Raw genomic sequence first — 54,927 nt, forward strand, 5'->3', positions numbered from 1 at the left:
CGCGCACTGCTGAGCCAGGTCCCCAAGTCGGCCCAGCCCTGGGTGGCCACCCTGCTGCGGACCGTCTTCGAACAACCCGACACCGACGCCGTCCAGGCCCAGATGCGACACGTCCTGGAGGCCCTGGAGGCCAAGTTCCCCAAAGCCGCAGCCCACTTGGATTCCGCCCAGGGCGACGTCCTGGCGTTCACCGCGTTCCCGCGCGAGATCTGGCGGCAGATCTGGTCGAACAACCCGCAGGAACGGCTCAACAAGGAGATCCGCCGCCGCACCGACGTGGTCGGCATCTTCCCCGACCGCACCGCCCTGATCCGCCTGGTCGGCGCAGTGCTGGCCGAGCAGAACGACGAATGGACCGAAGCCCGCCGCTACATGGGACTCGACCTGCTCGCCAAGGCCCGCCTCCACCCGATCGAGTCAGAAACCGACGAGACCGTCCTCCCGACCGAACTCACCGCATAGCCTCAAAACGAGATCACCGAGTGGCCGTCGATACACCACTCCAGCGGACGTGACCGACGTATGGCAGGCAGACCACGCGGGAGCGATCAACGTCCTGGAACGAGACGGAGACCCTGGCATCTCCCTGCACACCCCGCACATGCGGGTAAGGCAGATCCTCCAGGAACGGGCCGATCGCCACCGGACCAGACTGCCGGTCCAGGACTCCAGCCCCCCAGGGCGGAGAGCGAATTATTCGATTCGGGCAACGATGCCAACGAATAGGAAGCAGTGTGCAGCAAGACCAACTGCCCAACCATGAGCCGACTGCTCAAGGGAGGCCACCGGCACGACCGTGCCGTAACTGATGCCCGCGAACCAGTGCGAGCCTCTCGGTCTGTCCGGCATGCTCATTCCTGCGCAACCAGAGAGGTGTTCCTGGAATGCCCATCGCCGGGAGGCGTCATGCTGGAGATCAACACAAGCAAGGTGAGCCGCTGGGACCAACACGGGCGGGAGCACGTCGTACAGGTACTACGCAGGGGCGCGCAGCGCACGGTCAGATGTGACACGTGCGGTTGGCGCAAGGCCGCGCAGTTCCTGCCGTGGCTGAAGGCGGAGGAGCATCTGGCGGAGGCCCACCAGGCGACGGTGGATCCAACGGAGGCGTAGCCGCGGTCGCGGGGCCGCCGTGGGATGGTGCGCGGCCCGGTTGGGCGACTCCAAATGGCCGAACATCCGGGGTCCTTGAATACTCCTTGGCAAGAGTCCTCGCAGGATTCCGAAAGGAAGGTACGCAGGATGAACGAAGCCATGGAGCAGGCGGAACACCCGGCCGCCCGGACCACCGAGGCCCCGATCGACGCGACCGGCGCGATCGACGCGACCGCCTGGCAGACCCCCGAATACAGGGCCGTCGACACCGCGCTGGAGGTCACCGCCTACTCCCTGACGGCCCGCTAGCCCGCTGGCCGACTAGCCCGCGGCGCGCAGACCGCGCAGCAGCAGCTCCAGCATCGCGGCGAAGTCCTCCTCGGCACCCGGCTCCTCCCACTCACGCGCATAGCACGGGTCGTGGAAGCGGCCGGTGGCCTGGAAGACGGCGCGGGCGGTGGCCGCCGGGTCGGCCGTGGTGAAGGTGCCCGCGCCGGCACCCGCCTCGATGATCTGCGCCAGCTGACCGGTCAGGTCGGCGATGTGCGCACCGACCGCTTCGGTGTTCTCCTCGGCGAGGACGCTGTAGGTGGCGAAGAGCTCGGGATCGTCGCCCGCCTTCCTGCGCTTGGCGGCGAACAGGGCCGCCAGCCAGTCCCGCAGCCGGGACTCGGGGTCGCCGTCCTCGGCGGCTATGACGGAGAGGGCGTCCGACGTACGGTCCAGCCACCTCTTGGTCACCGCCTCCCGCAGCGCCGCCTTCGTGCGGAAGTGCCGGTAGACGGTGCCATGGCTGACGCCGAGCGCGCGGGCCACGTCGACCACGGTGGCCTTGGCGGGGCCGTGGCGGCGCAGCACCTCCTCGGTCGCTTCGAGGATGCGCTCGGCGGTCAGGGTCTCGGGGGGCGGTGCCATGACTCAGACGGTACCTGGCGGCTCGGACACTACTTGCTGCCCAGGTGACTCATCTGCGCGGCCGGGTAGCGGTCGCCCGCCGCCGCGTCCGCCGGCACGGCCTCCTCGATCGCGGCGAGGTCGGCCGCGTCCAGCGTCACGTCCAGCGCGCCCAGCGACTCGCCGAGCCGCTCCCGGGTGCGGGCGCCGACGAGCGGAACGATGTCCTCGCCCCTCGACAGCACCCAGGCGATCGCGATCTGCGCGACGCTCACGCCCTTCTGCTCGGCGATCTTCCGCAGCGCCTCCACCAGGTTCAGGTTGTGCTGGAGGTTCTCGCCCTGGAAGCGGGGCGACATCGCGCGGAAGTCGTTCGTGCCGAGCTGCCGGTCGCGGGTGAAGTGGCCGGAGATCAGACCGCGGGAGAGCACGCCGTACGCGGTGATGGAGATGCCCAGCTCACGGGTGGTCGGCAGGATCGACTCCTCGATGCCGCGGGAGATCAGGGAGTACTCGATCTGCAGATCGGCGATGGGCGCTACGGCGGCGGCCCGGCGGATGGTCTCGGCGCCGACCTCACTGAGGCCGACGTGCCGGACGTACCCCTTCTCGATCAGTTCGGAGATCGCGCCGACCGTCTCCTCGATGGGTACGGCCGGGTCGAGCCGGGCGATCCGGTAGACGTCGATGTGGTCGACGCCGAGCCGCTGCAACGAGTACGCGGCGAAGTTCTTCACGGCGGCGGGCCGGCCGTCATACCCGGCCCAGCCGCCGTCGGGGTCCCGCAGCGCACCGAACTTCACACTCACCAGCGCCTGTTCGCGCAGGTCGGCGGGCGCGGCGCGCAGGGCCTCGCCGATCAGCATCTCGTTGTGGCCCATGCCGTAGAAGTCGCCGGTGTCCAGCAGGGTCACGCCGGCCTCCAGGGCGGCGTGGAGGGTGGCGATCGACTCGGCCCGGTCGGTGTCGCCGTACAGCGCGGACATGCCCATGCAGCCGAGGCCGAGGGCGGAGACCTGGGGGCCGGTGGTTCCGAGGGAGCGGGTTTGCATCGTCATGCCTCCACCATGCCCTAACAGCTGACAGATTTCAATATCTGTCATTCCATACCTGCCAAGCTCCTCCCTGGATGGTCCAGACCTATTGACGAAAGGTCTGGACCACGAGCACTGTCATGCCTACGACACCTACCGACTACGGCACCTACGACACACCGACGACACCTCACCGCACCCCCCACCGGGAGGCCCGCATGCTCCGCCGCGCCCTGCGCCTGCTCGCCACCGCACTGACGACCGCCTGCCTCGCCCAACTCCCCGTCGCCACGACCGCCTCCGCCGCCGACACCTGCGCGGTCAGGTCGAAGCCCGCCGGCAAGGTCCTCCAGGGCTACTGGGAGAACTGGGACGGCGCCGCCAACGGAGTCCACCCGCCCTTCGGCTGGACCCCGATCACCGACTCCCGCATCCCCGCGCACGGCTACAACGTGATCAACGCGGCGTTCCCGGTCATCCGCTCCGACGGAACGGCCCTCTGGGAGGACGGCATGGACACCGGCGTGAAGGTGGCGACACCGGCGGAGATGTGCGCGGCGAAGGCGGCCGGCCAGACGATCCTGCTGTCGATCGGCGGCGCGACGGCGGGCATCGACCTCAGCTCGACCGCGGTGGCGGACCGCTTCGTGGCGACGATCGTCCCGATCCTGAAGCGGTACAACTTCGACGGCATCGACATAGACATCGAGACCGGCCTGGTCGGCAGCGGCAACATCTCCCAACTCTCCACGTCCCAGGCCAACTTGATCCGCATTATCGACGGCGTACTGGCGCAGATGCCGTCCGACTTCGGCCTGACGATGGCCCCGGAGACGGCGTACGTCACCGGCGGCAGCGTCGTCTACGGCTCGATCTGGGGCGCGTATCTCCCCGTCATCAAGAAGTACGCCGACAACGGCCGCCTGTGGTGGCTGAACATGCAGTACTACAACGGCAGCATGTACGGCTGCTCCGGCGACTCCTACTCCGCCGGCACCGTCGAGGGCTTCGTCGCCCAGACCGACTGCCTCGACAAGGGCCTCGTCATCCAAGGTACGACGATCAAGGTGCCGTACGACAAGCAGGTCCCGGGCCTGCCCGCCCAGCCGGGCGCGGGCGGCGGCCACATGTCACCGTCCCTCGTCACCCAGGCCTGGCAGCACTACGGCACCGCGCTCAAGGGCCTGATGACCTGGTCGATCAACTGGGACGGCTCGAAGAACTGGACGTTCGGCGACAACGTGAAGGCGCTGCAGGGGCGTTGAGCGGTGGGGTGAGCGGAGGCCGGCGGCCGTCAGTCAGGGGCCGGCGGCCGCTCGCCGGAATGGCCGCGACACCGACCGCGCGCCCGTGCAACCCTGCCCCCGTGATCGACACGACACCCCACGACAACGACGCCTCCGGCCCCTACACCCGGGAGGCCCTGGCCCGGCTCGTGCTCAGCCAGGCCGCGGCCGACCTCGCCAGGGACGCGGGCACGTTGGTGGTCACCCGCAACGACGCCGACACCGGCCTCGGCGGCCGGGCGAGCGAGGCCCGGCAGCTGGTGGAGCACGCCGAAGAGCTGCTGGCGCGGGCGGTCGTGTTCGAGCGGGAGCGGGGCGCTTCGTGGGAGGACATCGCCCGGTACCTCGACCTGGACCCGCGGGCGGTCGAGCAACGGTACGCACCCGAACTCGCGCACTGGAGCGAGGCGTTGGCGGAGCCCTGCCGGTTCGACGAGGCCCGCCGCAGGTATGTCCGGCGACTGCCGTTCGCCGCGCAGGACCCGGACTGCACGCGTCGCGAGCTCGATCTCTGGGCGCACTTCCACGTCACCATCAGGGACCTGTACGCGGTCGGCGCCGGGCTGCGGATGACCGATCCGACGCGGCAGGAGACGTACCCGGAGACCGAGCCGGACGAGATGGGAGGCGCTGTCTGGAAGGAGTCCGATCTCCGCCCCTTCCTCGGACTCCTCTCCGGCTACATCAACTACCCCTTCGACGACACCGACTGGGAGACGGTGGAGATCGGCCTCGAATCGACGGACGACGAGGACCCGGAGGCCTGGTACTCCTACCCCCTGAGCGGCCCCGCCCACTCCCTGGAGGTCCGCGCCGCGCGGGACATCGAAGACGGCGACATGGTCTCGGTGGTCATCAAGGGCGCCACCGCGGCCGACCTGCGCCTGCGCATCGACACCCTCTTCGCCGCCTTCGCCAACTGATCACGTCCCCGCCAGCTTCGCCCCCAGCGCCACGAACGCCCCCGCGAAGGTCCGCCGCAGCCATGTCATCACCCGGGGCCGAGAGGTGACGTGATGGCGGACGGAGGCAGCGAGCGCGCCGTACGCAGCGAAGACCACGAACGTCATCGCCATGAACACCCCACTCAACGCCAGCATGCGCGGCAGGGCGTTCGCCTCGCCCGGGTCCACGAACTGCGGGAGAAAGGCGAAGAAGAACATCGTCAGCTTCGGATTGAGGCTGTTGATCAGCACGCCCTGCACGATCACCCGCCCCGAGGAGCGCGGCGCGGCGCCCTCGTCCACCGCGATGGCGTCCTTGTCCCTGAGCATGGCCCACGCCATGTACAGCAGATAGGCGACACCGGCGTACTTGAGGATCTGGAAGGCGGTCGCGCTCGCGTGCAGCAGCGCGGCCAGGCCGGTGATGGTGGCCAGCATGTGCGGCACGATCCCCAGTGTGCAGGCGAAGGCGGCGACGACGCTCGCCCGGCGGCCGCGGGAGAGGCCTGCCGCGAGGGTGTAGACGACGCCGGTTCCGGGGGTGGCGACCACGACGAGGGTGGTGAGGAGGAAGGCGAGACTCATGCCCGCCACCCTTGTGCCGCCGGACGCCGGGATACAGGGCCAATCGGTGGCCGGGCTGTGGGACCAATCGGTTCCCATCGCCCCGTTGGACACCTTTGCCACCCCCTCCGACAATGGGATTGTCGGCGAGCAGTCACCCGGCGGCGCCTGCCGTCGGCCGACCGGTGCTCATGCGCCGCCTGCGGGAGGCTGCCATGATCGTTCGTATCGCCACCTTCAACGCGCAGAACCTCTTCCGCCGCCCCAAGGCGTTCAACCTTACGGACGAGACGAAGCGGAACGAGGTCCTCGCCGATTTCAGCACGCTGGTCGCGCTGCTGAACCTGACGACCTACGACGCGGCGGACAAGGCGCGGATGTCCGCGCTGATAAAGAAGCACGGCGCCCACGTGTGGAACCCGGACAACCCCCCGCCGATCTACATCAACCAGACCCGCCCGGGAAAGAACTCCAGCCTGTTCGAGGAGGCCGGCTCCTGGAAGGTCGGCGCCTCGGGCCGTGGCGCGTGGGCCGGCTGGGCCGAGCTCGTGCGCGAGGACATCGACACGGAGGCGGTGCGGAACACCGGCCGGGTGGTCGACGAGGTCGACGCCGACATCCTGCTCGTGGTGGAGGTGGAGGACCGGCTGACGTTGGACCGCTTCAACCAGCAGATCCTGGCCGGCAAGCTCGGCAAGCGGCCGTACCCCTACAACATGCTGATCGACGGCAATGACAGCCGCGGCATCGACATCGGGATCCTCAGCCGCCACCCCATCACGTCCGTCCGGTCCCACCTCTTCGACCCCGACCCGGAGCGCCCCGGCGAGCACCTGTTCAGCCGCGACTGCCCCGAGTTCGAGATCGAGCTCAACGGCTCACCCCTGGTCGTCCTCGGCAACCACCTCAAGAGCCAGAGCAACGACGACCCGCCACTGCGCCTGGCCCAGGCCAAGCGCCTCGCGGAGATCTACGAGGCCGCCCGGGAGCGGACCCCGCACGTCGTGGTGGCCGGAGACCTCAACGACGACCTCGACAGCGAACCGATCGAGGCACTCCTGGACACCGGCCTGCGCGACGTGATGAGCCACTCCTCCTACCGAGGAGGGCCAGGCACGCACGGAGGGTGCCACCGGCCGCAGGACAAGCTCGACTACCTGCTGCTCCCGCCGCCGCTGTGGCACCGGGTGCAGCACGTCGCCCTGGAGCAGCGCGGGATCTTCTGGAATCCGCCCCCGGAGATCAAGCGCTTCGACGAGGTGAAGTCCAAGGTCGACGCGGCTTCCGACCACGCGGCGCTCTACGTCGACCTGGACCTCTGAGCCCCGGTTCAGCCCTGCCGCACCGGCATCGCCAGATCCACCACCTGCCGCCCCCGCGGGAAGGCACCGACCGAAGTCGCCCTGCCCGTCAGCAGGTTGACCCGGAAGGCCCGCGAACCGCCAACCGCATAGCCGGTGTTCGTCCCCGCGTTCGCCGAGCTGTAGATGTCGAAGCCCGAGTCGCGCGGGACGTCCACGCCCGTCCTGCCGGTCGGGGCGAGGTTGCCCGCGTTGGCCGGGGACTGGATGGCGACCTGGTCCTGGGCCGTGTCGAGGTCGAACAGGGTCGTGGCCGTCGTCGCGTCGAGGTCGTTGTTCGTGTACGCCGCCCCCGTCACGCCCGTCGCCGTCGCACCCGTCGTCGCGGGCGGCACCGGCGGGTTGGTGAGGGTGCCGTCGACGGCCGTCGTGCCCGCGGCGGGGGCGCCCGCCGGGTCGTCGATGTTGTGGCGGAGGTTCTGACCGGTGTCGCTGATGACGCGAAGCCGGTTGGCGGCCGGGTTGAAGTCGACGCCGAAGCTCGTGCCCCGCAGAGCGACGCTCAGCTGCGAGACCTTGGTGGCCTTGGCGCCGATCTCGCGGATCGTGTAGACGCCGCCCTGGTCGCCGACGCCGTACAGCCTGTTGTTCTGCACCCGGAAGTCGATCCCGACGAGCCTGCTGTCGCCCTTGAGGCCGCTCACCTTGCCGAGCGGCAGGACGACACCGGGCCGCTCGACGCGGAAGCGGACGAGGCGCTGGTCGGCGGTTAGTCCGACGGCGACGAGCCGGTTGCCGGACGCCTGCGGCAGCCCGGCCGCTGTGCCGCCGGACTGGGTGGAGATCGAAGGAGCGGCCTCGCCGTTGTCGTTCGCGGCGACGAAGCCGACGGCCCCGACGGCCAGGGCGAGCGTGGTCACGCCGATGACTGCTTGCTTGCGCATGGTGCCCCCGTAAGAGACGCGTGGCCCCCTGCGGGCCGCGCATGCCTCCCCTTCGGAGCCGTATGCGCCCTGGATGGGCGAAACCCCGGTTTCGTTACGTCTGTTACGACCGTAACGAAACCGGGGTTTTCACGGGGCTTTCAGCGGATCCAGCAGATCCAGAAGATGCCTCAGGCGCCGATCAGCCGACTGGCCAGGTAGCCCTCGATCTGGTCCAGCGACACGCGCTCCTGCTTCATCGAGTCCCGCTCGCGCACGGTGACCGCGTTGTCGTCCAGGGTGTCGAAGTCGACCGTCACGCAGTACGGCGTACCGATCTCGTCCTGGCGGCGGTACCGGCGGCCGATCGCGCCCGCGTCGTCGAACTCGATGTTCCAGTTCTGGCGGAGCGCCTGGGCGAGGCCCTTGGCCTTCGGGGAGAGCTCGGGGTTGCGGGAGAGCGGGAGCACCGCGACCTTCACCGGGGCCAGACGGTGGTCCAGGCGCAGCACCGTGCGCTTCTCCATCTTGCCCTTGGCGTTGGGCGCCTCGTCCTCGACGTAGGCGTCGAGCAGGAACGCCAGCATCGCGCGGCCGACACCGGCGGCCGGCTCGATGACGTACGGCGTCCAGCGCTCGCCGGCCTCCTGGTCGAAGTAGGAGAGGTCCTGGCCGGAGGCCTTGGAGTGGGCACCGAGGTCGTAGTCGGTGCGGTTGGCGACGCCCTCCAGCTCGCCCCACTCGTTGCCGCCGAACTGGAAGCGGTACTCGATGTCAGCGGTGCGCTTGGAGTAGTGGGAGAGCTTCTCCTTCGGGTGGTCGTACCACCGCATGTTCTCCTCGCGCAGGCCCAGGCCGGTGTACCAGTTCCAGCGCTGCTCCATCCAGTACTCCTGCCACTTCTCGTCCTCGCCCGGCTTGACGAAGAACTCCATCTCCATCTGCTCGAACTCGCGGGTGCGGAAGATGAAGTTGCCGGGCGTGATCTCGTTGCGGAAGGACTTGCCCATCTGCGCGATGCCGAACGGCGGCTTGCGGCGCGAAGTGGTCTGCACCTGGGCGAAGTTGGTGAAGATGCCCTGCGCGGTCTCCGGGCGGAGGTACGCGATCGAGCCGGAGTCCTGGGTCGGGCCGAGGTGGGTGGAGAGCAGACCCGAGAACTGCTTGGGCTCGGTGAACTGGCCCTTGTTGCCGCAGTTCGGGCAGTTCACGTCCGCCAGGCCGTTCTCCGGGAGGTGGCCCTTCTTCGCCTCGTAGGCCTCCTCAAGGTGGTCCGCGCGGAACCGCTTGTGGCAGGAGGTGCACTCGGTGAGCGGGTCCGTGAACGTGGCGACGTGGCCGGAGGCGACCCAGACCTCGGGCGCAAGGATCACGGACGAGTCGATACCGACGACGTCCTCGCGCGACGTCACCATGTAGCGCCACCACTGGCGCTTCAGGTTCTCCTTGAGCTCGACACCCAGCGGTCCGTAGTCCCAGGCGGCGCGCTGGCCGCCGTAGATCTCACTGCAGGGGAATACGAAGCCACGGCGCTTGCTCAGGCTGACGATGGTGTCGATCTTGTCGGCGGCCACGGTGCTCTCTTCATTACGACGACGGGCGACGAAGCGAGGCGCTTCACAGCGAATGCTTCAGGGTACCGGCGGGGGCTGGCCCTCAACCAAATCGGTTCCCCTCCGAGGTAGCGCTCCGTGGACGGCCGCTCACGCTTGTTGACAATGGTTTCCATATTTGCTGAAAATGAGTGTCATGAACGTACGACGACACCACATATCCAGGGTTGCCATCGCGGCCGCGACCGCCCTCGGTCTCGGCACGCTGTCCGCCTGCTCCTCGGACAGCACGGCGGCGGGCAACACGGAGAAGTTCGACGTGGTCGCGTCGTTCTACCCGCTGGCCTTCCTCGCCGAGCAGATAGGCGGCGACCATGTGAAGGTCACCAGTCTGACCGAGCCCGGCCAGGAGCCGCACGACCTGGAGGTCAGCGCGCAGCAGCGGGCGCAGCTCGAGGAGTCCGACGCGGCGCTGTACCTCAAGGGTCTCCAGCCGGCCGTCGACGAGGCCGTCACGCAGTCCGGCGCGAAGACGAAGATCGACGCCGCCACGCTGACCAAGCTGGAGGACCACGGCAGCGTAGAGGACAGCCACGGCCACGAGGGCGAGGAGGCGAGCTCCGAGGAGGAGGAGCACGCCCTCGACCCGCACGTCTGGCTCGACCCGGTGAAGTACGCGGAGGTCGCCAAGGGGGTCGGCGCGGCCTTCGAGAAGGCGGACCCGGACCACGCGGCCGACTACAAGAAGAACACCGAAGCGCTGGTCAAGAAGCTCGACGGCCTCAACACGCAGTTCGCGGACGGTCTGAAGAACACCAAGACCAAGGTCTTCTTCACCAACCACGCCGCCTTCACCTACCTCGCCGAGCGCTACGGCCTGACCATGGAGGCCATCTCCGGTCTCGACCCGGAGAGCGAGCCCAGCCCGGCCCGGATCAAGGAACTCCAGCAGGAGGCCAAGGCCGACGGCGTGACCACCGTGTTCTACGAGACACTGGTGTCCGACAAGACCGCGAAGACCCTCGCCGACGACGCCGGCCTGAAGACGGACGTGCTCGATCCGCTGGAGGGCATCACCGACAAGTCCAAGGGCGACGACTACTTCCAGGTCATGGAGGCCAACCTCAAGTCGCTGCAGACCGCCCTGGGAGCCAAGTGACCAACCTACGGAGGACGGCATGACCGAGCCCGTCATTTCGCTGCGCGACGTCCGCGCCGAGCTGGGCTCGCGCCCCGTCCTGCGGGGCATCGACCTCACCGTGCACCGCGGTGAGGTCGTCGCGCTGCTCGGCGCAAACGGCTCCGGCAAGTCGACCGCCGTACGCAGCGTGATCGGCCAGGTGCCGGTCAGCGCCGGCGAGATCGAGCTGTTCGGCACCCCGCGGGCGCGGTTCCGTGACTGGGCGCGGGTGGGATACGTCCCGCAGCGCACGACGGCAGCGGGCGGGGTTCCGGCCACGGTGACGGAGATCGTCTCGTCCGGCCGCCTCTCCCGCACCCGCTTCGGCGTCTTCCGCAAGGCCGACCACGCGGCCGTACGGCGTGCCCTGGAGCTCGTCGGCATGGCCGACCGCGCCAAGGACTCCGTGAACGCCCTCTCCGGCGGCCAGCACCAGCGCGTCCTCATCGCCCGCGCCCTGGCCTCCGACCCCGAACTGCTGATCATGGACGAGCCGATGGCGGGCGTGGACCTGGCCAGCCAGGAAGTGCTCGCGCACACGCTCAGGGAGCAGGTCGCCGCCGGCGCGACGGTCCTGCTGGTCCTCCATGAACTGGGCCCCCTGGAGCCCCTGATCGACCGGGCGGTCGTCCTGCGCGACGGCTGCGTCCTGCACGACGGCCCGCCTCCGAAGGCCGTCGGCCAGCACGCGCTGCCCGGCCACGACCACGTACACCCGCACGCGGCTCACGACGCCGAACCTCTCCGGACGGGACTGCTGAGCTGATGGACTTCCTCAACTACGACTTCATGCAGCGGGCGCTGCTCGCCGCCGTCCTGGTCGGCATCACGGCACCCGCCGTGGGCATCTATCTGGTCCAGCGCCGCCAGGCCCTGATGGGCGACGGAATCGGCCATGTCGCGATGACGGGCGTCGGCCTGGGCTTCCTGCTCTCCTGGTCGCCGGTGTGGATGGCGACGCTGGTCTCCGTGCTCGGCGCGGTGCTCATGGAGCTGATCCGCTGGTACGGCCGCACCCGCGGTGACATCGCGCTCGCGATGCTCTTCTACGGCGGTATGGCCGGCGGCGTGATGTTCATCAACCTCGCGCCGACGGGCTCCAACGCGAACCTGACGTCGTACCTGTTCGGTTCCTTGTCGACGGTGAGCGAGTCGGACGTGACGGCGATCGTTCTGCTCGCCGCCTTCGTGGTGTTGGTCACCCTCGGTCTTCGCCGCCAGCTGTTCGCGGTGAGCCAGGACGAGGAGTTCGCGAGGGTCACCGGGCTTCCGGTGCGCGCGCTGAACCTGCTGACGGCGATCACGGCGGCGGTGACCGTGACGGTCGCGATGCGGGTGGTCGGGCTGTTGCTGGTCAGCGCCTTGATGGTGGTGCCGGTCGCGGCGGCCCAGCAGATGAGCCGCAGCTTCGCGGCGACGTTCGCGATCGCCGTCGGTATCGGCGTCTCGGTGACCATCGGCGGCACCGTGACCTCGTACTACCAGGACGTCCCGCCCGGCGCGACCATCGTGCTGCTGACCATCGGCGCGTTCATCGCGCTGACGGCGCTGGCGGCCCCGCTGGCCCGCCGCAGGGCCCGAGCCCTGGCCGCGGCAGAGCACGCCGGTGACCCGGCGGAGTGCGCGATTCCGGCCAGCAGGGAATCCGACGGCAAGGTCGGCGTCTGACCGCTGTGGGTCCGGGCTGGCACAATGGCCCGGCAAGTGCAGACGTGAGGAGGCAACGGTGACGACCGCTGGACCGCCCGTGAAGGGCCGCGCGACCCGGCAGCGGGCTGCCGTGGCGGCGGCCCTTGACGAGGTCGACGAGTTCCGCAGCGCGCAGGACCTGCACGACATGCTCAAGCACAAGGGCGACTCGGTCGGTCTGACCACGGTCTACCGCACCCTGCAGTCCCTCGCCGACGCCGGCGAGGTCGACGTGCTGCGCACCTCCGACGGCGAGTCGGTCTACCGCCGCTGCTCGACCGGCGAACACCACCACCACCTCGTCTGCCGCGTCTGCGGCAAGGCCGTCGAGGTCGAGGGCCCCGCGGTGGAGAAGTGGGCGGACGCGATCGCGGCGGAGCACGGGTTCGTGAACGTGGCGCACACGGTGGAGATCTTCGGTACGTGTGCGGAGTGCGCCGCGGGTTGAGCCGAGTTCGGTGCGGGTGGTCTGGGGTGACCGTCCCTGGGGGCTGCCGCCCCCAGACCCCCGCTTCGGCCCCGAAAGGGCCTCGTCCTCAAACGCCGGACAGGCTGGTCAGTCCTGCTTACCCTCCATGGCCAGCAGCTCCTCGTTAGGGATCGCCCCGCCGAACCGCCGGTCACGGGACGCGAACTCCACGCACGCACGCCACAGGTCACGCCGGTCGAAGTCCGGCCACAGCACGTCCTGGAAGACCATCTCGGCGTAAGCGCTCTGCCAGAGAAGGTAGTTGGACGTGCGCTGCTCGCCGCTCGGGCGCAGGAACAGGTCCACGTCCGGCATGTCCGGGTAGTACAGGTACTTGGCGAAGGTCTTCTCGTTGACCTTGGACGGGTCCAGCCGCCCCGCCTTCACGTCCTCCGCGAGGGCCAGCGCCGCGTCCGCGATCTCGGCCCGCCCGCCGTAGTTCATGCAGAAGTACAGCGTCAGCTTGTCGTTGTCCTTGGTCTGCTCCTGGGCGATCTGGAGCTCCTTGGCCACGGACTTCCACAGCTTCGGCATCCGCCCGACCCACCGCACCCGGATCCCCAGCTCGTCGAGCTGGTCGCGGGTCTTGCGGATGAAGTCGCGGTTGAAGTTCATGAGGAAGCGCACCTCGTCCGGCGACCGCTTCCAGTTCTCGGTGGAGAAGGCGTACAGCGAGATCGCCCCCACGCCCATCTCGACGGCGCCCTGCAGCACGTCCAGCACCCGCTCGGCGCCGACCTTGTGCCCCTCGGTGCGCGGCAGGCCCCGCTCCTTCGCCCAGCGGCCGTTCCCGTCCATGACGATCGCCACATGCTTCGGGATCAGCTCGCCGGGGAGCTTCGGCGCGCGGGCACCGGACGGGTGCGGCTCCGGCGCCCTGTACTCGCGTCGCCGACGCCCCAGGAACCCGCTTACCACCATGTGCTTCTCGTCTCCTCTTCCGGCTTTCTTCTCTTCCGGCTTACTTCTCTACGTAACGAAGCGAACGCAGCCCGCGTTCCAGATGCCAGTGCAGATACGCGGACACCAACCCGCTGCCCTCCCGGACATACCGCGACTCGCAGGCGTCCGCGGTCTCCCAGTCTCCCGTAAGCAGCGCACCCAGCAGTTCCAGCGCCTGCGGCGACGGTACGACGCTACCGGGCACCCGACAGTCGACACAGACCGAGCCCCCGGAGGCGACCGAGAAGAAGCGGTTCGGTCCGGGCATGCCGCACTTCGCACAGTCGCTGAAGGTGGGGGCGTAGCCGTTGACGGCGAGGGAGCGGAGCAGGAAGGCGTCGAGGACAAGGTGCGGCTCGTGCTCACCGCGCGCGAGCGTCCGGAGCGCCCCGACCAGCAGCAGGTACTGCTGCACCGCCGGCTCGCCCTCGTGATCCGTGAACCGCTCGGCGGTCTCCAGCATGGCCGTCCCGGCGGTGTAGCGCGCGTAGTCGGTCACGATCCCACCGCCGTACGGCGCGATGGTCTCGCTCTGCGTGCACAGCGGCAGCCCGCGCCCGATCAGCTCGCTCCCCCGCGCGAAGAACTGCACGTCGACATGGGAGAAGGGCTCCAGCCGGGCACCGAACTTGGACTTCGTACGCCGCACACCCCGGGCCACGGCCCGCACGCGCCCGTGACCGCGCGTGAGCAGGGTGATGATCCGGTCCGCCTCACCCAGCTTCTGGGTGCGCAGCACGATGCCGTCGTCGCGGAACAGACTCATGGGCTCATTCTCGCGTACGGCGGGAGTCAGCGGGTTCGGTCGGGGTGGCTTATGGCGTCCCAGGGGGCCATGTTCCATGGGCTGGCGCGGTTCGCCGGGTCCAGGAGGGAGCGCAGGTGCACGTCAGCGGCCTCCTGCGGGGCCGGGAAGCCGTTGTCCTCCGTGCCTCGCAGTCCCTCCCGCCACACCCTCCGCCCGAGCAGATAGTGATCGGCGTACTCGCTCCACGAGCCGTACGTCCCGACCACCGTCGGCACGATGTTCTTCAGCGCCGTCCAGGCGTCGGACTCGTCGATCAGCCCGCCGGCGAAGCCACGGCGGGCGATGTCGACGTACAGGGCGGCGTCCCAAGCCAGCGGCGCGACGCCGGTGACGCGGTACGCCCGCGCCCGGTACCCGCTGCGGGACAGGCCGTCGAGGCGGCCGACCAACTGCTCACGCGAGGTGATCTCCCACTGCTCGGCCAACCAGCGCCGGGCGGCGTCCCCGTCGATCCGCGTGAACGGATACAGCGTGGTGCGCGAGGCGCCCCGGTCCCGGCTCACCGGCGCGCTCAGCGACACCATCCACAGCTGGTGCACGGTGAGGGGCACGGGGTAGCGGCGGGACGCCTTGGCCCCTCTCCTCCTCCATCTCCACAGACCCATGCCGCCGCACCCTATGCGCCCGCCCTTACGTCAAGGAACCTCACCCCTGCTGCGTGCGTTGGCGTACGCGGTCGCCGCGCGGAGCCGCTCGGCGGGCGTGGCGTTGCGTACGACGCCCGGGTCGGCGTCCCATTCCTTCCCGCCCCCGTACGGCCTCAGTTGGACATAGGGCCCCTCATGCCCCATCACTACGCCGATCCGACCCGAACGGGTGTCGACGACGTACGATCCGATCGGCGGCTTCATCGCAGAACCGCCGCCAGCCGCTGCGCGGTCTCGACGGAACACCGCCCCAATTCCACGAGCGGGCAAGGGGCTTCACGCGCAAGACTCGCCGGGTCAATCCGGAGTGTCGGGAGCGTAATTCCTGCCTTCTCCAGCACCGCCCGCAATTCCTTCACTGCTTCCTCCGCTTCTTCGACGCAGCGCGCCGAGTGTCGTGCCGTCACTGAACTCCCCTCCTATTCGGGTTTCACTCTTTGCACTTCCATGGTGACCTGCGACGCCTACACTCGGCAGGAGTCTGTGCTCTACAAGTACGGGGCAGCGCAAAGGGGTTGGCCATGGCCAATGGTTCGCGTCAGGCGGCCTGGGAGTTCTTCGGGTCCGAGCTGAAGCGGCAGAGGGAGAACGCCGGACTCACGCAAGTGGAGTTGGGTTCCCGGGTTTTCGTCTCAGGTGGATACATCGGGCAGTTCGAACAGGCAATTCGAAAGCCGCAATTGGATGTCGCCCAGCGGATTGACGAGGTGCTGCAAACCGACGGTTTTTTCGAGCGGACGTGGCGACAGCTCATCAACGACAAGCGGTACGCGGACTACTTCGCGCCCGTCGTGGAGCTGGAGCGGACGGCGACGAAGATCTGTGAGTTCGCGCCCACGGTGGTGCCGGGCCTGTTGCAGACGGCAGCGTACGCACAGGCGGTCACCCTCGCGGCCAACCCGTTCGTCACCGACGGGTACGTGGCGGAGAAGGTCATGGCCCGCCTGGAACGGGCGGAGATCCTCAAGGACGCTACAAGGCCGGAGTATTGGGCGATCCTGCACGAGAACGTGCTGCGCACCCCGGTGGGCGGTCCGGAGGCAATGGCCGAGCAGCTGGAGCACATCGCGCAGCTGATGCGCGAGCGCACGGTATGGGTGACGGTGATCCCGTACGCGGCCGGGGCGCACGCGTCGATGGGCGGGATGCTGCAGCTCATGGAGTTCGAGGACGCCCCGCCGGTCGCCTATACAGAGACGGCGTTTTCGGGAACATTGCTGGACGATCCGGCTGTGGTGAAGCGGGCGCATCGCGCATACGATCTGCTCAGGGGCACCGCACTGTCGCCGTCGGCGTCCCTGGCCCTGATCGAATCGGCGGCTGAGGACTTCAGACGATGCGCGAGTACGACCTGAGCAACGCCAGCTGGCGCAAGAGCAGTTACAGCAACGGCGAGGGCGGCAGCTGCGTCGAGGTCGCGTACGACTTCCCCGGCGCCGCCCGCTGGCGCAAGAGCACCTACAGCAACGGCGACGGAGGCAACTGCGTCGAAGTCGCCGACGGAGTCCCCGGCATCGTCCCCGTCCGGGACACCAAGCTCGCCGCCGCCAGCCCCGTACTCCTCATCCCCGCCGCCGCCTGGACCGGCTTCCTCGACGCTCTCAGGTGACCGCGGGCGTCAGCAGGATCTTGCCCCGGGTGCCGCCCGCCTCCAGCAAAGCGTGGGCGCGCGACGCGTCCTCGAAGGGGAGGACCTGGGCGATGCGCAGCGTCAGCTTGCCCGCCTCGACGTGGCGGGCCAGGGCGTCGAGCATCGTGCCGTCGGTCTGGACGCCGTAGATCTCCACCTCGACGGACCGCTCGGACTCCGGTACCGCGAACGGCGTGAGGGAGACGAAGTGTCCGCCGTCGCGTACCGCCGAGATCGTCGCCGGGCGGCCCGCCGCGTCGATGACGGCGTCGAACGACCCGGCCGGGGGCGGGGCGGTGTCCGAGTAGACCTCGGCCGCGCCCAGTTCCGTCACGGTGTGCGCGTCGGAGGTGCGGGCGAGACCGGCCGGCCGCCATCCGCGCAGGGCGGCGAGCTCGACGAGGTGACCGCCGACCGCGCCCGCGGCGCCGCTCACCAGGAGACGGCCCTGGAAGTCGGGTCCCAGCCGGTCGAGCGCCTGCTCGGCGGTGAGGGCGGCCAGCGGCAGGGCCGCGGCGTCCTCCAGCGGGACGTTCCCGGGGGCGGCGGCCGCGAGGGTCTCGTCCAAGGCGACGTACTCGGCGCTCACCCCGGCTCCGGTGGCCAGTTGGGAGCGGGCGGCGATCACCCGGTCACCGGCCCGGAAGCGGGTGGTGCCGGGGCCCGTCTCGACGACCGTTCCGGAGACGTCCCAGCCGACGACGGCCGGCAGTACCGGGGAGGGGATGTCGCCGCGGCGGACGGCCAGGTCGACCGGGTTCACGGCGGCGGCCGCCACCCGGACCAGGATCTCGCCGGGGCCCGGCCGCGGCTCGTCCAGGTCGGCCGTGGTGAGGACCTCGGGCGGTCCGTAGCGGTCGATGATCACTGCCTTCATGCGAACTCCTTGCGGGCGAACTGCCGAACTCTTTGCGCGCGAACTGATCGCGGACGAACTCTGCGCGGACGAACTCTGTGCGGGCGAACTACTTGCGGGGCCGTCCCAGGCGGCGCATCGCCGGCTTCTCCACCGCCTCGTACAGCAGCCATGCCGCGACGAGCGTCAGCAGCGCCTGCGCGAGCAGTACGCCGATGCCTGCGGCGGTCCCGAAGTACCGGTCCGGGCCGAGGATGTCGCGGAAGACGTTCAGCAGGATGAGATGAACCATGTAGAAGGCGAAGGACACTTCGCCGAGCCAGACCATCGCCCGGCTGCGCAGCACCGAGCGCCGGCCCGAGGTGTCCGTGAGGGCGACCGCCGGGATCAGCAGGGCCATCGGGACGACGAAGACCGCGTCGAGGGCGTAGAGCCAAGGGACGTAGAGGGACAGGGCGTACGCCGCCACACAGGCGAGCGCGGCGGGCAGCGGCTTGACGGTGAACCGGCGGCCGGTGAGGACGATGCGCGCCATCAGCATGCCGAGCACGAAGTCCAGGGCGCGCACCGGCGGCAGCATGTACACGCTCCAGTACTGCCAGACGGATGCCGGGGACCCCTCGGGCATCGGCGGGTTCGCGGGCAGCAGCAGATACGCCAGTGCGGGTACGGCGATCGCCGCGGCGGCGACGCCGGTTGCCCAGCGCCACAGGTGCGCCGACGGGATCCGCTTGATCCAGCGCAGGAACAGCGGGAAGCACAGGTAGAAGAAGAGCTCGCAGGCGAGGGACCAGCTGGGCGGGTTCACGCCGAGGAAGACCGTGAACTCCGGGACCCAGGCGTGCACCAGGGCGAGGTTCGGCACCGCCTGCCACCACTGGGTCGCGGATCCGGAGAGCAGGGCGAGGGCCAGGACCCAGGTGACGAGGTGGTTCGGGTAGATCTTGAAGAACCGGCGGCGCCAGAAGTGCCGGGGCCGGTCGCCTTCCCTGGCCGACCAGGTCAGCACGAAGCCGCTGAGGATGAAGAAGAAGCTCACCCCGGCCCAGCCGGCGTTGCTGAACAGCCACCGGTAGCCGTCGGCGACGCCTTGGGAGGCGAAGGGGTTGAGGGCGGGAAGGGCGAGCGAGGAGTGGTAGCAGAAGACCAGCAGGGCGGCGATGAAACGCAGCCCGGTCAGGGAGGGGAGTCGGCCGTGCACGGCCTGCTGGGGCCGGGGGGCACGCTCCGTGGTTATCGCGTCGGATTCGGCGGATATGGACATGATGTCTCTCCGGAGGAAGACGGGAAGTGGGCAGGCCGGTGCGGCCGGAGGAGCGAAGTGCGCTCGCTCCGGCTGCACGGGCGGCCGCCGGCCGGGGTCAGTCCCGGTCGAGGAACTCGGTGATCAGCTGGACCAGTTCGGCGGTCTTCTCGAAGACGACCATGTGGCCGCTCTCCAACTCGGCGTACTCGCTGCCCTTGACGGCCTGGTGGATCTCGCGCGAGTGCTCCACGGGGATCAGCAGGTCCCGGCTGGAGCCGACGACGAGCGTGCGGGCGCCGATGGCGGGGAGCAGTTCGGTGATGTCGACGCGGTGGTCGAGCTCGATCTGGCGCAGGGTGCCGACCTCCGGGGTGATCCCGGCGACGGTGGCCTTGACGCCGTCGCTGCCGAAGCCCGCGAGGAAGGGCGGCGAGAAGATCAGCAGCGCGCTGTAGGCGGCGAAGGCGTCCGAGTCGATGTCCGGCAGCCGGCGCCACAGGTCGACGGCGAGCTGCTGGCGCGGATCGTCGTTGCGGGCCCAGCCGTTGATGACGATCAGCCGGCGGACCAGCTCCGGGTACTTGGCCGTCGCGGCGGCCGCGACGACCGCGCCGAGCGAGAAGCCGACGATGTCGAACGGCTCGTCGGTCACCGCCCGCGCCGCGCCGATGACCTGGTCGACCAGCTCGTCCAGGCTCAGCTCGTCGGCGTGCAGGGGCGTGTTGCCGCTGCCCGAGAAGTCGGGGGTGATGACGGTGTGGCGCTCGGTGAAGTGCTCCCGGACGTGGCCCCAGTTGGTCTCGCCGTTCGCGGCCGTGCCGTGCACGAACAGCAGACCGGGGCCGTTGCCCTGGGAGGTGTAGTGGACGGGGGTGCCGTTGACGTCGATCGTGGGCACTGGGATCTCCTAACTTGCGGGTGGTGGGGGGAACTTGAGGGTGGCCATGGGGAAGATGGGGCCGTGGGGGGGGCTCAGTGCAGGGCCGGGGCGGGGCGCGGCTCCTCGTCCCGGGGTGCCGTCCGGGCGGGCGGCCTGGCCCAGCGGCGCATCACGGGGCGTTCGACGCACACCAGGAGGAGCCAGCCGACCAGGAGCGTGGCGAAGAAGAAGCCGAGGAGGACGAGGAGGCCGGGCACCGGGCTGAAGAGCCGCTCGTCCATCAGCTTCGTACGGACGGAGTACATGACCACGTACTGGGAGAGGTAGAAGCCGAAGGAGACCTCGCCGAGCCACTGCATCGTGCGACCGCGCAGCACCGTCGGGGCACCCTCCACGTCGGCGCGGGCCACCGCGCAGATCAGCAGGGCGATGGGGACGACGGTCATCAGGTTGAGGCCGTACAGGAACGGCACCACCATCGCGGCGGCGTAGCCGACCACGCAGAGCAGGGAGGCCGGGATGATCCCGATGCGAGGTGCGGCTCCGGCCGCCACGAGCCGGGCCAGGATCATGCCGAGGACGAACTCGAACATCCGCACCGGCGGGAAGTTGTAGCCGAACCAGAACTCCCACAGGGAGATGCCGAAGCCCTCCGGGGTCGGCGGGTTCTGCGGTATCAGGAAGTCGGTGACGAGCTGCACGGCCAGCATCCCGGCGACCATCGCCGCCGCCCACAGCCACAGCGCGCGCTCCTTGATCCGCAGCACCGGCCGCAGCAGGAACGGGAACAGCAGGTAGAAGAGCAGCTCGCTGCAGAGGGACCAGCTGGGCGGGTTCACGCTGATGAAGGTCGCGTGCTGCGGGAACCACGAGTGGATCAGGAACAGGTTCGGCAGCCACGCGGACACCGGCGTCATCGCCCCGGCGAACAGGACCATGGCGAGCGCCCACATGACGACGTGGTTGGGGAAGATCTTCAGCAGGCGCCGGCGCCAGAAGCCCGTGAGCGTGTCACCGGGCCGGGCCGACCAGGTCAGCACGAAGCCGCTGAGGACGAAGAAGAACGACACCCCCATCCAGCCGGCCTTGCTGAACAGCCAGCGGAAGCCCTCCTCCCAGCTCTCGTCGGCGAACGGGTTCATGGGCGGGTCGCTGAAGGTCGCGTGGAAGAAGAAGACCAGCGCGGCGGCGATGAAGCGCAGCCCGGTCAGCGAGGGAAGCTTGGTCCGGTGGCTCCCGGAGGCGCCGTCGGCGGCGACAGCGGGGGACGACGAGGTCATGGATGCCTGTTCCCTTCAGGAGGCGGCGGTCAGCTGCTGCGGAGTCGGGGAGGAGTCGGCCGGGTCCGCGGTCTTCCTGCGGGGGCGGGCCCAGCGGCGCATGGCGGGGCGTTCGACGCACACCAGGAGCAGCCAGCCGAGGGCGAGCGCTCCGGCGAACTCGGCCACCACGACGGCGATACCGGTCGGGGTCGCGACGGTCCGGTTGTCCATCAGCGTCGTCCGCACGAACGAGAGCACGATCTGCTGGGCGAGGTAGAAGCCGAAGGAGACCTCGCCGAGCCACTGCATCGTGCGACCGCGCAGCACCGTCGGGGCGCCCTCCACGTCGGCGTGCGCCACCGCGCAGATCAGCAGGGCGATGGGGACGACGGTCATCAGGTTGAGGCCGTACAGGAACGGCACCGCCATCGCGGCGGCGTAACCGGCGACGCAGAGCACGGCGGCCGGGACGATGCCGACCCGCGGGAAGGCGCCGGCGAGCACGAGCCGGGCCAGGATCATGCCGAGGACGAACTCGAACATCCGCACCGGCGGGAAGTTGTAGCCGAACCAGAACTGCCACACCGTCACGTCGGTGCCGGGCGCCGGGGGGCTGCTGGGCGCGAGGAAGTCGGTGACCAGCTGCACGGCCAGCATCCCGGCGACCATCGCCGCCGCCCACAGCCACAGGCCGCGCTCCTTGATCCGCAGCACCGGCCGCAGCAGGAACGGGAACAGCAGATAGAAGAGCAGCTCGCTGCAGAGCGACCAGGCAGGGGCGTTGAGACTCAGGTGGACGGCGGGGTCGGGGAACCACGAGTGGATCAGGAAGAGGTTCGGCAGCCACACGTCGACCGGGATGGCCGTGCCGGCGAACAGGATCATGGCCAGGGCCCAGGTGGCGACGTGGTTGGGGAAGACCTTCACCACGCGTCGCCGCCAGAATCCGGTGACCGTATCACCGGGCCGGGCCGACCAGGTCAGCACGAAGCCGCTGAGGACGAAGAAGAACGACACCCCCATCCAGCCGGCCTTGCTGAACAGCCAGCGGAAGCCGTCGGCTGTGTCCGGGTCGGCGAACGGGTTCATCGATATGAAGATCAGCGAGGCGTGGAAGAAGAAGACCAGGGCGGCGGCGATGAAGCGCAGCCCGGTCAGCGATGGAAGCTTGGGCCTGGGTGAGGGCGCGAGGCTGCTCGACATGAGGGTGGCTTTCTCGTGAGAAAGGTCCGGGGTCGGGAGGTCCGGGCTGGGAGCTCCGGGCTGGGAGCTCCGGGTCGTGAGGTCCGGGCCGGGAGGTCCGGTTCAGGAGTTCGGCGCGGCGGCGGTCCCGTGGTCGGCGGGCCGCCGGTCCGAAGTGCCGCTCCGGTCAGGGCCGTTGAGGGCTTTGCGCCGGCGCCGGCCGCTGTGGACCGTCTGGGCGATGAGCAGGGCGCCGAGCGCGGTGAACGCCGCGGCGCCGACCGTCACCGCGCGGACTCCGAGGCCCTGGTCGATGATCTGGCCGCCGGCCCAGGAGCCGAGGGCGGCGCCGAGCCCGAAGGCGGACATGTTGGCCGTCAGCGACAACGTCGGCGCATCGGCGGCCGCGGAGAGCACCTTGGCCTGGAGTCCGGGGATGAGGGCGAAGGTCGCCATGGAGAAGAGGATCAGGAAGACCGCCGCGCCGACCGGTGAGGGGGCGGCGAGCCAGTACAGCAGGCATACGGCGGCGAGGGCGCAGGACAGACCGAGCACCGCCGCGTCGACGGACCGGTCGGCGCACCTGCCGCCGATGGCGTTGCCGGCGATGGAGCCAAGGCCGTAGCCGACGAGCACCGCGGGGACCCACGCCTGCGGGAAGTCCCCGACGTCGGTGAGCAGCGGCACCATGTAGGTGATCAGCGTGAACATGCCGGCCGAGCACAGGACGGTGGCCAGGACGGTCCCCACCACCTGCCATTTACGGAACACGCGCAGCTCGTGTGCCGCGGACGATCCGCTGGTGCCGCCGCCGTCCGGGATGACCAGCAGGATCAGGACGGTGGCGAGCAGCGCGAGGACGGCGACGCTGCCGAACGTGGCCCGCCAGTCGAGCTGTTGGGCCACCAGGGTGCCGAGCGGGACGCCGAGCACGGTCGCGAGGTTGATGCCCAGCTGGGTGCCGGCGATCGCCGACCCCTCCTTGCCCTCGTCGGCCATGTCGCCCGCGATGACGACGCACACGGCGAGGAAGGTGCCGTGGATGATGGCGGTGAGCATGCGGCCCACGACCAGCAGCCCGAAGGTGGGGGCGAGGCTGGAGACGACGTTGCCGGCGACCGAGACCAGCAGCAGTCCCACGAGCAGGTGCTTGCGCCGGACCCGGGTGGTGGCGGCCGTGACGAGCGGTCCGCCGACCACCACGGTCAGGGCGTAGACGGTCACCAGGAGCCCCGCGGTGGGGATGGTCACCGACAGGTCCCGGGACAGGTCGCCCAGCATGCCGCTCGGCGCGAGTTCGGCCGTGCCGACACAGAAGATGGCCAGGATCAGGACAGCCATACGGGACCGCATGCAGTGCCTCTCGTGAGCGACGGACCCCCTTCACCAGACAGGAAGCCCTTTTCAAGGACTGAGGATTATTTTAGTGGCTTGCTGTCCACTATACAAGCAGCTTGGCGTTGAAGGTGTACAGCCGCACAGTCACGAGCTCGGTATCGGCCGCCGCATCAGCACGGTGACCAGCACCGCCGTGGCGAGCACGGCCGAGACCAGGGGGAGCATGCCGACCGGGTGACCGAGAAGCATCGCGCCGAGGGCCGACCCGCCCGCGATGCCGATCTGGAAGCCGGTGACGTAGACGGAGGACGCCCGGTCGGCGTCGGCGCCCGCCAGCCGCATCACCCCCGTCTGGAAGACCGGCCCCGCCGCGGCGAACGCCCCGCCCCACACCGCGACGGCGACGGCGGCGACGGCACCGCGCACCACCGTCGGGACCGGCGCGAAGGCGAGGGCCAGGAGACCGACCCCCGCCGCGAAGGCCACCATGGTCACCACCGCGGAGCGCTGCGGGGCGCTGTCGAGGTGACGGCCGATGAGGTACGTCCCGACCGCCCCCGCGCCGCCGAAGACGGCCAGCAGCACGACCACCGCCGCGGGCGCTCCGGTGACCTCGGTGACGATGACGGCGAAGTACGTGTAGCTGAGGAAGTGCGCGACGACCAGCACCACGGCGACGGCGCACAGCTTCAGGACCGCGGGCCAGTCGACCCCCGACCGATCGGCACTCGACCCATCGCCCGCCGACCGACCGGCCGCCGGCCGGTCCGCCGTCCCGGGCAGGGCCCCCGCCCGGTCGTCGTGCGGTGGTGCGGTAGTCGTCGGACGGGGTCGCAGGGCCCACACCAGCACGACGGTCACCGCCACCGTGGCCGCCGCCAGCAGCAGGGCGGTGGCCCGCCACCCGATGAACTCACCGACGAACGCGGTGCCCGGGCTGCCCACGATCGCCGCGAGCGAGGCGCCCCCGAACACCACGGCCGTCGCGGTCCCCACCCGCTCCCGGGGCACCAGGGTGGCGGCCGCCGGAGCGACCAGCGACCAGAGCACCCCGTGGGTCAGCGCCGCGGCGACCCTGCTGACCACCATCATGGCGAACCCCGTGGCGGCCGCCGCGAGCAACTCGGCCACCACCAGGACCACCAGGGAGACCACCAGGGCCGTACCCCGGGACACGCGTGCGGCGAGGGCGACGGTCGGGATGGTGACGACGGCGGCGACGACGGCGTATCCGCTGATGAGCAACCCGACCCGGCCGACGCCGACATCGAGGTCGGCGGCGATGTCGTGGATGAGTCCGACCGGGAACAGCTCGAAGGTGACGTAGACGAAGGTGGCCCCGGCGAGCACGGCCAGGCGGGCCGCGGTCGGCGCGTCGATCCTGGCCGGCGCGGCCGTCGAAACCGCCGCGCTCACCGGCGTGCCCCGGCCACGGCGTCCCGGGAGGCCGCACGCGCCGGAGTACCCGTCACGTCCCGCAGGGCCGGATCGACCTGGACGAGGACCTTGGGCCGGGCGCGCCCGCCGTCCGCGAGGCGGGCGAAGGCGGCGTCCAGGTCGTCGAGCGGGAAGGCGCGGTCGACGAGGGCGTCCAGATCCACCGCGCCCGACTCCACCAGGTCGACGAGCCGGTCCCAGTAGCCAATGCCGGACAGCACACCATGCAGCGTGACGTCCCGGATGACCAGGCCCGCCGCGTCGAACGCGTCGACCGCGTGGTGGGGCGTGCCGAGCTGGGCCACCCGCCCGCCGGGCGCGACCAGACGGACGGCGGAACGGACCGCCGCCACACTGCCGGACGCCTCGATCACGGCGTCGTACGCCTCCTCGTCCGCAGCGGCCGGCGCGGACTCGACGCGCAGGCCGAGGCGGTGCGCCAGTTCGCGGGCGGTGGGCAGGGGGTCGAAGACGACGGTGGGGGCACCCAGGTGCCGGGCGACCTGGGCCGCCGCGAGCCCCAGCGTGCCCGCGCCGAGGACCGCGACCCGGTCCCGGGCGGTCACCGCGAGCCGGTCCACCGCGTGGACCGCGGCGGCGGTCGGCTCCAGCAGCACGCCGGCGGCGTCGGACAAGGTGTCGGGGATCCGGGTCAGGGTGCTCACGGGTGCGGTGATCAGCTGCGCTCCGGCGCCGGGCAGCGGGCCGAGGACGCCTATCTCGCTGCGGTCCGGGCAGTACCTGATACGGCCCGCGCGGCAGTGCGAACAGCGGCCGCAGGTACGGAAGTTGTGTCCCGCGACGCGTTGCCCGGCCAGGGCCGGGTCGACGCCGGGGCCCAGGCCGGTCACCGTTCCGATCCACTCGTGGCCCGGGACGAAGGGGTAGCTCTTCAGGCCGTCGCGGAGGTAGTTGCTGCTGCCGTCGTAGAAGCCGAGGTCCGTGCCGCACAGGCCGAGCAGGCCGACCCGGACCAGGACCTCGTCCGGTCCCGGCTCGGGCGGGGCGACCTCGGCGACCGTCACCGTGCGGGGGCCCGTGAGCAGAATGGCTTTCATCGTTCGTCCTTGGCGTGGCTGAGCCCGATCGCGGAACGGCACAGGGCGATGTCCGTCCGCAGGCGGGTCGGTGAGTGGGCGTAGTCGTTCTCGACGAGCACCGAGCGGGCGCCCGAGTGCCGCAGCAGGCCGGGCAGCGCGTCGAAGGCCGTGCCCGGTACCGGGGTGCCGCCGTCGGTGGCGTGCGCGGGGTCCTTGACGTGCAGGTCCGGCAGGAGCAGCCCGGCGGCCCCGACGAGGTCGGCGAAGCGCCGGGGGTCCTCACCGGCGTCCAGGAGGTTGCCGGTGTCCAGGACCAGGCGCAGGGCCGGGTGGTTCACGCGGCGGGCGAGGGCGAGGGAGTCGGCGGGGCCGAGCGGCGACTCGTAGGCGAGGGTCAGGTCCGCCGCCGCGACCCGCTCGCACAGGACGCGCAGCGCGTCGGCGGTGCCGGCCCGCTGCCCCTCGGTGCTCGGCAGGCTCCGCCGGAAGCCGGGGACGTGCAGGACACGTGTCCCCAGCCGCAGCGCGCACTCCAGGGCCCGCTCCAGCAGGGTGACGGCCACCGGGTTCGCCGTGCCGTGCTCCTCGGCCAGTCCGATGTCGTTGACGTGGTTCACGGCGAGGACGGGCACCGGGATGTCCCTGACGACGGCCTCGGCCTCGCGCAGTTCGGAGGGGTCGCTCAGCGGCGGCCCGCGATGGGCCCCACCGAAGTCCAGGTGCAGCTGATCGGCCCCTTCCGCGAGAGCGACCCGGGCCGCCGCACGCCGGTCGGTACTGATCCGCCACTGAGGGGCGGCCACGGCTACGGCGGTGAGGAGCCGTACCCGGTCGGGCAGCGGGGCGGTCATCGCCCACCCCCGATCCGGATCGCGGTCTTCAGCACCCGTCGCCCGCCGGCCACTCTCCCGGAGGCGGACAGCACGGAGTTGACCAGGTCGGCGGCGCCCGGCAGATCCACTTCGTGGGTGAGTACGGCGCTCCCCGGCGGCTCCTGCGCACCGGTCAGGAGGAGGTCGACCGCCTGCCGCAGGTGAGCGCCCGACACCCCACGGTGCCCGTACAACAGCAGGGGTCCGGTCGGGCGATCGAAGTGGTGCACGCGGGGCGGTCGGGGCTCTCCCCCGCAGTTGTCGGCACGCAGAGCAGCTACGTCGAGCTCGCCGGCGGACAGCGGGACCGGGCCCGCCGACAGGCCCGCGTGCACGTCGACCAGGAGCGTGCCCCGCACCCGGCGGTCCACCGCGGTCAGCGCCTCCCGGGTGCCCGTGCGTGGCGTGGCGATCACGACGCCGACCGGTGCGGGCAGTTCGGCGAGCAGGTCGGGCAGGCCGGGGTCGCCCGGGTCGACCGCGTCGGTGCCGTGTCCCACCAACAGGGTGCGCAGTCCGGGGAGTTCACGCCGCCAGGCGTCCAGGGCGAGCCGTCCCACGATGCCGTCGCCCCACACGACCAGGGCGGCCGGTCGCGTCGTACCGAGGGCGATCTCAAGGCCGTACAGCACCGAGGCGAGCGGCTCGGCGAGGGCGGCCACCCCGGGGCGGTCCGCGCCCTCCGGCACCGGCAGGACCAGGCCGTCGCGTACGGCCGTGGCGGGGATGCGGGTGCGTTCCGCCCACAGGCCCGGCAGGTTGTGCCCGAGCAGGAACGAGGGGTCGCCTGGGTGAGTGGGGTTGACGGTCACCAGGGAACCGCTGGGCAGTCCGGTGCCGCCGGGCTCGACGACCCGGGCCACGCCCTCGTGCCCCAGGACGCGGCTCGGGTCGTCGCGCAGCCCGCGCAGGATCTGCCAGTCGGTGCCGCAGACGCCGACGGTGACCGGCGCCAGCAGGGCGTCCCCGGGGTCGAGCCGAGGCGTGGGCACCTCGGCGACCTCGACGCGGGTGCGGCCCCGGGCGTCCGCCGGGAGGCGCACCAGCGCACGGTGGACCGCGCCGCTCACGACGCGATCCCCGGCAGCCAGCGGCCGACGCGTGCCGCGCCGCGCAGCGCGTCGACCGTGCCAGGAGCGCAGAACACCAGCCGGTCGGCGAGCCAGGCGGGGTCGCGGCCCTGGTCGGCGTAGGAGGTGGCGAGGCCGAGCCGACGGCGGAGTTCGTCGGCGTAGTGCGCACCGAGTCCCTCGACGACGCCTCCGCCGACGCCGAGCAGGTCGAGGTGCGGGTCGAGGCACCACAGGGTCCGCAGCATGTGCGCCACCGGTTCGACGCACAGCTCCAGCAGCCGTCGCGCCCGGGGGTCGTCCGCGGCGAGCGCCTCGGGGAGCCACTCCGCGACCGCCGGCCCCGCGTCGACGCCGAGTCGTTCGGCGACCCGGGCGATGCCGGGCCCGGAGGAGATCGAGGCGAGGTGGTCCGCCGCCCCGCATTCGCACAGCAGCCCCGCACCGTGGAGCTCAGGGCCGGTGGTCATGGCCGGCAGGTGGCCGATCTCGCCCTGAAGGCCCCGTTCGTCGACCGGGATCCGCGTCCGCTCCATGTCGGCCACGCGCAGCGCGATGCCGCTGCTGACGGTCAGATAGCCGACGCGCCGGACGCCGGGCCGGGCGTGCGCGGCGGCGAAGTCCGCCAGCGCGGCCGTGACGTCGTTGACCAGCTGCCAGCTGACGTCGGGCCGGCGCGCCCGGAGCGCGGCGCCCAGGTCGTACGGCGTCGTCTCCGACCCCCACAGCGGCGCCGATCCGTAGACCGTGCCGGTGAGATGGTCGATGGCCGCGCCGAAGGAGATCGCCGCGTTGGCACCGGGCGGCGCCGCCCCGCACAGCAGCTCGACCATGTCCTCACGCAGTCGCGCGACCGGCCGGTCGGGGTGGTTGAGCAGGCTGGGCGAGCGCAGGCGTTCGACGGGGGCACCCACTCCCCCGGTCCGCAGCCGCACCCAGGTGCCGCCGACGTCCGCCGCGAAGGCGGTCGCCGTCGGAGGTTCGGCGCGAGCCGCCGCCAGGGGTTCGGCACGAGCCGCCGCCGGGAGTTCGGCACGAGCCGCCGCCGGGAGTTCGGCACGAGCCGCCGCCGGGGGCTCCGTGCCGGTCAACACCTGGCCCTCGGTCCCGGTCATCGCCGCCCCACGGTCCGGCCGGCGAGCCGCTCGGGCACGGTCAGGACGACTTCGCCGGGCGCGGAGCGTGCCGTGGCGACCTGGAAGCCACGGAAGTCGGCGTATCGTTCCGCCACCTCGTCGAACGCGTCGAGGCCGCCGATCACCACCGTGCGGGCGCCGCTCGCCAGGGCCGCCCGCACTCCGGCGCCGGAGTCCTCGAAGACGACCGTGTCCGCCGGCTGCACGCCGAGCACGGCGGCGGCGTGCAGAAAGCCTTCGGGGTGGGGCTTGCCGTGGACCACGTCGTCGGCGCTCACCAGGACGTCCGGCACGGGCAGTCCCGCGGCGGCGAGCCTGACCTCGGCGAGCTTGCGCCCCGCCGACGTGACGACGGCCCAGGAGCCCGGCGGCAGCGCCGCGAGGAGCGCGCGGGCACCGGGTATCTCGGTGATCCCGGTGGTCTCCGACTCCTCGTGCGCGACGAGCCGCCGGGTCTCCGCCGCCGCCAGGTCAGGGTCGGGGACGAAGTGGGCCACCGTCTCGCGGGTGGGGCGGCCGTGCGCGAACGCGAGGACCTCGGCGAGGTCGGCTCCGTGCCGTGCGCTGAAGCCCGCCCAGGTGGACTCGACGAGGGCCGTCGAGTCCACCAGCGTGCCGTCCATGTCGAACAGCAGCGCCGCGGCGCGCAGTTGGCTCAGGGGGTCGTCGGGGATCGCCGCCGGGGCGGCCTGCTGTGCCTTGGGCATCTGTTCGTTCCTGACTATCGAAGGGAGCGGTCCAGGGGGCGGGACTGGGACATCGGCAGCCCCTCCGCCACGGACGACCAGGTCGCGTCCTCCTGCACGACCAGGGCCTGGCCCGCGTACGGCACACCGCGCGTGTGGGCGAGTTCGCCGGCCAAATCGGCGAACGTGGCCGGGGCCATGTAGCCGCTGTAGTCGAAGTCCGGCGAGCGGCGCGCGCGGATACCCGGGCTGTCGACCATGCCCGCGGGCAGCGCCTGGACGAACGTCACCTCGTCCGGGTCGATCTCCTGGGAGACGGACCGGATCAGTGAGTTGGCCGCGGCCTTGGTGGCGGCGTACCCGGAGCGGTTCGGACCGGCGTTGTAGACGACCTCGGACGAGATGTGCAGGAACAGTCCGGGCGCGGCGGCCCGCAGCGTCGGCAGCGCCGCCTTCAACGTCCAGGCCAGGCCGTGCACGTTGACGGTGAACTGGTCCAGCCAGTCGGCCTCGTCGGTCTCCAGGAACGGCTCGCGCCGGGAGGTGAAGTAGATCGCCGAGTAGCAGACCAGGGAGGTCTCGGCGGGCAGGTGGGTCCGCAGCGCCTCCTTGGCCTGTTCGGGGTCCCGGAAGTCGAGCCGGTGCCATACGAGGCGGTCGGCGCCGGGGCCGGCCGGCTCGCTGCGGCTGAAGACGTGGGTCTCGATGCCCTGCGCGGCCCAGGCGTCGGCGATGCCGCGCCCGATGCCGGTCGAGCCGCCGACCACGACCGCCGTCGTGGCGCCGCGGTGCGTACGGCTCACGCGCCGACCTGCTCGGGCACGAGCGACCCGGCCGAGGGGACGTGTCCCTGGGCGTGGTCGCGCAGCAGACGCGCGGCGTCGCGCAGTTCCGCGGGCGTGACGTCGTTGACGAAGCGGTGCCGTCCGATGCCGATCGGCAGGGGCAGCCGCTGCTGGCCGTCGCGGTGCCGCACGGTGTCGCGCAGGGCGTCGTCGAGCAGGGCCGGATCGTCGAGGACGTCGTTCCACAGGGGCAGTCCGAGCGCCCGGATCACGTCGTAGATCCGCTGGGCCTGGGCCTCGGCGACATCGCCGCGCAGGGTCGCCAGCGCGGTCGTCAGGGCCATGTCGATGACCACGGCCTCGCCGTGCAGCAGCTCGGGCAGGGCGTGCATCTCCAGGGTCGGGCTGAAGGTGTGGCCGTAGTCCACGCAGCGCTCCAGCGCGGACTCCCAGAGGTTGGGCTGGAGTTCCTCCAGCATGAGGTGGATGGACTCGGCGATGATGGCGTCCGCGGCCCGGGCCAGGTCGTCGGTCGAGCCCTGGAGCCGGTCGGCGCGGACGGCCGCGCCCCGCGACTCCAGCAGGGCGAACAGGTCCTCGGAACGGATGAGGGCCATCTTGAGGATCTCGGCGAGGCCGTTGCTGATGTGCCGCGGTGACAGGCTGCGCAGGAAGGACCGGTCCAGGAAGGTGGCCGTCGCCGGCGCGTAGGTGCCCAGACGGTTCTTGCCGCGCTCGTAGTTGACCCCGGTCTTGACGCCGACCCCGGCGTCGACGAGGCCGATCAGGGTCGTGGGGATGCGGATGTACGGCGTTCCGCGCCGGTAGAGGCTGGCCGCGAAGCCGACGACGTCGGTCAGCACCCCGCCGCCGACGGCGAGCACCGGCTCACGGCGGCGGTCGATCCCGAAGTCGTTCATCGCGTCGACCACCCGCGACACGGCGTCCCACTGCTTGACCGCCTCGTCGGCGCGCAGGGGTACGACCGTCGCGTCGATCCCGTGGGTGGTGAACCAGGCGCGTACGTCGCCGCCGTAGAGCGCGTCGACGTTCTCGTCGATGACGACGAGCCGCCGGTCGCCCGGGTGCAACGGGGTGTCCGGGCATCCGGTCAGCAGGGCCGTGTTGCCGGGTTCGAACAGGCCGTTGGAGCTGACGACGTGGTATCGCACCTGACGGACGGCCTCGACCGTCCAGAACGGGCTGCCCCCTACAGCCTGGCGAAGCCCTTGAGTGAAGACGGTACCGCTACGCATATCCCCTCCAGCGTGAGCTGCCACATTGCGAGCATCGAGAACTTTTCATCGTTCTGATGTCGACTATAGTAGCAGCAACAACACTGGACATGTCATTCGTGTTACTCTCAAAGCAAGGAGCGGTGACATAACAACCGGGCACGGGTGGACAGAGGGTGCCCGTCGATGATTACGCTCTCCACGCTCATATAGAGGAACCCCCGAGTCGCCGAGGCCTACGGAGGTCGGACGCATGGCTACGCTGGCAGAACGCTTGAACTCCTGGTTTGCCGATGCGGCCACCGCCGATGCCGTCGGCCGGCTGCGCGAGCCGTCCACGTCCGAGGTCGCCCAGGCCATCTCGAACGACCCGAGTCACGACGTGACGATCTCCCGGAGCTACCTCACCGCCCTGCGCAACGGCTCGCAGACAAACCCGACGGTCAGCGTGCTCTCCGCGCTCGTCACCTACTTCCAGTCCCGGGACATGACCCTGCCGGTGTCGGTGAGCGCGCTCATCAACGAGGAGCCTCCCGCCCGCCCCGCGGAGCCGAAGGAGGAGTGGGCGGCGGCACTCGCCGACCGGCAGGTGCAGTCGATCGCGATGCGGGCCGGCCGGCTGACCCCCGAACTGCGCGAGCAGCTGCTGTCGATCATGGACGTGCTGGACGACGCGAAGAAGTCACCCTCCGCCGGGGACGACAAGGCGTAGGACACCTACGAGGTCCGCAGCGCGCGCAGTTCGTCGGAGAGCCGGATGAGGGTGCCGAGGTCCTCTTCGTAGTCGTGGCCGTCGACGCTGCGGCGACTGCGCGGGGCAAGGACGAAGACCGCTTCCATCGGCGGGCCGCCGTCGCGCGTCTCGTGGTCGCCGTGCATGCGCAGGGCGTGGGCGATGAGGCGCGCGGACGCCCGCGGGTCGTCCTGCGGTACGGGTGTCGACATCTCCTCGGCCGCCAGCCGGAGATAGGGGCCGAGCCGGGTCAGACCGTCGCGGCATTCGACATAACGCCGATAAACGACCGGGGAATTCACGAGAAAAGCATCCCAGCGGCGGCTGCGATGATCCAGGACGAGCTCGGGATGGACTTCCACCAACCGGCGCCACAGCTCCTCCAGCCCACGGAACTGACTGCGCTGCTCCAGCCTCTCCCGCAGGATTTGGGCCACGCTGACGAAGAAGGGCAGCCCCAGCCCCAGGCACACCACAATGGCGGCGACCTGACCGAAGAAGAACACGTCGGTGTAGTCGATCAGCCGGCCCGGCTCCCGCAGCGTCGGCAGATTCACCCAGAGAAACCGGAAAATACAGGTGAAAGCCAGTCCGGTCAGACCGACGGCGATGATGTTCAGCGAAAGCCGCCGCAACGAACGCCCCCGTCGGGCATGGCGCCCGGCCAGGTAGGCACTGGCCGCGTATCCGAAGAACAGATAGAAATTGCCGAAGTTGTAGAAGGTGCGCACCCGCCAGTCCGTGAGATAGGCGGACGTCAGTACGTGATTGCGCAACTGCGCCGGCAGAATCACCGTCATGGCGAGCATCCCCGCCAGACAGACGAGACAGGCACCGACTTCCCAGGGCCATGGCGGCGCCCAGCGCTTCAGCGGGCTTTCCCGGAGGAAGCCGACCATGAGGCTGAGGCCGATCAGGATCTCCACATTGTAGGTGATCTTGGAGAAGCCCTCGAAGGTGAAGCCGTCGACGAGGCCCAGGACGGACGGCTGGGCCAGCACGTTCCCCGCCCCCATCAGCAGCAACGCCAGGCAGAGATGCAGCCGCATGGGGTCCCGGAAGCGTCGCCGCAGGAGCGCGGGCACGGTCCACACCGCACCACCGAGAAGCGTGACGATCGTGATGAGATTGAGCGCGCTCACGCCGCTCCGTCGGTGAGGACGAGGCTGTTGTAGACCGAGGGCCGCCAGGGCTCGTCGAGTCCGTGGCTGCGCACGCGCCGGCTCATCGAAATGGCCTGGTACATGATGGTCGACGCGATGATCTCGGCGTCGCGCTCGTCCCGGTCGGAATAGCAGCTCCGCTCCACCGTGCCCGGCGGCCGCTCACCCGCCAGGTCGAACGCGATGATGTGCCCCACCTCGTGAAGAATGATGTGCGCCTGGTGCGCCTTGGTGGTTTTCGCCTGGTAGACGATGACGTCCTCGTGCTCACGGGATATCAGCACCCCGAACGGCCCGTCGGCCGACAGATCCCACTCCATAAGCCTGATCGGCCTGCCTCGCATTTCACCGAGCTCATCACACAGAGCGGTGACGCTGAGCGGCAACTGAGGCGTGAGCCGGCGCATCAAATGACGACTGTGCATGCGCAATTGAGCGTCACGCAGCCGGTTTTCGCGCGCACCCCGAGATCGCTCCGAAGTACGCATGCCCCGTTTGCCCCACATCTGGTGAACCTCCCCCGTGCGACTGCGCTGACTCGAACCCGTTCCTCTAACAATCGAGTCAGCGCTGATTGGTCACGGGTCAAATCTACGACACCCGTCGCCACACCTCATCCAAAAGAGATTCACATCACCGTGCTGTAACGAGAGATTCACGGACCGCTGCGGAGGTTCGAGTCGGGTCGCCGGCGGCTTCCTCACGTCTCCGCGGTGACCCGCGGAGCGGTCTGCTGACGCTCCGCCTCCGCCCACAGCTCGGTGAACTGGGTGATGTGGTCCTCGATATGGTCCGGCTCGGTGCTCAGCAACGTGCTGTCCGGGTTGTTCTCCTGGTCCGGCTTGGTCTCGTGGCAGAGTTCGCCGTCGAAGACGATGAAGTCGCTCACTCTGGGGTTCGACTCCATCAGCGACCGCACCGCGATACGCGCGTCGATGCCCCGCCGCCGTTGGGCGTCGCACAGCGCCCTGAGCTCCGGGGTGACCTCGTCCTCGGTCCGCACGATGAACAGGCGCCGGATCTCCACGCCCCGCCGCTTGATCGCCTTCTCCTGCGCGGCGAGGTACCGGTCGGCGGGCCCGCTGGACCAGAACTCGCGGTCCACCGAGGTGCTGGTGGCGTCGAGGGTCATCTTGACGCAGTCGGTGATGTCGATCAGCCACTCGTGGTTCTCGCCGGGGCAGTCCGCGCTGCCGCTGCCGAGGCCTTCCATCATCTTGGCGAGACGGCCCAACTCCTTCTCGGCGAAGGCCTGCACGATGTCGCCGCCCTGCTCACGGACCTTGGTGTAGCCGAGGACCAGCCGGGTCACCTCGTCGGAGCGGAGCACCGAACCGTCCACCTGGCTGAACAGGGTCGTCGCGGCGAGGATCTCGTTGAAGCGCGTGTCGACCTTCTCGAACCGCTCCCCGAAGTCGATCAGGAACTGCACGATCAGCGCCGCGCTGCCGATGACGATGGACGCCACCCACTGCCAGATGTTCCCGTCGTCCTGATCCAGGATGCTGGTCAGCAGGAAGGCCCCGCCCGCCGCCGAGGCGGTGATCAGGATCCGCCAGAACATCTTGGGCATGCGCGGCTCCTGGCGCGGTGCGTGTCCTCCGTTGTTCCCTGTTCCTAATGGCGCTCCGCTCATCTCTCATCCCCCGTCGGTATTCGGTTGGGCCCCGCCTCAGCGCGGGCTCAGTGCCTGGTTCGGCGTCGCCACGGCCTGGAGGGCCAGTCGGTCTCTGATGCGGCGGCTCAGGTTCTCCCACTGTCGGGAGAACCCCGGTTTGTCTTCCAGTACGTCCCACAGATGACCCAGCGCGGGGTCCACATGCGCCCGCGGCATCCACAGGTGCAGCAGATGAACCACGACCGGATGGAGCGCCTCCACGACCGAAGGCCCGTCCGCCGTGCCGAGACGGCTGTTGTCAAGCATGTGCTGAACGGTCGTCAAAAGCCAGTCGTGCAGGGCGAGATCCTCGCAAAGACCTGCTGCCGCTGAGGCGGGGATGTGCTCGGGCAACCGTAGTTCCATGGTCCGCAAGCCGCCCTCGGCCACGACGAAGCTCACCAGGGACGCCCACTCACCCTCCGCTTCGCGCCGGACCACCCAACGCAGCCTGGTCGGGCTGGACTTGAACGGCACCCTGCGGTCGAGGAGAGCGTGCCGGCGGAGTTGCGAGAGCAGGCCCTCCGCGATCATCCCGAGGTCGAGCTCACCACGCCCCGCACCGCGCAACACGCCCTCGGCGGCGGCCTGTTGGGGCAGCTTGCCGAACGGCTCGACCAGGCCCGGGCGGACCAGGTACTGGCCCCAGGGGCGCCGGATGTCGGGCCCGGCGGCCGGGAGGCTGAAGTACGCGGTCGACTGCAGCAGACGCCCCTCGGTCAGCGCCGCGCGGGCGGCCACCGTACCGACGCCCCGGACCTTGCTGCCGTTGGCGGTGGGCAGCCGGCAGTCCACGCCGGTCAGGATCTCCGGGGACAGGGCGTGCATGGTGGGCCGTTCGGAGACCCGGACGGGTACGTCGGCACGGAGCTTGAGCAGCTGGGCGGCGGCCCGGCCGTCCAGTGCCTGGAAGGACGGGAGCAGACAGGTGCGCACCTCGCCACAGGCGAGGACCGAGCGCGCGGGCTGTCCCAGGGCCGCCGTCATCTCAGGTCTCCTCGGCCTCGGAGGAGTAGCCGGGCTCCTCGTAGAAGACGTAGGTGGCACGTTGCGCGACCGCCGCCGGCACCGGCATCCCCTCCGCCGCTGACCGGTCCTCGACCTGCTTCAGCGCCCCGGCGTCGACGTCTATCTGGTCCAGGATGAGCCGTACGGCGTCCTCGACGGCGAGGAACCGGTTCGGCATCAGCGTGCAGGTGCGGTACGCGCTGAACGGCGCCCTGGTGTCGGTGAGCCTGAGCAGCGGCGCCAGCCGGTCCCAGTCGTGCGGGAAGTCCTCGCCCTGCCACTCCTTCGGCACCAGCACGGGCTCACCGAGGTGCCGTAGGAGCCCGAGCCGGGCCAGTTGCCATACGGCGGCCAGGAACGGGCAGGACCACAGCCGCTGTCCGTCCTTCTCGGACCACAGCTCGACGTCCATGAAGACCGAGTGGTTGCGGGCCGCGGTCTCCTGGGGCGGCGCCCAGCCCTTGGCCACCTTGCCCAGGGCGGGGGCCGGCATCGTCGGTGTGCGCTGGCCGTTGGCGAGCCAGCCGGTCCGGCTGACGGGCGGGCGGGAGCCGTAGCTGCCCGGCGGCGGCGACTCGACGAGGCGGTGCATGACCGATTCGGCGAGTTCGACGCGGTCGGCGACCGCGCAGGCCGACTCGCGGGCGAGGTAGTCGATGACCAGCCCCGCCTTCTCGGCCTCCTTCAGCACCATCGGGATCAGGTCGGCCGGGGTGGAGAAGCGGGTGAAGTAGTCGTCGATGAGGAAGCAGGTGCTGATGCGCGGGCGCTTGCTGCGGCGGGCCATCGACGCGCGCACCGCGTCCACCCAGATCCGTACCTCGGCGAAGTGCTCGCCCAGGCGCTTGGGGCCCGCCTCGAAGTCCTCCATGTAGAGGTGGCCCAGCTCCAGCGAGAGGTGCGCCAACGGCACGGACTGGGTGCGGAGCTCCGCGGTGGTCTCCTGGAACACGGCTTCGGTCACGCCTGCTCCCAGGACTCGTCGTCGGTCAGACGTTTGGCGAGCCCACTCAGCGCCGTCCAGGTGTCCTGGTTGGCGATCTCACTGTCGAGCACGTCCTCGTCGGTGATGAGCTGCTCCCGCCACTGCAGGACCGGTTCGAGCGGTACGGAGCCGAGCACCTGGCTGTATCCGATGCCCAGGTTGGAGGCGAGCTGCTTGAGGTCGTCGTCGGTCTTGCGCATCCAGGCCGACTGGGTGGGCGAGACCTGGGACCACAGCGGGGACTCCGGGTCGGGTACGGCGGCCCTCACGAAGCGGATGGAGTTGCGCAGCGCCTCCTCGTCATGGCCGCGGTCGACGCCGCCGGCGACGATGCCGCGCCTGCCGAAGACCAGGCTGGCGGCGGCGCCCACATGCTGGCGGGTCCAGCGGTGGAAGACCAGCCAGCGGGCCGTGACCTCGCTCATCTCGGGCTGTGCGGTGGCCTCCAGGACCATGTCGACGGCGTAGGAGCGGCCGGCGCTGAGGTCGACGACGACCAGGTCGAACTCGTAGTAGAGCGTCATCAGCAGGTCGACGCAGCGGCGCAGGTTCTCCTCGCCGGTGGCGAACTCGCCGCCGCTGACGTCGCCGGGCATCAGGACGAGGCGGCCGCAGCCGGGCGGCGGGAAGCGCAGCACCTGGTGCTCGGTCTCGGACCAGACGTCGATCCGGGCCGGTTCGCTCACCTCTCCTATGAGGTAGGCGTGCAGGCCGCGGTCCTCGGTCTCCTCGCGGGCGTCGCCCACGTCGAAGACGGCCGCCGCGGTGGGCGAGCCGAAGTCGAAGTCGAGGTAGCAGACGTCGTCCCCGGCCAGTGCGCGGTGGTAGGCGAGGTTGGCGCTGGTCACGGAGCGGCCCGTGCCTCCTTTGTCGGAGGCCGCGAAGATCAGCACGGTTCACACTCCCCGGTCCGCGGCTTGGCGCGCCCGGGCGAGCGCGTCGAGCTGTCCCAGCACCTCCAGCGTCAACGCGTAGGCCGTGCCCGGCTGTTCGTCGACGAGGGTGCGGGCGCGGCGCAGCTTCACCTCGATGTTCCTGAGCTGCATCCCGTGCCGGCCGTCGTCCTTGGGCGCGGGTTCCATCTGTTCGTTGCCCAGGAGGTGGGCCGACTCGCTGAGCAACGCCTTGGACAGCTCGGTGAGTTCGAGGCTGCGGATCGGTGGCTGCTGGTACATCTCGTAGGCCTGCACCATCACCTCGGTGACGCGCTCGGTGATGCTCCAGGACACCGGCACACGCCGCTTGTGGATCTCCGCCTCGGGATAGGCCGCGTGGATGTTGTCCCACAGACCGACGCCCTCGCCGTCCCGGATCCGGCGCTTCCACATGTGGTCGAAGATGTCCTCGGCCAGTCTGAGCAGCCGGTCGTGCGAGGCGAGGTTGCGGGACAGCGTGCACAGCTGGACGGTTCGTTTCAGCAGCTGCGCCGAGAAGTCCGTCATGGACCACGTCATGGGCGGGCCGAGCCGCTCGCTGCCCTGCAGCGGCAGCGCGATGCCGACGTTGTGCAGCGCGTGGACCATGGGGTCGTCGACGGTCATCCGGCTGGTGATACGGCCTCGTTCAGCGAGGCGTTCCATGATGCTGACGGTGCGGGTCAGGTCGTCGTCGGTGGCCCGGCGCCGCATCAGGTCGTGTACGAGGATTGCGGCGACGGAGAGGGAGAAGTACTCCGACTCCAGCTTCTGTCCCGTCGTACGCCAGGGCAGGTCCTCCAGGGGCCAGCGGTCGTCGTCGAAGCGGGCGATGCGCGACCAGTACTGCTGGGTCAGCTCCCACCGCAGCCGGAGCGCCTCGGCGAGCTTCTGCTGCTCGGTGTTGAGCAGGCCGAGGGTGAGGGTGCGGTCGGAGAACAGGTCCTGGATACCGTCGAGGGCGACCACGGTGAAGTACAGATACGGCACCGCGTTGGCGACGCCCTCGGGCTGCGGCCCGATGGGTTCGTCGGTCTCGACCTCGGGGGCGTCCTTCACCATGCTCCAGGCCCAGCCGCACTCGAAGAGCTGGTTCTCGTCCTTGAGACCTTCCTGGACGTCGATACCGAGGAAGACGCTCTCGTTGATCGCCGCGCGCAGTGAACGGAAGCGGTTCTGGAACTTGTTGAGCACCTGGCGCTGTGACAGCCGTCCCTGGCCGAGGAGTTCGCAGAGCGTGGCGCCCTGCGAGGAGTCGGTGTCGAAGACGTTGACGGTGAAGGAGCGCAGCAGGCTCACCATGGCGGCGGTGAGCCGGTTGCTGGTGTCCTGGCGCAGCTCGGAGATCGTCTCCTTGATGTCGCTGCGCCGGGTCCTGGTCTCGTAGATCTTGAGGAAGCCGAGCGTGGCGAGGCACAGGGTGATCGACATGGAGAACGAGTCGACGACGCCGACCTGGCGCTGTTCCTCGCTGAGCTGCTTGGTCTTGTCGGCGGAGCCGAAGTAGTAACCCCCGGCGAAGGTGGGCCTCTTGTCCTCACCGGTGTGCGCCCGCATGAAGCCGGCCGCGGCCGTGACCAGGTTGGCCGGGACCTCCAGGCGTCCGCCGGCCCGCTTCAGGGCCTGCTGGACGTCCTCCTGTGTGGTGTCCGGGTCATCCAGCCGGAACGCGGGGATCTCGGTGGCGGGGTACAGCAGGCAGAGCAACCGCTCCGCGTCGGCAACGCTGCTCTCCTTGCCCCAGTCGCCCCAATCCCACTCTCCCCCGTCGAAAGAGTGGCGGGCTACCGCCTGCCAGATGTCCAGCAGATGCTGGCGTGGCTTGATCTGCATCCCATGCCCCTCGCACAGACCGCACTGCCATCAATTGAGGAATATCGCTGTTCTGTTGTGAAGATTCACTACGAAAAGTCATCCGGATTTCGGCGCCAGCCGTAGGCGACGATCATTCCCGAATATCCGTCGCGCACCTCGGCCTCGGATTCGAGCCGCTGCACCTTGAAGTCCCGCGCGAATGCCTCAAGGCTCGCGCGCACCTCGGATTCTCCCACGTCACAGGCCGGGAAGAAATGTTCGCCCGCGTGATAGCCCTGTGAATGCGCCATGAAAGCGGCGGCGAAGGGGGCGCCGGGGGCGAGGGCGCGCAGAAAGCGCTCGACGCCGAGCGCGAACTCCTTGTGGGAGGTGGTCATCGACTCGGCGACGAAGAACATGGTCCCCATGGACCACCGGCCCTCGTGCCGCTCCAGGCCGAAGAGGTCGCCCTGCTCGACATGGACGACCTTGCGGAACCTCTCCCGCGGGTCCGCGCCCAGGGAGCTGTAGGCCTCGCCCTCGCACAGGGCACCCCAGAACGGGTCCCAGTTGGTGTCGTAGGCGTCGACCTGGCTGGTCAGGTACTTGACGTTGGCGGGCGAGCGCTCGAGGAGGGTGATCTCCTCGCACCACGGCATCATGGCGAGTGCGGGATAGAGATTGGCACCGGCACCCACATCGATACCGGAAACCGGCCCGACGCCCTGCTTCCGGAAATGATCGACGAAATGATCCCGGATCAGGTGCAGGATCTCAGCGTCCTCAGCCTGTAAGGCGCTGTAGTTGTGCTGCACGTAGGCAATCGGGTCGAACTCCGCCCAGTGCACCTGTGCGTTCAGCTGGACGTCCCCCGACGATCTCTGGGTCATTCACTTACGGTACCAAAAGAAGGCGCACTGGGAGCGCGTCGAGGCATAGCCAAGTCACGGTCTTGAAGCGCCGGATCGGCCCTGCTCAAGATGGGCGGATCTCCACTTGAGCATCTGAAACGGCGGGCAACGGGTGCTCACCCTCACGAGTGACTCCATTCCATCCCATAGGGGGCAGTTGATGGCTGTGCCGGAGGAACGTTTCCCTGTTCTGGGTAACCGCTCTGACCAGGCGTTCTTCGCCGACAGCAGCGATCGGCCGCTGACGATGAGGGGCGTCACCGAAGCGGATCTGCCCGAGCTGCTCCGCGTGGACAGGGAGGTCTTCCCCGAGGACCCGTACCCCTACTTCGTCCTCCGCCAGCACCTCGATGTGCACGGCGATCGCATCCTCGTCCTCGACGACGGCGAAAGCCTGCACGGCTACGTCCTGTTCGTCACCACCTCGGACGGCTATGTGTGCTGGGTCCTGAGCCTGGCCGTCAGCGCCGACCAGCGCGGCCGGGGGCTCGGCAAACGGCTGATGCTGGAGGTGCTGCGGCAGTTGCGCCGGGAGCGGGTCGGCGAGGTTCGGCTGACGGTCGAGCCGACGAACGCGGCGGCGATCATGCTGTACCGGTCGCTGGGGTTCGCCGCCGAGGGCGGGGTGCGTCGGGACTATCTGGGATCCGGCGAGGACCGGCTCATCATGGTGTTGGGGAGGGGACTGGGCACGGCCGGGGCGGGGGTAAACCCCACCCGGTAAACCCCAGGAAACATAGGGGAGTTACCCGGATGTGACACTTCGTCAAGATCCGCGAGGCTGCTGTACATGAAGCAGATCACGAAGAGTGCCGCCCTGATCGCCACCGCCTCCGCAATCGTCTTCGGAGTCATCACCCCGCTGACCTCGTCCGCGAGTGCCGCGGCAGCGCCGCCGAACTGGAAGAAATGCGCGGGCGAGGGCCTCGATCCGCGGCAGGAGTGCGCCACCGTGTCCGTACCGATGGACTACGCCGACCCCGGCGGCCCGAAAATCGACATCGCCGTCTCCCGCATTCCCAGCGAGAAGCCGTCCGCCCGGCGCGGCGCGCTGATGCTGATCGCCGGCGGGCCCGGTGGATCGAGCCTCAACGCCCCTTCGGGCAAGGGGCAGAAGCTACCGCAGGAGGTGCGGGACGCCTATGACCTGATCGGGGTCGCGGCGCGGGGCAACGCCCCCTCGGCTCCGGTGAGTTGCGAGGTCGGCCACAGTGAGCTCGCTGTCACGACACAGCGCCCCTGGCCCGCCCCGGACGGATCCGTCACCGAGACCATGGCCGCCAACCGGCGCATCGCGGACGCCTGTGCGCGCAACGGCGGTGAGCTGATGAGGCACATCAGCACCAAGAACAACGCCCGCGACATCGACAGCGTCCGAGCCGCGCTCGGGGAGCGCAAGCTGTCCGCCTGGGCCGTCTCGTACGGCACGTATGTCGGCGCCGCCTACAGCGAGATGTTCCCGCACCGCACCGACCGCATCGTGCTGGACAGCAACCAGAACCCCGACCCGGTCCGGGCCGAGCGCGCCTGGCTCCAGGCGTTCGAGGGGAACGTCGAGGAAAACTTCCCCGAGTTCGCCAAGTGGGCGTCGGCGCCCGGCAATCCGGACCGGGTTGCCGACACCGCGGCCGAGGTGCGCCCCCTGTTCCTGCGCCTCGCCGCCCGCCTGGACCGCGAGCCGATCCCCTGGCCCGGCGCCAACCCGGCGGAGCTGAACGGCAACGTGCTGCGCAACACCATGCTGAGCAGCCTCTACGACCCCGACGACTACCCGGCCCTGGCCAAGCTGATGCTGGCCGCGCAGAAGGGCACGGTGCCGCCGGTGCCGTCCGGCCCGCCGGAGACCGCGCTGCAGAACCTCATCGCGGTCGGTTCCGCGACCATCTGCAACGACGTCGCCTGGCCCAGGTCGGCCGCCGTGTACCAGAAGGGAGTCGCCGAGAGTCGCGCGAAGTTCCCGCTCACCGCGGGCATGCCGAGGAACGCGTTGCCGTGCTCCGCCTGGCCGTGGCAGCCGAAGGAGGCACCGCTGCGGGTCACCGACCGCGGCCCGTCCAACGTGCTGCTCATTCAGAACGAACGGGACGTGGCCAGCCCGCTGAGCAGCGCGCTCAAGCTGCGGGAGGCCTTCGGCGGGCGGGCGGTCATGGTCACCGTGGACGCCACTGGCCATGGCTCGTATCTGAACAACGGCAACGCGTGTGGGGATGACACCGGGTCTCGGTTCCTGGCGACGGGTGAGCGGCCCCGCGAGGATCTCTACTGCGAGTGACGGGTTCATTGGATTTGCCACGTGATGTTGTGCGTTGTCTGCTTCGCCGTCGTGGCTGGTCGCGCAGTTCCCCGCGCCCCTTAAAGGCAACTGGCGTACCGGCGTGACAAGGCGTGGTAGGCCTCCTTTCGTTCCCAGTGCCAGTCCGAACCGGGGTCGTCGGGGTCGTCCTTTATTGGCTTGGTGATGGCGTAGCTCGCCAGGTCCAGGTCGTAGCGCGGGTTGTCGGGGCGGTGCGGGGCGTCGGGGGTGACGAACTCGAAGGCCATCGCCGCGTAGAGGTTCATCGACTCGAAGACGTCCAGCAGATCTGTCAGGTAGGCGGCCTGGGTGCGTTCGCTGCGTACCACGTCGCCCTTGATCTCCGGTGGGTCCTTGTCGTAGTCGACGATGTACCAGCCCATGCCGCCCGACTCGGGTGCACCGACGTACGCACACGTGCCGAACTCGGTGATGGCAAGCGGCTTGCCCCAGCGCAGGTAGGGCTTCAACTCGCGTACGTAGTCGGCCTGTTGGCGGTGGTACGAGTAGTAGTCGATGCCGACGATGTCGAAGAGGTTCCAGTCGACCGGCTCGAAGGCCTCCTCCTGTGCGGCGGCGTAGCTCAGCCGGCCGTGGAAGACGGAGCGGCCGACCTTCGCCGCCTTGGCGGTGAAGCGGGCCAGGCGGCGCTGCATCTTCGCCATGTCGACCGTGCCCTTCTGAAGGTTCTCGACGCGATCGAGAACCGTCTCCCCCGGCACGATCCCCGGCACGAACAGCCAGAACTCGCAGCCCACGCTGAAGTCGACGCTCGCGCCCTGCCGGCGCAGCCGCTCCGCGAACCGGCCGCACTCGGCGATGCTCTCCAGGATCTCGCGCTCCGGCACATCCCCGAGGGTCGGCTGGAGCCAGACGTGGAGCCCGCGCTCGGCTGCTTCGGCGGCCGTGGCGGTGAGGCGCTCGACGCCGTCGCCGGTGACGTCGAGGGTGTCGGCGTGCAGCTCGTCGCGGATGATCCGGACGTCCCTGCGCATCCGGGCCGCACTCCACGCGGTGCCGGGCGTCTCCCCAGCGCCGACCGTGTAGACCACGCCCTGGTGCTTCAAGCCCTTGTGGTGCCGTTCTCGTCCACTCGCTCCGGTCGCCGCGGCCTGCCCCGCGGGCAGCACCGCCCCTGCCAGTCCGACGGCAGCCGCCCCCGCCAGAAACCGTGCCCGGCTGATCCCCTTGGTGTTCTCCATACCGCCACTGTGGCGAGCGCGCGCCCGCCGCGCTGTCGGCCGATGGTCTACGGCGGCGCAACCAAGGGATGAGACAGGGCGTCGATCAGTGCAGAGATCGTCGAAGAATCGCGAGCGAAGGAGAGCAAGATCCTGTTTCCCGCCAAGTCCCCATTAACCCGACGCACGCTCCTCACGACCGGCACCGCCGCCACCGCGGCCGCCCTGCTCACCAGCGCCCCCGCCCATGCCACCGGGGGCGAGCACGACGTCTCCGCCCGTTTCCGTACGCTGGAGGAACAACACGGCGCCCGGCTGGGCGTGTTCGCGCACAACCTCGCCACGAAGCGGACCGTCCGGTACCGCGCGGACGAGCGGTTCCCGATCTGCTCCCTCTTCAAGACCCTGGCCGCCGCTGCCGTCCTGCGCGACCTGGACCGGGACGGCGAGGTGCTGAACAAGCGCATCCACTACACCGAGGCCGACCTGGTGGAGAACTCCAAGCAGACCGAGGAGCATCTCGCCACCGGCATGACCGTCGCCGAACTCGCCGACGTGGCCATCCGCTTCAGCGACAACACGGCCGGCAACCTCCTGCTGCGCGAGCTCGGCGGCCCCACCGCCATCACCCGCTTCGCCCGCTCCCTCGGCGACCCGGTGACCCGCCTCGACCGCTGGGAGACGGAACTCAACTCGGCGGAGCCGTGGCGGGTCACGGACACCACGAGCCCGCGCGCGATCGGCCGCACGTACGCCCGTCTGGTCCTCGGCGACGCCCTGAACCGCCCCGACCGCGACCTCCTCACCCACTGGCTGCTGAACAACACCACCAGCTTCAACCGCTTCCGCGCCGGCCTGCCCAAGACCTGGACGATCGCCGACAAGACGGGCGGGGGTTTCTACGGCGCTAACAACGACGCGGGGATCGCCTGGACCGAGGACGGCACCCCGCTCGTCCTGGTGGTCCAGACGACCCGGCCCGAGCAGGACGCGGCGTACGACCACGCCCTGATCGTCGAGACGGCCCGGCTGCTGGCGGAAACGCTCACCTGAATCGACGCACGTACCCGCGCTGCCAGGGCGTCTCCACGGCGTGCCGGTCGTAGTTCCGCCGCACGAAGTCCACGGCCTCCTCTGCCGGTACGCCGTCCAGGACCGCCAGACACGCCAGCGCCGTACCCGTACGACCGCGACCGCCGCCGCACGCGATCTCGACCCTCGCGGTGGCGGCTCGCTCCCAGGCCTCGGTGAGCGCGGTGCGGGCGGCCGGGCGGTCGGCGGGGAGCCTGAAGTCGGGCCAGCGGAGCCAGTGGGACTCCCAGGGGACCTCGGGTGGTTGTCTGCCGAGCAGGTAGAGGCCGTAGGTGGGGGTCGGTGCCGTCGGGTCGTGGGGATGGCGCAGGCCGCGGCCCCGTACCAGGCGTCCGGACGGCAGCCTGAGGACTCCGGCGTCGTTCTCGCCCCACTGCTTCTCGTCTTCCATGGCCCCCATTCGAAAGGCGCCCGGCCACCCGGGCAACCGAATCCGGCGCATCCGTGGTCTGGTGGGCGAGGGAGGGTGCTTGATGCAGGCCGAACCAGAGGCCCAGTTCCAGGAGTTCGTCAGGGCGCGGTGGTCCCATCTCGTGCGGACCGCGTATCTGCTCACCGGTGACGCGCACCATGCCGAGGACCTGACGCAGACCGCGCTGGCGAAGGCGTACCGGTCATGGCGGCGGGTGGCACGCGCCGACAATCCGGAGGCGTACGTCCGACGGATGCTGGTCAGCTGCAACAGCGACCGGTTCCGTAAACGCCGGGTCACCGAGCGGCTGACCGACGCACCGCCGGAGACGCCGGGGCGCGACGCGGGCTACGCGGGTGTGGACGAGCGCGGCGCGCTGCTCGGCGCCCTCGCCCAACTACCGCCCAAACAACGGGCGGTGGTGGTCATGCGCTACTGGGAGGACCTGTCCGAGGCGGAGGTCGCCGACGTACTCGGCTGCTCCGTCGGCACGGTCAAGAGCCAGGCGTCGAAAGGGCTGGCGAAATTGCGTACGTTCCCGGGGCTCGCACGGGTCCCGGAGGAGCAGGGAGGCGGCAGGTGAGCGACGAGGAGCAGCGGCAGGGCGAGCGGGACTTCGAGGAGCAGTTGCGGGAGTTGCTCGCCGAGGACGCGTACACGATCCGGCCGTCGCCGGCGCCGTATCCGGCGATCCGGCGGCAGGGCCTGGTGGAGCGGCGGCGCCGGGTGGCGGCGGCCGGGGCGGCGCTGGTGACGTTGGCGGCGATGCCGGTCGGGGCGTATGCGCTGGGCGGTGGCGGGAGGGGCGGCAGCACGGCGACGAACCCGACGCCCTCGGCCAGTGCCACGCGGGCCCCTTCACCGACACCGTCCGCGACACCGAGCGGGCCCGCACGGCCGGGCACGGCACGGCAGCTGTTCGACGGGATCACCTTCGAGCAGGCGGCGGACGGACTGGAGAACTGCCTCGCCTACGACGCGGGGGGCCTGCAGGCCTCGGGCGACCCGGGCCGGGGCACGGCGGACGACTACCGGATCCTGCTGGCGATGCGCAGCACCGGCGACTCCAACGCCCCCGGTGACGGCATGTTCGTCGTCGCGGTGCAGGAGAAGTCGGCGGACCGGACGTCGCTGATGTGCCGCATCAACGACGGCCAGACCGAGGGCATCTCCGGCTTCAGCGACGACACCGGCCTCATCGAGGACGAGGGCCCCGTGTACGTCAACCCCAACGCCGGCAAGCTCTACCAGCAGTCGGTCATCGACCGCGGCAACTGGAAACTGCCGTTCCGCTGGGGTGTGGTCGGCATGGTCAAGCCGTCGGTGGCCGAGGTGACGGTCTCCTACGGCGGCTCCAGCAGCGAGGCCGCCCTCGACGACGGCTTCTTCGTGGCGTCCGGCGAGCTGAACCAGCAGGTCACCGTGGCACCGCACATCAAGGGCTACGACGTCGGCGGCAAGTTGGTCTACGACTCCGACGGCGACAAGTACTACCAGCGGACCCTGCCGTAACAACGACGGGTCGGGGGCGCCGCACCGGGGACGGCGCCCCCGACCTGTCAGGATGCCTGGGGCTCGCCGACCTGCGTTTCGCGGTTCCTGAGCGGCCGGGTCACCTGCTTCGACAGGCACGACGGCATCCCTGCCGTAGTGCCCACGGTCGTGCCCGCTGCCGCCTCCGTCGTCGCGTCCGTCGTCTGCCGCCGGTAGGTGCTGGGCGACATGCCGACCAGCTCGGTGAAGCGCGTGCTGAAGGTGCCCAGCGACGAACAGCCGACCTCGAAGCACACCTCGGTGACGCTGAGGTCGCCCCGGCGCAACAGCGCCATCGCGCGCTCGATGCGCCTGGTCATCAGGTAGCCGTACGGCGACTCGCCGTACGCGGCCCGGAACTCGCGGCTGAGGTGCCCGGCCGACATGTGCACGCCGCGCGCGAGCGCCTCGACGTCCAGCGGCTGTGCGTACTCGCGGTCCATCCGGTCGCGGACGCGGCGCAGCGCCTTGAGGGTCCGCAGGCGCTGCTCCTCGGGCGTCGAGTGGTTGGATCGCACACCCGCATCATCCCGAACTCCCTCCGGGCCCGTCCACCGCTGTGCCCGCTCCAGGGAACGGGCCACCTCCCGGGAACGGGCCGCGACGAAGGACCTCACCGGCAGGGTCGTGACACACATCTGGGCTCAGCCGCCGACGTAGGCCGCGAGGTGCTCACCGGTGAGGGTGGAGCGCTGGGCGACGAGGTCGGCGGGGGTGCCCTCGAAGACGATCTTGCCGCCGTCGTGGCCGGCGCCGGGGCCGAGGTCGATGATCCAGTCGGCGTGCGCCATGACCGCCTGGTGGTGCTCGATGACGATGACCGACTTGCCCGAGTCGACGAGCCGGTCGAGGAGCCCGAGCAGTTGCTCCACGTCGGCGAGGTGGAGACCGGTGGTCGGCTCGTCGAGGACGTACACCCCGCCCTTGTCGCCCATGTGCGTGGCCAGTTTCAGCCGCTGGCGCTCGCCGCCGGACAGCGTGGTGAGGGGCTGGCCGAGGGTGAGGTAGCCGAGTCCGACGTCCGCCATCCGCTCCAGGATCCGGTGGGCGGCCGGGGTGGCGGCCTCGCCGCTGCCGAAGAACTCCTCGGCCTCGGTCACCGACATCGCGAGCACCTCGCTGATGTCCCGGCCGCCGAGGTGGTACTCCAGCACCGACGCCTGGAACCGCTTCCCCTCGCAGTCCTCGCAGGGGGTGTCGACGCCGGCCATCATGCCGAGGTCGACGTAGATGACACCGGCGCCGTTGCAGGTGGGGCAGGCGCCCTCGGAGTTGGCGCTGAACAGGGCCGGCTTCACGCCGTTGACCTTGGCGAACGCCTTGCGGATCGGGTCGGCGAGGCCGGTGTACGTCGCCGGGTTGCTGCGCCGGGAGCCGCGGATCGGCGTCTGGTCGACGGAGATCACGCCCTGAGGCGCCGGGATGGAGCCATGGATGAGGGAGCTCTTGCCGGAGCCGGCGACACCGGTGACGACGCAGAGCACGCCGAGCGGGATGTCGACGTCGACGCTCTGGAGGTTGTTGGTCGCCGCGCCGCGGATCTCCAGGGTGCCGTTGGCCTTGCGCACCGTGTTCCGGAGCGTGGCCCGGTCGTCGAGGTGGCGGCCGGTGACGGTGTCGCTGGCCCGCAGCCCCTCGACGGTGCCCTCGAAGCAGACGGTGCCGCCCGCCGTGCCGGCGCCGGGGCCCAGGTCCACGACGTGGTCGGCGATGGCGATGGCCTCGGGCTTGTGCTCGACCACGAGCACCGTGTTGCCCTTGTCCCGCAGGCGCAGCAGCAGGTCGTTCATGCGCGCGATGTCGTGCGGGTGCAGGCCGATGGTGGGCTCGTCGAAGACGTACGTGACGTCGGTGAGCGAGGAGCCGAGGTGGCGGATCATCTTGACGCGCTGTGCCTCGCCGCCGGACAGGGTGCCCGCGGACCGGTCGAGGGAGAGATAGCCGAGGCCGATCTCCGTGAAGGAGTCGAGGGTGTGTTGCAGCGCGGTGAGCAGCGGCGCCACGGTCGGATCCTTGAGCCCGCGGACCCATTCGGCGAGGTCGCGGATCTCCATGGAGCAGGCGTCGGCGATGGAGACCTTGTCGATCTTCGAGGACCGGGCGCCCTCGCTGAGCCGGGTGCCGTCGCACTCGGGGCAGGTGGTGAAGGTGACCGCACGCTCCACGAAGGCCCGGATGTGGGGCTGCATCGACTCCTTGTCCTTGGACAGGAACGACTTCTGGATCTTCGGGATCAGGCCCTCGTAGGTGAGGTTGATGCCGTTGACCTTGATCTTGGTCGGCTCGCCGTAGAGGAAGGCGTGCAGCTCCTTCTTGGTGTAGCGGCGGATCGGCTTGTCCGGGTCGACGAAGCCGGACTGGGCGTAGAGCTGCACCGTCCACTGGCTGTCCGACTTCCAGCCCGGGATGGTGAACGCGCCCTCCGACAGCGACTTGGAGTCGTCGTAGAGCTGGGTGAGATCGATGTCGGAGACCGAGCCACGGCCCTCGCAGCGGTTGCACATACCGCCGGTGCGCTCGAACGTCGCCTTCTGGGCCTTGGTCTTCGCGCCGCGCTCGACGGTGATCGCGCCGCTCGCCCTGACCGAGGCGGTGTTGAAGGAGTACGCGCTGGGCGGGCCGATGTGGGGCTTGCCGAGTCGGCTGAACAGGATGCGCAGCATCGCGTTGGCGTCGGTGGCGGTGCCGACCGTGGAGCGGGGGTCGCCGCCCATGCGCTGCTGGTCGACGGTGATCGCGGTGGTGAGCCCGTCGAGGACGTCCACCTCGGGCCTGGCCCTGTTCGGCATGAAGCCCTGTAGGAAGGCGCTGTACGTCTCGTTGATCAGCCGTTGCGACTCGGCGGCGATCGTGTCGAACACCAGCGAGCTCTTGCCCGAGCCGGAGACGCCGGTGAAGACCGTCAGCCGGCGCTTGGGGATCTCGATGCTGACGTCCTTGAGGTTGTTCTCGCGGGCGCCGTGCACGCGGATCTGCTCATGACTGTCGGCGGCGTGCGGCGCGGGTGACTGCGCGCCCGTCCTCGTGGCCCTGGCCCTGCTCATGGTGTGCTCTCCCTCCGGTGGGTGGCTCAGGCCCGCTGCTGGATTCGGATCATGTTGCCCGCGGGGTCGCGGAAGGCGCAGTCGCGGACCCCGTAGGGCTGGTCGATCGGCTCCTGGACGACATCGGCGCCGGCGGCCTGCACGCGCTCGAACGTCGCGTCGACGTCGGGGGTGGCCAGGACGATGCCCCCGTAGGTGCCCTTGGCCATCATCTCGGCGATGACCTTGCGCTCGTCGTCGGTGACGCCGGGGTCGGCGGCGGGGGGAGTCAGCACGATGGAGGTGTCGGGTTGCCCGGCCGGACCGACGGTGATCCAGCGCATTCCGCCGTAGCCGACGTCGTTTCTGACCTCGAAGCCGAGGGTGTCGCGGTAGAAGCCGATGGCGGCGTCCGGGTCGTCCTGCGGAAGAAAGCTGGCGTGAATCGAGATGTCCATGGCCGTCACGCTAGCGGCGGCAGGGGGGCGGCGCTTCTTGATTCCTGACCGCTCTATTTTCGCCCCCGCCGCCCCTACCCGTCCCATCCTTCTGGGGCTCCGCCCCAGACCCCGCTCCTCAAACGCCGGAGGGGCTGAGTAGTTCAGCCCGTCCGGCGTTTGAGGACAAGGCCCCTTCAGGGCCGAAGCGGGGGTCTGGGGGCGGCAGCCCCCAGGGACGGGACGGGTAGGGGCGGCGGGGGCGAAAACCCGCCCTACAGCAACCCCGCACCGGCCAGATACTTCCCCACCCGCTCAACCTCCTCCACCGCCAGCGGCACCTGCGGCTCCGCCGTAGCCGGACAGTCGATCACCCCCCGCAGATGCAGCGCCGCCTTGAACGCCCCCAACGCCGACGAACTGCCCCCCATCCGCCCGGGATCCCCGACGGTGACCAGACCGAACAGGGCGCACAGCCGCTCCTGCTCGGACCGGGCCCGCTCCCAGTCCCCGGCCCGGCACAGCCGGTCGAGGTGGACGTACCCGTGCGGATCCACGTTGGCCAGCCCCGGCACCGCCCCGTCGGCCCCCATCGCGAGCGCCGCGTCGACGACGAGCTCCGAGCCGGTCAGCACACTGAAGCCCCGGACGTCGGAACGGCTCCGGGCCCCGGTCACGACCTCGCGGAAACCGGCCAGGTCGCCACTGGAGTCCTTCAGCCCCGCCAGGACGCCCTCAGCGCCGAGGTCCAGGACCACGTCGGCGGGCAGCTTGGTGTGGACGGAGGCCGGGAGGTCGTACGCAATGACCGGGACGGGGGAGGCCGCCGCGAGGAGGCGGTAGTGGCGGGCGATCTCGGCGCGGTGGGTGCGGGCGTAGAAGGGGGCGGTCGCCACCACCGCGTCCGCGCCCGCCGACGTCACCGACGCCACGTGGTCCAGCACCCTCGGCGTCGTCATGTCGATCACACCCGCCAGCACCGGCAGCTGCCCCGAGACGTGACCGGCCACCGCCTCCACCACCACCCTGCGCTGCCGGTCCGTCAGATACGCCGCCTCCGACGTCGAACCCAGCACGAACAGACCGTGCACCCCGCCCGCCACCAGGTGGTCGACCAGCCTGAGCAGCGACGGGACGTCCACCTCGCGGTCCGGTGTCAGGGGCGTGCAGACGGGCGGGACGACACCGGTGAGCGGGGTGGGGATCGTCATCAAGGCTCCTTGGAAAGACTCTGTCGTACGAGGTCGCGGGTGGCCTCGCCCTCCTCCACTGGATGGTGACACCTGTAACGATGCTCCGGGCGAGACGCGGCCGAGAACTCCGGCATCCCGTCCGCACACACCCCGTCCGCCTTCCAGCACCGCGTCCGGAAGGGGCACCCGCTCGGCGGACGCGTCGCCGACGGCACCGGGCCGACCAGCGGGATCGGGTCGATGGGGTCCAGCAGGCCGGGCGTCGCGGAGAACAGGGCGCGGGTGTACGGGTGCCGGGAGCCGTCGGTGACACCGGACGCCGGGGCCTCCTCGACGATCCGGCCCAGGTACATCGTGATCACGCGGTCACTCATCCGCCGTACCGTCTGGATGTCGTGCGAGACGAAGACCAGGGCGAGGCCCAGCCGCTCCTTCAGGTCCAGGAGGAGGTTCAGGATCTGGGCCCGGACCGACACGTCCAGCGCGCTCGTCGGCTCGTCGGCCACCACCAGGTCGGGGTCGAGCGCCAACGCCCGTGCGATCGCGACGCGTTGGCGCTGACCGCCCGACAGCTGGCCGGGCAGCGCGTCGCTGAGGGCACGCGGGAGGCCTACGAGAGACATCAACTCCCGTACCCGATCCTCGCGTTGGCGCTTGGTGCCCCGCTCGTGCACGTCCAGCGGGTCCCGCAGGATCTGCCGGACCGGCAGGCGGCGGTTCAACGCCGTAGACGGGTCCTGGAAGATCATCCCGGTGCCCGCGCCCACCGCCGTCCTGCGCTCGGCCGGCGTCATCGTCCACAGGTCGCTCCCGCGGAAGGACACCGTCCCCTCCGTCGGCCGCTGCACCCCCACCAGCACCTTCGCCAGCGTCGACTTGCCGCACCCCGACTCGCCGACCACGCCCACCGTCTCACCGGGCGCGATGACGAGATCGGCGCCGGTCAGGGCGTACACCCTGTCCCGGGTGAACAGGCCGCCGCTGCGCGCCTTGTGCACGACGTGCGCGTCCGACAGCTCCACCAGCGCGTTCACCGGGCGACTCCCCTCGCGTTCACTGGACGACCCCGCTCTCCGAGCGGTCCGTCGGCGCCAGCACCACCGCCGGGTGATGGCAGGCCGCCGTATGTGCCGGTGTCCCCACCAGGTCCGGTGGCGTCGTCCGGCACACCTCGCTCGCCAGCGGGCAGCGGTCCGCGAAACGGCAGCCCGCGGGGAAGTCGGCGGGGGACGGGACCACGCCCTTGATCTGCGTCATCCGCTCCTGCGCCGACTCCAGTGAGAGCACACTCCCGAGCAGGCCCCGCGTGTAGTGGTGCGCCGGCGCCTCCACCAGGTCGGCGGTCACGCCCGTCTCGACGATCTGGCCGCCGTACATCACGACCACCCGGTCGGTGACGTCCGCGATCAGCGCGAGGTCGTGCGAGACCAGGATCAGGGCGAAGCCCAGCTCCTCCCGCAGCCTCAGCAGCAGCTCTATGATCTGCGCCTGCACGGTGACGTCCAGCGCGGTCGTCGGCTCGTCGGCGATGATCAGCTTCGGGTCGCGGGACAGGGCCATGGCGATCAGCACGCGCTGACGCTGGCCACCGGAGAGCTCGTGCGGGTAGCTGCGCAGGGTGCGTTCGGGGTCGAGGCCGACCAGGGTGAGGAGTTCCTGGGGGGTACGGCGGCCTCCGCGGCGTACGACCTGCTTGAGCTGCGAGCGGATCGTCATCGCCGGGTTCAGGGACGACAGGGCGTCCTGGTAGATCATCGCCATCTCGTGGCCCAGGAGCCGTCGCTTCACGCGCATCGGCTCGCCCACCAACTGCCGCTGGTTGAACCGGACATGGCCGCGCACCCGGGCGCCCTTGGGTTCCAGGCCCATCACCGCTAGGGCGGTGAGCGACTTCCCGCAACCCGACTCGCCGACCAGCCCCAGCACCTCACCGGGCTGCACCTCGAAGCTGATGCCGTCGACGATGTCCACCCCGCCGTGCCGGCCCTCGAACCCGATCGCCAGGTGCTCCACGGCGAGCACCGGCTGCAGCCCCTGGGGCAACGGCCGCGCCCGTGACCGCAGCCGCGCCGCCGCCTCCGTCAGCCCCGGCAACTGCAGCACCTCACCGCTGCCCGGCTCCGGCGCCTCCAGACGGTCGTGTTCGTCGCGTACGTCGACCTCGCGCGCCGAGGGCGCCGCCCACGCGTCCGACACGCCCTCGGAGAGGATGTTCAGCGACAGGACGGTGATCAGGATCAGCAGGCCCGGGAAGACGGTCGCCCACCAGCCCCCGGTGAGGACCATGTTCTTGCCGTCGGCGATGACGCTGCCCCACGAGGGGTCCGGTGGCCGTACGCCCGCGCCGATGAAGGACAGCGACGCCTCGAAGACGATCGCCTCCGCGACCTGCACGGTGCAGAAGACGAGGACGGGCGCCGCGCAGTTGATGGCGACGTGCCTGAGCACGATGTGCGGGGTGCGGGCGCCGATGACCCGTTCGGCGGTCACGTAGTCCTCGCCGTACTGATCGAGGACGTTGGCCCGGACGACCCTCGCGACCGGCGGCATGAACAGGAACGCGATCGCGCAGATCAGCACGGTGATCTCACCGCCGAAGACGGCGATCAGGACA

At 70.1% G+C, this 54,927-nt stretch carries 57 protein-coding genes (1 of these 57 only partly in view); 18 read left to right on the forward strand and 39 right to left on the reverse strand.

Features of this window, described 5'->3' with window-relative positions; translation table 11 throughout:
• The 3 genes from ACIA8X_RS04620 to pqqA form a co-directional block, all read left to right on the forward strand.
• Positions 1-462: transposase (locus ACIA8X_RS04620; RefSeq protein ID WP_393446395.1), on the forward strand; the 462-nt coding region annotated here is incomplete at its 5' end.
• A gap of 444 nt (positions 463-906) precedes the next feature.
• A complete protein-coding gene (locus ACIA8X_RS04625) occupies positions 907-1,113 on the forward strand; it encodes a hypothetical protein (protein ID WP_093909486.1) in 207 nt (68 codons plus the stop codon).
• 129 nt (positions 1,114-1,242) lie between these two features.
• Positions 1,243-1,404 (forward strand): pyrroloquinoline quinone precursor peptide PqqA, encoded by a 162-nt coding sequence (pqqA, locus tag ACIA8X_RS04630; RefSeq protein WP_393462268.1) that lies wholly within the window; start codon positions 1,243-1,245, stop codon positions 1,402-1,404.
• A 12-nt stretch (positions 1,405-1,416) separates the two neighbouring features.
• On the opposite strand, the gene ACIA8X_RS04635 is transcribed toward pqqA, so the two are convergent.
• Positions 1,417-2,010: a TetR family transcriptional regulator gene (locus ACIA8X_RS04635; protein ID WP_399457774.1), complete on the reverse strand. Its 594-nt coding sequence runs from the start codon at positions 2,008-2,010 to the stop codon at positions 1,417-1,419.
• Between the two features lie 29 nt (positions 2,011-2,039).
• Positions 2,040-3,047: an aldo/keto reductase gene (locus tag ACIA8X_RS04640; protein WP_393462272.1), complete on the reverse strand. Its 1,008-nt coding sequence runs from the start codon at positions 3,045-3,047 to the stop codon at positions 2,040-2,042.
• A 194-nt stretch (positions 3,048-3,241) separates the two neighbouring features.
• Between ACIA8X_RS04640 and ACIA8X_RS04645 the strand changes: the two genes are divergently transcribed.
• Together ACIA8X_RS04645 and ACIA8X_RS04650 are read left to right on the forward strand one after the other, a co-directional pair.
• Positions 3,242-4,288 (forward strand): chitinase, encoded by a 1,047-nt coding sequence (locus tag ACIA8X_RS04645; RefSeq protein ID WP_393462365.1) that lies wholly within the window; start codon positions 3,242-3,244, stop codon positions 4,286-4,288.
• A gap of 101 nt (positions 4,289-4,389) precedes the next feature.
• Positions 4,390-5,232 carry a hypothetical protein gene (locus ACIA8X_RS04650; RefSeq protein ID WP_399457775.1) on the forward strand — a complete coding sequence of 281 codons (843 nt, stop codon included), beginning with the start codon at positions 4,390-4,392 and terminating at the stop codon, positions 5,230-5,232.
• Here the strand turns inward: ACIA8X_RS04650 and ACIA8X_RS04655 are convergent, their stop codons facing one another.
• On the reverse strand, positions 5,233-5,838 hold the full coding sequence (locus ACIA8X_RS04655) for a LysE family translocator (protein ID WP_399457776.1): 606 nt from the start codon (positions 5,836-5,838) through the stop codon (positions 5,233-5,235).
• A gap of 194 nt (positions 5,839-6,032) precedes the next feature.
• Here ACIA8X_RS04655 and ACIA8X_RS04660 point away from each other — a divergent pair, with 194 nt between their 5' ends.
• Positions 6,033-7,139: an endonuclease/exonuclease/phosphatase family protein gene (locus ACIA8X_RS04660; protein ID WP_393462278.1), complete on the forward strand. Its 1,107-nt coding sequence runs from the start codon at positions 6,033-6,035 to the stop codon at positions 7,137-7,139.
• An 8-nt stretch (positions 7,140-7,147) separates the two neighbouring features.
• Here the strand turns inward: ACIA8X_RS04660 and ACIA8X_RS04665 are convergent, their stop codons facing one another.
• Both ACIA8X_RS04665 and ACIA8X_RS04670 read right to left on the reverse strand, forming a co-directional pair.
• Positions 7,148-8,062 (reverse strand): DUF4394 domain-containing protein, encoded by a 915-nt coding sequence (locus ACIA8X_RS04665; RefSeq protein WP_399457777.1) that lies wholly within the window; start codon positions 8,060-8,062, stop codon positions 7,148-7,150.
• 170 nt (positions 8,063-8,232) lie between these two features.
• Positions 8,233-9,615, reverse strand: coding sequence for a glycine--tRNA ligase (locus tag ACIA8X_RS04670; RefSeq protein WP_393462282.1), 1,383 nt, complete (start codon positions 9,613-9,615; stop codon positions 8,233-8,235).
• Positions 9,616-9,790: 175 nt separating this feature from the next.
• Here ACIA8X_RS04670 and ACIA8X_RS04675 point away from each other — a divergent pair, with 175 nt between their 5' ends.
• From ACIA8X_RS04675 to ACIA8X_RS04690, 4 genes are read left to right on the forward strand one after another with little or no spacing between them, the layout of a single operon-like run.
• Positions 9,791-10,753: a metal ABC transporter solute-binding protein, Zn/Mn family gene (locus ACIA8X_RS04675; protein ID WP_399457778.1), complete on the forward strand. Its 963-nt coding sequence runs from the start codon at positions 9,791-9,793 to the stop codon at positions 10,751-10,753.
• A gap of 19 nt (positions 10,754-10,772) precedes the next feature.
• Positions 10,773-11,540 (forward strand): metal ABC transporter ATP-binding protein, encoded by a 768-nt coding sequence (locus tag ACIA8X_RS04680; RefSeq protein ID WP_399457779.1) that lies wholly within the window; start codon positions 10,773-10,775, stop codon positions 11,538-11,540.
• Positions 11,540-12,442, forward strand: coding sequence for a metal ABC transporter permease (locus ACIA8X_RS04685; protein ID WP_399457780.1), 903 nt, complete (start codon positions 11,540-11,542; stop codon positions 12,440-12,442). Before ACIA8X_RS04680 ends, ACIA8X_RS04685 begins: the two co-directional genes overlap by 1 nt.
• Before the next feature lie 58 nt (positions 12,443-12,500).
• A complete protein-coding gene (locus ACIA8X_RS04690; RefSeq protein ID WP_093909474.1) occupies positions 12,501-12,911 on the forward strand; it encodes a Fur family transcriptional regulator in 411 nt (136 codons plus the stop codon).
• 108 nt (positions 12,912-13,019) lie between these two features.
• Here ACIA8X_RS04690 and ACIA8X_RS04695 read toward each other — a convergent pair whose 3' ends face one another.
• Genes ACIA8X_RS04695 through ACIA8X_RS04710 form a run of 4 tightly spaced genes read right to left on the reverse strand, consistent with a single transcriptional unit; the run spans position 13,020 to position 15,533 of the window.
• Positions 13,020-13,853, reverse strand: a complete 834-nt coding sequence (locus ACIA8X_RS04695; protein WP_399457781.1) for an isoprenyl transferase — start codon at positions 13,851-13,853, stop codon at positions 13,020-13,022.
• A gap of 40 nt (positions 13,854-13,893) precedes the next feature.
• Entirely contained in the window at positions 13,894-14,640 is a 747-nt protein-coding gene (gene recO / locus ACIA8X_RS04700; protein ID WP_393462293.1) for a DNA repair protein RecO, read from the reverse strand.
• Positions 14,641-14,666: 26 nt separating this feature from the next.
• Positions 14,667-15,287 carry a DUF1266 domain-containing protein gene (locus ACIA8X_RS04705; protein WP_393462295.1) on the reverse strand — a complete coding sequence of 207 codons (621 nt, stop codon included), beginning with the start codon at positions 15,285-15,287 and terminating at the stop codon, positions 14,667-14,669.
• Positions 15,288-15,317: 30 nt separating this feature from the next.
• Positions 15,318-15,533, reverse strand: coding sequence for a hypothetical protein (locus tag ACIA8X_RS04710; protein WP_393462297.1), 216 nt, complete (start codon positions 15,531-15,533; stop codon positions 15,318-15,320).
• Positions 15,534-15,850: 317 nt separating this feature from the next.
• Between ACIA8X_RS04710 and ACIA8X_RS04715 the strand changes: the two genes are divergently transcribed.
• A complete protein-coding gene (locus ACIA8X_RS04715; protein WP_393462299.1) occupies positions 15,851-16,684 on the forward strand; it encodes a Scr1 family TA system antitoxin-like transcriptional regulator in 834 nt (277 codons plus the stop codon).
• Positions 16,666-16,938, forward strand: coding sequence for a DUF397 domain-containing protein (locus ACIA8X_RS04720; RefSeq protein ID WP_393462301.1), 273 nt, complete (start codon positions 16,666-16,668; stop codon positions 16,936-16,938). Before ACIA8X_RS04715 ends, ACIA8X_RS04720 begins: the two co-directional genes overlap by 19 nt.
• Here ACIA8X_RS04720 and ACIA8X_RS04725 read toward each other — a convergent pair.
• From ACIA8X_RS04725 to ACIA8X_RS04790, 14 genes are all read right to left on the reverse strand, one after another.
• Positions 16,931-17,836 (reverse strand): NADP-dependent oxidoreductase, encoded by a 906-nt coding sequence (locus ACIA8X_RS04725; protein ID WP_399457782.1) that lies wholly within the window; start codon positions 17,834-17,836, stop codon positions 16,931-16,933. The two genes, ACIA8X_RS04720 and ACIA8X_RS04725, sit on opposite strands and share 8 nt — an antisense overlap.
• Before the next feature lie 88 nt (positions 17,837-17,924).
• A complete protein-coding gene (locus ACIA8X_RS04730; protein WP_399457783.1) occupies positions 17,925-19,079 on the reverse strand; it encodes an acyltransferase family protein in 1,155 nt (384 codons plus the stop codon).
• A gap of 97 nt (positions 19,080-19,176) precedes the next feature.
• Complete coding sequence (locus tag ACIA8X_RS04735; RefSeq protein WP_393462307.1) at positions 19,177-19,959, reverse strand: alpha/beta fold hydrolase; 783 nt, start codon at positions 19,957-19,959, stop codon at positions 19,177-19,179.
• 74 nt (positions 19,960-20,033) lie between these two features.
• A complete protein-coding gene (locus ACIA8X_RS04740; RefSeq protein WP_399457785.1) occupies positions 20,034-21,221 on the reverse strand; it encodes an acyltransferase family protein in 1,188 nt (395 codons plus the stop codon).
• A 15-nt stretch (positions 21,222-21,236) separates the two neighbouring features.
• Positions 21,237-22,406, reverse strand: a complete 1,170-nt coding sequence (locus ACIA8X_RS04745) for an acyltransferase family protein (protein WP_399457786.1) — start codon at positions 22,404-22,406, stop codon at positions 21,237-21,239.
• A gap of 102 nt (positions 22,407-22,508) precedes the next feature.
• Positions 22,509-23,726 carry an MFS transporter gene (locus tag ACIA8X_RS04750; protein ID WP_399457787.1) on the reverse strand — a complete coding sequence of 406 codons (1,218 nt, stop codon included), beginning with the start codon at positions 23,724-23,726 and terminating at the stop codon, positions 22,509-22,511.
• Between the two features lie 141 nt (positions 23,727-23,867).
• Positions 23,868-25,139: an MFS transporter gene (locus tag ACIA8X_RS04755; protein ID WP_399457788.1), complete on the reverse strand. Its 1,272-nt coding sequence runs from the start codon at positions 25,137-25,139 to the stop codon at positions 23,868-23,870.
• The gene (locus ACIA8X_RS04760; protein WP_393462317.1) at positions 25,136-26,218 is read right to left on the reverse strand and encodes a zinc-binding dehydrogenase; all 1,083 of its coding nucleotides are present in this window, start codon (positions 26,216-26,218) and stop codon (positions 25,136-25,138) included. Before ACIA8X_RS04760 ends, ACIA8X_RS04755 begins: the two co-directional genes overlap by 4 nt.
• A complete protein-coding gene (locus ACIA8X_RS04765) occupies positions 26,215-27,051 on the reverse strand; it encodes a sugar phosphate isomerase/epimerase family protein (protein WP_399457789.1) in 837 nt (278 codons plus the stop codon). Before ACIA8X_RS04765 ends, ACIA8X_RS04760 begins: the two co-directional genes overlap by 4 nt.
• Positions 27,048-28,142, reverse strand: coding sequence for an alcohol dehydrogenase catalytic domain-containing protein (locus ACIA8X_RS04770; RefSeq protein ID WP_393462321.1), 1,095 nt, complete (start codon positions 28,140-28,142; stop codon positions 27,048-27,050). The genes ACIA8X_RS04765 and ACIA8X_RS04770 overlap by 4 nt, the downstream gene beginning before the upstream one ends.
• Complete coding sequence (locus ACIA8X_RS04775; RefSeq protein ID WP_399457790.1) at positions 28,139-29,257, reverse strand: ROK family protein; 1,119 nt, start codon at positions 29,255-29,257, stop codon at positions 28,139-28,141. The genes ACIA8X_RS04770 and ACIA8X_RS04775 overlap by 4 nt, the downstream gene beginning before the upstream one ends.
• Positions 29,254-29,985: an HAD-IA family hydrolase gene (locus tag ACIA8X_RS04780; RefSeq protein WP_393462325.1), complete on the reverse strand. Its 732-nt coding sequence runs from the start codon at positions 29,983-29,985 to the stop codon at positions 29,254-29,256. The genes ACIA8X_RS04775 and ACIA8X_RS04780 overlap by 4 nt, the downstream gene beginning before the upstream one ends.
• Positions 29,986-29,999: 14 nt before the next feature.
• Positions 30,000-30,767 (reverse strand): SDR family NAD(P)-dependent oxidoreductase, encoded by a 768-nt coding sequence (locus tag ACIA8X_RS04785; protein WP_399457791.1) that lies wholly within the window; start codon positions 30,765-30,767, stop codon positions 30,000-30,002.
• Positions 30,764-32,005 (reverse strand): sedoheptulose 7-phosphate cyclase, encoded by a 1,242-nt coding sequence (locus tag ACIA8X_RS04790; RefSeq protein WP_399457792.1) that lies wholly within the window; start codon positions 32,003-32,005, stop codon positions 30,764-30,766. Before ACIA8X_RS04790 ends, ACIA8X_RS04785 begins: the two co-directional genes overlap by 4 nt.
• A 232-nt stretch (positions 32,006-32,237) precedes the next feature.
• On the opposite strand from ACIA8X_RS04790, the gene ACIA8X_RS04795 reads away from it, so the two are divergent.
• Positions 32,238-32,696 carry a hypothetical protein gene (locus tag ACIA8X_RS04795; protein WP_393462331.1) on the forward strand — a complete coding sequence of 153 codons (459 nt, stop codon included), beginning with the start codon at positions 32,238-32,240 and terminating at the stop codon, positions 32,694-32,696.
• Between the two features lie 5 nt (positions 32,697-32,701).
• On the opposite strand, the gene ACIA8X_RS04800 is transcribed toward ACIA8X_RS04795, so the two are convergent.
• The 8 genes from ACIA8X_RS04800 to ACIA8X_RS04835 all read right to left on the reverse strand — a co-directional run bounded on the left by ACIA8X_RS04800 (position 32,702) and on the right by ACIA8X_RS04835 (position 41,128).
• Positions 32,702-33,859, reverse strand: a complete 1,158-nt coding sequence (locus ACIA8X_RS04800) for an MAB_1171c family putative transporter (protein ID WP_393462333.1) — start codon at positions 33,857-33,859, stop codon at positions 32,702-32,704.
• A complete protein-coding gene (locus ACIA8X_RS04805; RefSeq protein ID WP_393462335.1) occupies positions 33,856-34,368 on the reverse strand; it encodes a hypothetical protein in 513 nt (170 codons plus the stop codon). The genes ACIA8X_RS04800 and ACIA8X_RS04805 overlap by 4 nt, the downstream gene beginning before the upstream one ends.
• Positions 34,369-34,580: 212 nt before the next feature.
• Complete coding sequence (locus ACIA8X_RS04810; RefSeq protein WP_393462337.1) at positions 34,581-35,453, reverse strand: DUF6879 family protein; 873 nt, start codon at positions 35,451-35,453, stop codon at positions 34,581-34,583.
• 99 nt (positions 35,454-35,552) lie between these two features.
• On the reverse strand, positions 35,553-36,524 hold the full coding sequence (locus ACIA8X_RS04815; protein ID WP_399457793.1) for an SCO2521 family protein: 972 nt from the start codon (positions 36,522-36,524) through the stop codon (positions 35,553-35,555).
• A gap of 1 nt (position 36,525) precedes the next feature.
• Positions 36,526-37,509, reverse strand: coding sequence for an SCO2522 family protein (locus ACIA8X_RS04820; protein WP_399457794.1), 984 nt, complete (start codon positions 37,507-37,509; stop codon positions 36,526-36,528).
• Positions 37,506-38,423: an SCO2523 family variant P-loop protein gene (locus ACIA8X_RS04825; RefSeq protein WP_399457795.1), complete on the reverse strand. Its 918-nt coding sequence runs from the start codon at positions 38,421-38,423 to the stop codon at positions 37,506-37,508. The genes ACIA8X_RS04820 and ACIA8X_RS04825 overlap by 4 nt, the downstream gene beginning before the upstream one ends.
• A 3-nt stretch (positions 38,424-38,426) precedes the next feature.
• The gene (locus ACIA8X_RS04830) at positions 38,427-40,277 is read right to left on the reverse strand and encodes an SCO2524 family protein (RefSeq protein ID WP_399457796.1); all 1,851 of its coding nucleotides are present in this window, start codon (positions 40,275-40,277) and stop codon (positions 38,427-38,429) included.
• A 68-nt stretch (positions 40,278-40,345) separates the two neighbouring features.
• On the reverse strand, positions 40,346-41,128 hold the full coding sequence (locus ACIA8X_RS04835) for an SCO2525 family SAM-dependent methyltransferase (protein ID WP_393462347.1): 783 nt from the start codon (positions 41,126-41,128) through the stop codon (positions 40,346-40,348).
• Positions 41,129-41,309: 181 nt separating this feature from the next.
• On the opposite strand from ACIA8X_RS04835, the gene ACIA8X_RS04840 reads away from it, so the two are divergent.
• Positions 41,310-41,873: a GNAT family N-acetyltransferase gene (locus ACIA8X_RS04840; protein ID WP_399457797.1), complete on the forward strand. Its 564-nt coding sequence runs from the start codon at positions 41,310-41,312 to the stop codon at positions 41,871-41,873.
• A 66-nt stretch (positions 41,874-41,939) separates the two neighbouring features.
• Positions 41,940-43,421, forward strand: coding sequence for an alpha/beta hydrolase (locus tag ACIA8X_RS04845; protein WP_399457798.1), 1,482 nt, complete (start codon positions 41,940-41,942; stop codon positions 43,419-43,421).
• Between the two features lie 80 nt (positions 43,422-43,501).
• On the opposite strand, the gene ACIA8X_RS04850 is transcribed toward ACIA8X_RS04845, so the two are convergent.
• Complete coding sequence (locus ACIA8X_RS04850; RefSeq protein ID WP_393462353.1) at positions 43,502-44,644, reverse strand: abortive phage infection protein; 1,143 nt, start codon at positions 44,642-44,644, stop codon at positions 43,502-43,504.
• A 129-nt stretch (positions 44,645-44,773) separates the two neighbouring features.
• On the opposite strand from ACIA8X_RS04850, the gene bla reads away from it, so the two are divergent.
• Complete coding sequence (bla, locus tag ACIA8X_RS04855; protein ID WP_393462367.1) at positions 44,774-45,676, forward strand: class A beta-lactamase; 903 nt, start codon at positions 44,774-44,776, stop codon at positions 45,674-45,676.
• On the opposite strand, the gene ACIA8X_RS04860 is transcribed toward bla, so the two are convergent.
• The gene (locus ACIA8X_RS04860; RefSeq protein ID WP_393462355.1) at positions 45,669-46,106 is read right to left on the reverse strand and encodes a protein-tyrosine phosphatase family protein; all 438 of its coding nucleotides are present in this window, start codon (positions 46,104-46,106) and stop codon (positions 45,669-45,671) included. The two genes, bla and ACIA8X_RS04860, sit on opposite strands and share 8 nt — an antisense overlap.
• An 82-nt stretch (positions 46,107-46,188) precedes the next feature.
• On the opposite strand from ACIA8X_RS04860, the gene ACIA8X_RS04865 reads away from it, so the two are divergent.
• Both ACIA8X_RS04865 and ACIA8X_RS04870 read left to right on the forward strand, forming a co-directional pair.
• Positions 46,189-46,710 (forward strand): SigE family RNA polymerase sigma factor, encoded by a 522-nt coding sequence (locus tag ACIA8X_RS04865; protein ID WP_393462357.1) that lies wholly within the window; start codon positions 46,189-46,191, stop codon positions 46,708-46,710.
• Positions 46,707-47,639, forward strand: a complete 933-nt coding sequence (locus ACIA8X_RS04870) for a hypothetical protein (RefSeq protein WP_399457799.1) — start codon at positions 46,707-46,709, stop codon at positions 47,637-47,639. Before ACIA8X_RS04865 ends, ACIA8X_RS04870 begins: the two co-directional genes overlap by 4 nt.
• 47 nt (positions 47,640-47,686) lie before the next feature.
• On the opposite strand, the gene ACIA8X_RS04875 is transcribed toward ACIA8X_RS04870, so the two are convergent.
• The 6 genes from ACIA8X_RS04875 to ACIA8X_RS04900 form a co-directional block, all read right to left on the reverse strand.
• Complete coding sequence (locus tag ACIA8X_RS04875; protein WP_399457973.1) at positions 47,687-48,103, reverse strand: helix-turn-helix transcriptional regulator; 417 nt, start codon at positions 48,101-48,103, stop codon at positions 47,687-47,689.
• Positions 48,104-48,304: 201 nt separating this feature from the next.
• Positions 48,305-50,704, reverse strand: a complete 2,400-nt coding sequence (locus tag ACIA8X_RS04880) for an ATP-binding cassette domain-containing protein (RefSeq protein WP_393462361.1) — start codon at positions 50,702-50,704, stop codon at positions 48,305-48,307.
• A gap of 26 nt (positions 50,705-50,730) precedes the next feature.
• A complete protein-coding gene (locus ACIA8X_RS04885) occupies positions 50,731-51,141 on the reverse strand; it encodes a VOC family protein (protein ID WP_393462363.1) in 411 nt (136 codons plus the stop codon).
• A 254-nt stretch (positions 51,142-51,395) separates the two neighbouring features.
• On the reverse strand, positions 51,396-52,331 hold the full coding sequence (locus ACIA8X_RS04890; protein WP_393451134.1) for a dihydrodipicolinate synthase family protein: 936 nt from the start codon (positions 52,329-52,331) through the stop codon (positions 51,396-51,398).
• On the reverse strand, positions 52,331-53,347 hold the full coding sequence (locus ACIA8X_RS04895) for an oligopeptide/dipeptide ABC transporter ATP-binding protein (RefSeq protein WP_393451137.1): 1,017 nt from the start codon (positions 53,345-53,347) through the stop codon (positions 52,331-52,333). Before ACIA8X_RS04895 ends, ACIA8X_RS04890 begins: the two co-directional genes overlap by 1 nt.
• Positions 53,348-53,366: 19 nt before the next feature.
• On the reverse strand, positions 53,367-54,927 hold the 3' portion of the coding sequence (locus tag ACIA8X_RS04900) for a dipeptide/oligopeptide/nickel ABC transporter permease/ATP-binding protein (RefSeq protein WP_393451140.1). It continues 428 nt past the right edge of the window; only the last 1,561 of its 1,989 coding nucleotides appear in the window; its start codon lies beyond the right edge, outside the window; the stop codon is at positions 53,367-53,369.

The organism is Streptomyces sp. NPDC051738 (genome assembly GCF_044453205.1).
Classification (GTDB): domain Bacteria; phylum Actinomycetota; class Actinomycetes; order Streptomycetales; family Streptomycetaceae; genus Streptomyces.

What these genes read in the sequence shown, in the direction of transcription:
- ACIA8X_RS04790 (WP_399457792.1), bottom strand. Translation starts at nt 32,005, where the DNA reads ATGCGTAGCGGTACCGTCTTCACTCAAGGGCTTCGCCAGGCTGTAGGG.
- ACIA8X_RS04830 (WP_399457796.1), bottom strand. Translation starts at nt 40,277, where the DNA reads ATGCAGATCAAGCCACGCCAGCATCTGCTGGACATCTGGCAGGCGGTA.
- ACIA8X_RS04835 (WP_393462347.1), bottom strand. Translation starts at nt 41,128, where the DNA reads ATGACCCAGAGATCGTCGGGGGACGTCCAGCTGAACGCACAGGTGCAC.
- ACIA8X_RS04625 (WP_093909486.1), top strand. Translation starts at nt 907, where the DNA reads ATGCTGGAGATCAACACAAGCAAGGTGAGCCGCTGGGACCAACACGGG.
- ACIA8X_RS04805 (WP_393462335.1), bottom strand. Translation starts at nt 34,368, where the DNA reads ATGCGTACTTCGGAGCGATCTCGGGGTGCGCGCGAAAACCGGCTGCGT.
- ACIA8X_RS04645 (WP_393462365.1), top strand. Translation starts at nt 3,242, where the DNA reads ATGCTCCGCCGCGCCCTGCGCCTGCTCGCCACCGCACTGACGACCGCC.
- ACIA8X_RS04890 (WP_393451134.1), bottom strand. Translation starts at nt 52,331, where the DNA reads ATGACGATCCCCACCCCGCTCACCGGTGTCGTCCCGCCCGTCTGCACG.
- ACIA8X_RS04860 (WP_393462355.1), bottom strand. Translation starts at nt 46,106, where the DNA reads ATGGAAGACGAGAAGCAGTGGGGCGAGAACGACGCCGGAGTCCTCAGG.
- ACIA8X_RS04865 (WP_393462357.1), top strand. Translation starts at nt 46,189, where the DNA reads ATGCAGGCCGAACCAGAGGCCCAGTTCCAGGAGTTCGTCAGGGCGCGG.
- ACIA8X_RS04730 (WP_399457783.1), bottom strand. Translation starts at nt 19,079, where the DNA reads ATGTCCATATCCGCCGAATCCGACGCGATAACCACGGAGCGTGCCCCC.
- ACIA8X_RS04850 (WP_393462353.1), bottom strand. Translation starts at nt 44,644, where the DNA reads ATGGAGAACACCAAGGGGATCAGCCGGGCACGGTTTCTGGCGGGGGCG.
- ACIA8X_RS04750 (WP_399457787.1), bottom strand. Translation starts at nt 23,726, where the DNA reads ATGGCTGTCCTGATCCTGGCCATCTTCTGTGTCGGCACGGCCGAACTC.
- ACIA8X_RS04720 (WP_393462301.1), top strand. Translation starts at nt 16,666, where the DNA reads ATGCGCGAGTACGACCTGAGCAACGCCAGCTGGCGCAAGAGCAGTTAC.
- ACIA8X_RS04875 (WP_399457973.1), bottom strand. Translation starts at nt 48,103, where the DNA reads ATGGACCGCGAGTACGCACAGCCGCTGGACGTCGAGGCGCTCGCGCGC.
- ACIA8X_RS04840 (WP_399457797.1), top strand. Translation starts at nt 41,310, where the DNA reads ATGGCTGTGCCGGAGGAACGTTTCCCTGTTCTGGGTAACCGCTCTGAC.
- ACIA8X_RS04885 (WP_393462363.1), bottom strand. Translation starts at nt 51,141, where the DNA reads ATGGACATCTCGATTCACGCCAGCTTTCTTCCGCAGGACGACCCGGAC.
- ACIA8X_RS04680 (WP_399457779.1), top strand. Translation starts at nt 10,773, where the DNA reads ATGACCGAGCCCGTCATTTCGCTGCGCGACGTCCGCGCCGAGCTGGGC.
- ACIA8X_RS04845 (WP_399457798.1), top strand. Translation starts at nt 41,940, where the DNA reads ATGAAGCAGATCACGAAGAGTGCCGCCCTGATCGCCACCGCCTCCGCA.
- ACIA8X_RS04815 (WP_399457793.1), bottom strand. Translation starts at nt 36,524, where the DNA reads ATGACGGCGGCCCTGGGACAGCCCGCGCGCTCGGTCCTCGCCTGTGGC.
- ACIA8X_RS04665 (WP_399457777.1), bottom strand. Translation starts at nt 8,062, where the DNA reads ATGCGCAAGCAAGCAGTCATCGGCGTGACCACGCTCGCCCTGGCCGTC.
- ACIA8X_RS04705 (WP_393462295.1), bottom strand. Translation starts at nt 15,287, where the DNA reads ATGGGTCTGTGGAGATGGAGGAGGAGAGGGGCCAAGGCGTCCCGCCGC.
- ACIA8X_RS04675 (WP_399457778.1), top strand. Translation starts at nt 9,791, where the DNA reads ATGAACGTACGACGACACCACATATCCAGGGTTGCCATCGCGGCCGCG.
- ACIA8X_RS04740 (WP_399457785.1), bottom strand. Translation starts at nt 21,221, where the DNA reads ATGACCTCGTCGTCCCCCGCTGTCGCCGCCGACGGCGCCTCCGGGAGC.
- ACIA8X_RS04725 (WP_399457782.1), bottom strand. Translation starts at nt 17,836, where the DNA reads ATGAAGGCAGTGATCATCGACCGCTACGGACCGCCCGAGGTCCTCACC.
- ACIA8X_RS04715 (WP_393462299.1), top strand. Translation starts at nt 15,851, where the DNA reads ATGGCCAATGGTTCGCGTCAGGCGGCCTGGGAGTTCTTCGGGTCCGAG.
- recO (WP_393462293.1), bottom strand. Translation starts at nt 14,640, where the DNA reads ATGAGTCTGTTCCGCGACGACGGCATCGTGCTGCGCACCCAGAAGCTG.
- ACIA8X_RS04760 (WP_393462317.1), bottom strand. Translation starts at nt 26,218, where the DNA reads ATGAAAGCCATTCTGCTCACGGGCCCCCGCACGGTGACGGTCGCCGAG.
- ACIA8X_RS04880 (WP_393462361.1), bottom strand. Translation starts at nt 50,704, where the DNA reads ATGAGCAGGGCCAGGGCCACGAGGACGGGCGCGCAGTCACCCGCGCCG.
- ACIA8X_RS04660 (WP_393462278.1), top strand. Translation starts at nt 6,033, where the DNA reads ATGATCGTTCGTATCGCCACCTTCAACGCGCAGAACCTCTTCCGCCGC.
- pqqA (WP_393462268.1), top strand. Translation starts at nt 1,243, where the DNA reads ATGAACGAAGCCATGGAGCAGGCGGAACACCCGGCCGCCCGGACCACC.
- ACIA8X_RS04655 (WP_399457776.1), bottom strand. Translation starts at nt 5,838, where the DNA reads ATGAGTCTCGCCTTCCTCCTCACCACCCTCGTCGTGGTCGCCACCCCC.
- ACIA8X_RS04635 (WP_399457774.1), bottom strand. Translation starts at nt 2,010, where the DNA reads ATGGCACCGCCCCCCGAGACCCTGACCGCCGAGCGCATCCTCGAAGCG.
- ACIA8X_RS04810 (WP_393462337.1), bottom strand. Translation starts at nt 35,453, where the DNA reads ATGCCCAAGATGTTCTGGCGGATCCTGATCACCGCCTCGGCGGCGGGC.
- ACIA8X_RS04640 (WP_393462272.1), bottom strand. Translation starts at nt 3,047, where the DNA reads ATGACGATGCAAACCCGCTCCCTCGGAACCACCGGCCCCCAGGTCTCC.
- ACIA8X_RS04695 (WP_399457781.1), bottom strand. Translation starts at nt 13,853, where the DNA reads ATGGTGGTAAGCGGGTTCCTGGGGCGTCGGCGACGCGAGTACAGGGCG.
- ACIA8X_RS04780 (WP_393462325.1), bottom strand. Translation starts at nt 29,985, where the DNA reads ATGCCCAAGGCACAGCAGGCCGCCCCGGCGGCGATCCCCGACGACCCC.
- ACIA8X_RS04710 (WP_393462297.1), bottom strand. Translation starts at nt 15,533, where the DNA reads ATGAAGCCGCCGATCGGATCGTACGTCGTCGACACCCGTTCGGGTCGG.
- ACIA8X_RS04685 (WP_399457780.1), top strand. Translation starts at nt 11,540, where the DNA reads ATGGACTTCCTCAACTACGACTTCATGCAGCGGGCGCTGCTCGCCGCC.
- ACIA8X_RS04795 (WP_393462331.1), top strand. Translation starts at nt 32,238, where the DNA reads ATGGCTACGCTGGCAGAACGCTTGAACTCCTGGTTTGCCGATGCGGCC.
- ACIA8X_RS04765 (WP_399457789.1), bottom strand. Translation starts at nt 27,051, where the DNA reads ATGACCGCCCCGCTGCCCGACCGGGTACGGCTCCTCACCGCCGTAGCC.
- ACIA8X_RS04775 (WP_399457790.1), bottom strand. Translation starts at nt 29,257, where the DNA reads ATGACCGGGACCGAGGGCCAGGTGTTGACCGGCACGGAGCCCCCGGCG.
- ACIA8X_RS04745 (WP_399457786.1), bottom strand. Translation starts at nt 22,406, where the DNA reads ATGTCGAGCAGCCTCGCGCCCTCACCCAGGCCCAAGCTTCCATCGCTG.